The organism is Nocardia sp. NBC_01329, assembly GCF_035956715.1.
In the GTDB taxonomy this organism is placed as follows: domain Bacteria; phylum Actinomycetota; class Actinomycetes; order Mycobacteriales; family Mycobacteriaceae; genus Nocardia.
Genome location: NZ_CP108381.1, coordinates 3,803,546 through 3,860,847, shown reverse-complemented (window position 1 = coordinate 3,860,847; position 57,302 = coordinate 3,803,546). Strand labels below are relative to the sequence as shown.

The window sequence follows — 57,302 nt, the reverse complement described above, 5'->3', positions numbered from 1 at the left end:
TCGCCGGTTTGGTGGTCTGCCTGCTGACGCTGCTGCGTAAGGGCGGCCGGATCCCCACCGCTGCGGTGGGGCCGTCGCAGCGCATTCTGGGCGTCACCGTCGGAGCGATGGCGTTGATGATGACCACCCCCACGAAATGGACCCATCACCTGGGTGTCTTCGCGGGCCTGGCCGGGGCGGTGGCGGTTCTGACGGCAGTGGCGATCGGCCCGCGGGTCATGCGCGCCCCACGCAACCGGGCGCTGTTCGCCGCCGCGGTGGCATTTCTGCTGGCCCTCGTATTCGCCGGCCCGAACGGTTGGTGGTACGTCTCCTCCTACAGCGTCCCGTGGTGGGACAAACAACCGTTGGTGGCGGGGATTGCCTTCAACAAGGTTTTCCTGCTCGGTGCGGTAGCCATGCTGGCGCTGGCGGCGTGGTGGCATGTGCGGGCGCCCGACGACGGGCAGCACCGGATCTCGCGCTGGGGCTGGTGGGTCGCCAAGGTTCCGACCCTGACGGTCGCGGCCGCCTTCATGGTGCTGTTCGAAGTCGCGTCGTTCGCGAAAGGCGCTGTCGCCCAGTACCCGGCCTTCTCGCTGGCGAGCTCCAATCTGAGCGTTCTCGCCGGCAATACCTGCGGTCTGGCCCCGCACGTTCTGGTGGAGACCGATCCCAACCGGGGTCTGCTCACCCCGCTGTCGGGTGACCCGGCTTCGGCCTTGGCCGGCAACGGCACCGGTTTCAGCCCCGGCGGTGTCGCAGCCGATCTCAGTGCCGACGCCGAGGAAGGCGCCGATGCCGCCATCGCCGATTCGGTCGGCGAGGCGACCGCCGGTACCGGGGTGGTCACCGAAACCGACAGTCCCGCACTGCCCTTCGGTCTGGACGCGGGGACACCGGTCCTGGGCAGCGATCACGCCGACGGTCCGGCCGAACTGACCTCCGGCTGGTATTCACTGCCTGCGGTCACCGACCGCGCGGATATCCTGGCGCTCAGCGCCGCCGGCCGGATCTGGTCGCAGAACGCCGACGGTGTCGTCACCCACGGGCAGTCGCTCGAACTCGAATTCGGTTCCACCACCGCGCCGGGCGGCTCGGCCGCGAACCCGGTCCCGCTGCGCCGGGTCAATCCGATCGATATCGGGCCTGCGCCGTCCTGGCGCAACCTGCGAGTTCCGCTGGCGCCCTACGCCGATGCCGACACCGTGCGAATCGTCGCCGCCGACCGCGACCGCGATCCGCGGCAGTGGCTGGCCTTCACCCCGCCCCGGATTCCGCAGACCCAGGACCTGAACACAGTCGTCGGCTCCACCGATCCGGTGCTGCTGGACTGGGCGGTGGGTCTGCAGTTCCCCTGCCAGCGGCCCTTCGATCACCACATCGGGATCGCCGAGACACCGAAATACCGGATCCTGCCGGACCGGGTCGGTGCGAACGACACCAACCTGTGGCAGAACCACGACGGTGGCGGCCCGCTGGGCTGGACCGGTCTGCTGCTGCACGCCCGCACCCTGCCGACCTATCTCGACCAGGACTGGGACCGCGATTGGGGACAGCTCCAACAGTTCCTTCCCATCGACCCCGACGCGATACCGGCCCGCCCGCGTACGACCCAGCAGGACCATCCCGGGACCTGGTCGCCCGGCCCGATCAACGTCGCCTGGTGAACCGGGCGCCGCGGCGCTGACTACGCTGACACCCATGTCGACAACTGTGCAGTCCGTCGGGATGCCGGGTCTCACCGCCGCGGAGGTTGCGCAGCGCCGGCGCGACGGGCTCACCAACGATGTACCGGCCCGGGCCAGCCGCTCGGTGCGCGATATCGTCCGGGCGAACGTATTCACCCGGATCAACGCCATCCTGGGTGTGCTGTTCGTCCTGGTGATGGCCACCGGGTCGGTGATCGACGGAATGTTCGGTCTGCTGATCGTGGCCAACAGCGCGGTCGGCATCATCCAGGAGACCCGCGCCAAACGCACGCTGGACCGGTTGGCGATCGTCGGCCAAGCCAAACCGACCGTGCGCCGGGACGGTCGGGCCGAACAGCTAGCGCCCGATGAGGTCGTACTCGACGATCTGATCGAACTCGGGCCGGGCGACCAGATCGTGGTCGACGGCGAGGTGGTGGAAGCCGAATTGCTCGAGGTCGACGAATCGCTGCTCACCGGCGAATCCGACGATGTCGCCAAAGAATCCGGCGCGCAGATTCTCTCGGGCAGCTACGTGGTGTCCGGATCGGGTACCTACCGCGCGACCAAGGTCGGCAAGGACGCCTACGCCGCGAAACTGGCCGCCGAGGCGAGCAAGTTCACCCTGGTCGACTCCGAACTGCGCAACGGAATCGACACCATCCTCAAGGTCATCACCTATCTGCTGATACCAGCGGGTGCGCTGATTATCTACAACCAGCTCGTATCCAGCGGCGAATCCTGGCGGCCCGCCGTCAGCGGAATGGTTGCCGCCCTGGTACCGATGGTGCCGGAGGGGCTGGTCTTGATGACCTCGATCGCCTTCGCGGTCGGCGTCGTGCGACTGGGGCAGCGCAAATGCCTGGTCCAGGAGCTACCCGCCATCGAAGGCCTGGCGCGCGTGGATGTGGTGTGCGCGGACAAGACCGGCACGCTCACCGAGAACGGTATGCGCCTGGCCGAACTGCGGATGATCGAAACCGGTTCCGGCACCGAGGAACGCGCCCGGCAGGCGCTCTCCGCTATGGCCGCCGACGATCCCCGCCCCAATGCCAGCGTCCAGGCCATCGCCGAAGCGCTCCCCGAGCCACCCGGCTGGAAGTACACGGCGGTCGCGCCGTTCTCGTCCGCCAAGAAGTGGAGCGGTTTCTCCTACGGAGAGCACGGGGATTGGCTGCTGGGCGCGCCCGATGTGCTACTCGATACCGAGACGGCCGACGCCCGCGCCGCCGAAGAGCTCGGCGCCACCGGTCTGCGGGTGCTGTTACTCGCCCGCGGCGACCGCGCCGTGGACGCCGCCGGCGCGCCGGGCGCCCTCACCCCCGTCGCACTCGTCGTGCTCGAGCAGAAGGTACGCCCGGACGCCCGCGAAACGCTGGACTACTTCGCGAGCCAGGACGTGGCGATCAAGGTGATCTCCGGCGACAACGCCGTCTCCGTGGGGGCGGTGGCCTCCACACTGGACCTACCCGGCGGTGAGCACGCCGTCGACGCACGCACCCTCCCCGAGGACCGCGCCGAACTCGCCGGGGTGCTGGAGGAACAGACCACCTTCGGCCGGGTCCGCCCGGACCAGAAACGGGCGATGGTCGCCGCCCTGCAGTCCCGAGGCCACACCGTGGCGATGACCGGTGACGGCGTCAACGACGTCCTCGCCCTCAAAGACGCCGATATCGGTGTCGCTATGGGCGCGGGTAGTCCCGCCACCCGCGCTGTCGCGCAGATCGTGCTGCTGGACAACAAATTCGCCACCCTGCCCTACGTGGTGGGCGAAGGTCGTCGCGTGATCGGCAACATCGAGCGGGTCTCCAACCTGTTCCTCACCAAAACCGTCTATTCGGTGCTGCTCGCCTTCCTTGTCGGCGCCGCCGGCGTCGGTTCACAGATCTTCGGCTACGAACCCATCGGCTACCCGTTCCTGCCGCGGCACGTGACCATCGCCGCCTGGTTCACCATCGGTATCCCCGCCTTCATCCTCTCGCTGGCCCCGAACAACGAACGGGCCCGCACCGGATTCGTCGCCCGGGTGATGCGACTGGCCATCCCCTCCGGCGTGGTCATCGGTACCGCGACCTTCATCGCCTACCTGATCGCCTACGCCGGACCCGATGCCGGCGAACAGCAGAAGATACAGGCCGGCACCACGGCGCTCATCACCCTGATCATGATCGCGGTCTGGGTACTGGCGATCGTCGCCCGCCCCTACACCTGGTGGAAGGTGGTCCTGATCGCGGTCTCGGTGGCCGCCTACCTCGTACTGTTCACAGTGCCGTTCACCCGGGAATTCTTCGCGCTCGACCCGTCGAACGTCCGGCTCACCACCGCCGCGTTCCTCTGCGGTGCGGTCGGGATCGTATTGGTCGAGATCGCCTGGTGGGTGGGCGCGAGCCTGCGCGGGGAGTCGCGCAAACTGATCCCCGCCGCGCCCGGAGAGTCGTAACCGGCGTTTGCGAGGGCCGTGCCTCCTGTCTTCGCGAGCGGCCGACGCGACGCTCTCCATGAGCGAGCCCACATAAGGCTTTCCCGGGCCGATCCCTCCCCGCACCGCCCGTCGCGCTACCGATCCGGTTCGCCCCGTCCGTCCCGAACCGGGCCCGAAACGCCTGGATTACGTTGGGAGACGGTTTTATTCACGCCTGGAGTACCTTCGTGGCATGGAGGTTCTGCTGCACCAGATCGACGCGTTCGCCGACGCACCGTTCTCCGGGAACCCGGCCGCGGTGATGCCGTTGCCCACGTGGTTGCCCGATACCGTGCTGCAACAGTTGGCCGAGGAGAACAATCTCGCCGAGACAGCCTTCTACACATCGCGGCTCCCCCCGGAGGCCGGCCCGCCGCCGGGGCGCTGGCCCGCTTATCACCTGCGTTGGTTCACGCCGATGACCGAGGTGGTGATGTGCGGGCATGCCACGCTGGCGGCGGCGGCGCATATTCTCTGCGATATCCAGCCCGGGGAGGATTGCGTGAGCTTCTTCACCCACAGTGGCTGGTTGCGGGTGGATCGCACCGATGACGACGAGTACGTGCTGGATCTGCCCGTGGTCGAATCCGTCCCGGCCGAACCGGATGCGGCGTTGGTGGCGGCGCTGGGAGTGGAGCCGGTGCGAGTGTATTCCGGGGCGGATGTGGTCGTGGTGGTGGACAGCGAGCGGCAGGTCCGGGAGCTGGCGCCGACATTGAGCGCTTTTCCGAAGGTGCAGCGGGGTGTGGTGGTGACGGCCCGCGGTGACGAGGTGGATTTCGTTTCGCGGTTCTTCGCGCCCGGGGTCGGGGTGCCGGAGGATCCGGTCACCGGCTCCGCGCATGCGCAGCTGGCACCACTGTGGTGTGCCGAGCTGGGCCGCACTCGGCTGACCGCGCGGCAGTTGTCGCGGCGGGGTGGGGCGCTGGGGGTCGAACTGGCAGGTGATCGGGTATTGCTGACCGGGCGGTGCCGCCGATATCTGGACGGTGTGGTGAGCCTGGATTTCTGATCAGGCCGGTGGGATCGGGCCGTCGTCGGGCCGGGGACCGACGGGGTCGCTGCTGTCGGGGAGCAGGGGCTCGACGGCGAATCGTCCGGCTACGGCGTCGGCCGGTAGGGCCTGGACAGCGCGGATTCCGGGGCGGCCGGCGAGTTCGCGGAGCCGGGACAGCGGGGCGCGGACGACGACTCCGGGGGAGCAGGCACGGTCGTCGCGCAGGCGCGCGATGGCCACGTCCAGGATTCGGGCGGTGCGTTCGGCGGTGACATAGCGGCGCCGATCGGCCAGTTGCCAGGCGGCGTCGGTGCCGGAGCGCCGCAGGGCGGTATCGGAATCGGGCGTCTGGACCGCTATCAGCGGGGTCGCGACGCGCGGCAGTGGCACCTGATAGAGCGCCTGTCCGACGCGGATTCCGCCCACTCGTTCGCGGAGGACGGCGGCGGGGCGGTATTCGGTGAACGACACCAGCGCCCACCGGTCGCCGTCGTCCGGACCGGTCAGTGTTTCGCGCGCGCGGTCGAGATATTCGGTGACGGGCTCGCCCTGGTCGGGCCCGAGGCGGTCGGTGGATACGACGGCCTCGGCGGGCGGGATCAGATAGCCGAGCGCGAGTACGAACACACCGCACGCGGCCGCGGCGGCACCGAACGCCAGGCCCCGGCCGGTGCGGCGGGGCCGGGGCGGTGCGGGTGCCTCGGGCATGCGGGTCACGCGTCGCGCAGGACGCGCAGCGCGTTCGTGAGATCGTCGGGGTACTCGCTGGTGATCTCCAGGTAGCGGCCGTCCGCGGGGTGCTGGAAGCCCAGCGATCGGGCGTGCAGCCACTGACGCTGCAATCCGAGACGTTCGGCGAGCCGGGGGTCGGCACCGTAGGTGAGGTCACCGCAGCACGGGTGGCGGATAGCGGAGAAATGCACCCGGATCTGATGGGTGCGGCCGGTTTCCAGATGGATATCGAGCAGGCTCGCCGCCTGGAACGCTTCCACCGTGTCGTAGTGGGTGACGCTGGGTCGGCCGTCGGAGGTGACCGCGAATTTCCAGTCGTTGCCTCGGGCGCGGCCGATGGGTGCGTCGATGGTGCCGCTGCTGGGGTCGGGGTGGCCCTGGACCAGGGCTTGGTAGCGCTTGTCCACGGTGCGTTGTTTGAACGCGCGTTTGAGCACGGTGTAGGCGTGTTCGGACTGCGCCACCACCATCACGCCGGAGGTGCCGACGTCGAGGCGGTGCACGATGCCCTGACGTTCGTGCGCGCCGGAGGTGGAGATCCGGTAGCCGGCGGCGGCCAGTCCGCCGACGACGGTGGGTCCGCTCCACCCCACCCCGGTATGGGCGGCGACGCCGACCGGTTTGTCGACGGCGACGATATCGTCGTCGGCGTAGAGGATCTTCATACCCTCCACCGGCTCGGCTTCGATGCTCAGTTCGCGCCGGGGTTCGGGGAACACCACTTCGAGCCAGGCACCGGCGGTGAGCCGGTCGGATTTCCCGGCGGGTGAGCCGTCGAGTTGTACCGAACCGTCCTCGGCCAGTGCCGCGACCGCGGTCCGGGACAGGCCGAGCAGCCGGGCGAGTCCGGCATCCACCCGCATCCCGTCCAGCCCGTCGGGGACGGGCATCGTCCTGGTCTCTCTCATGCGGCGGTCTCCTTGCCGTCGGCGGTGGCGGCTTTGTCGATGACATCGCTCGGGGTCGTGCCGTTCCCGGTCGGCGTGCGCGCGGTCGCGTCGCCGGCGGTTTCCGGCACCGTGTTCTCCGGCGCGGAGTCGCCGGTGGACCTGTCCCGGCCGGGCCGAGGGTCCTCGGCAGGGTCCGGTTCGGCATCCGCGGCCGGTTCGCTCGCGGTAGCCGTTTCCGCGGCGGCCTTGTCCTTGTACCGGGAGCCGTCCGGTTCGAAACCGAAGACGGTCAACGCCACCAGCAGGATCGCCCCGCAGACGATCGCCGAATCGGCCACATTGAATACCGGCCACCAGCCGACCGAGACGAAGTCCACCACATGACCCTGCAGCGGCCCGGGTGCGCGGAACAGCCGGTCCATCAGATTGCCGAGCGCACCGCCGAGGACCCCGCCGAGACCGATGGCCCACAGGGGCGAGCGCAGGGTGCGGCCGATACGCAGCACCCCGATCACCACCGCCGCCGCGACCAGGGTCAGCAGCCAGGTCATACCGGTGGCCATGGAGAACGCCGCGCCCGCATTGCGTACCAGGACGAGTTCTACGACGTCGCCGATGACGGAAACCGGTTCGCCGGGCCGTATCCGCGCGACCACCAGCACTTTGGTGCTCAGGTCGAGCGCGAACAGCGTCGCGGCGACCAGCAGCAGTAGCCGTAGCCGCTGCCGGGGCGGCGCTCCGGTCCCGCCGGGGCGGTCGTCGGGGTCCTGCTCTGGCGTAGGCCGGTCCTCACTCACGCCGACCATCATCTCTCGAGGTGCATCGGCGCAGTACCGTGGGCACCCGCGCGTACCCGGCCGGGCCGGTCGTCCCGGCGCGTCGCGACCGGACGCCGCGAGCGTCCGGGGCCCTTGCCGGAAGTTCCCGCGATGTCCCAGCCCACGCTCAGGTACGCCTCGTAGGCTGTCGGGCGTGACGGTGTTGTGTTCGTTTCCCACGCCCCGCCTGGCGAGGTCCAGAGTGCTGATGGTGGTTCTCGCGGTAGGGCTCACCGCTTTCGGTTCCGGTTGCGGCGACGGCGGCGACTCGGGGGCCGAGGCCGACGGCACCGAACCGCTGGGGATAGGTAACGAGGTCACGGTGCCGATCGCCGCCGCTGTGGTCACGACCGTGGATCCCGGTGCGGAGCCCCGGTCGATGCTGCGGCCCTCCTACTACAACGGCACGATCCAGGCGGTGACGCTGCGCACCGACCACCACATCCAGCAGCAGATCGATTCCCAGCAGTTACGCGACTTCTCCAGTCCGTCGCTGACCATCCCGATGACCGCGACCGCCGATTCCGGCGGAGTGGAGCTCACCCTGGGCTCGGTGACGACCCCGGACCCGGCACTGTCGGAGGCACTGACCGCTGCCGACGGTACGCATGCCGGTTTCGAGATGAGCGAACTCGGCGGTATCACCGCGTTGCGCCTGGCCCCCGCCCCGGATACCTCGAATTCGGCCCGAGCAGCCCTGGAACAGGCTTTTTATCAGGCGGTCTACCGGTCCGTCACCTTTCCCGACGAACCCGTCGGGGAAGGCGCGGTGTGGCGGGTCCAGCAGACCGTCGGCGGTGGCGTCGACCTCGATCAGGTCACCACCGCCACATTGGTGGACCGTGACGGCGGCCGGTTGTCCATCCGGCTCGACGTCACCCAGACGCCGAAATCGAATATCTGGGACCTCCCGAACGAGGCCGGCACTCTCGATATCGAGGACTACGCGATGCAGGGTAGCGGCGATATCACGGTGGATCTCGGGCTGCCGCTTCCGGTCGCGGGATCGATCTCGATCGGCGGTCACCAGATCTACCGCGACCCGCGAACCTCGACGGTGCTGCGTCAGGTCATCGAGACCAACGTCAGCTGGGGCGGCTGACCGTCGGGTCGTGTTCGTCCACCACCGCGGGTAGGGGCGGGGCATAAGCTCGGAGATATCCGATGACCGCTCCGAGACCGGAGGTCCTGTGATGTCCGATGTCCCGCCCGTTCCCGAAGGCTATCCCACTATTTCCCCAGGTCTGGCGATCGCCGGCGCCGCGGACGCGGTGGAGTTCTACAAACGGGTGCTGGGGGCCACCGAGCGGATGCGGATCCCGGGTCCGGACGGCACCGTCATGCACTGTGAGCTCCTGATCGGCAATTCGGTGCTGATGCTCGGCGACCCGGCCCCGGATATGGCATTCCGGGATCCACATTCGATCGGCGGTACTCCGGTCAACCTCTACGTCTATGTCCCGGATATGGATGCTGCCCACGCCGCCGCGCTCGCCGGGGGCGCCACCGAGATCAGCGCCCCGGAGACCCAGTTCTACGGCGACCGGACGGCTGCGTTCGTGGACCCGTGGGGTCATCAGTGGACCGTCGCCACCCACGTCGAAGATATCGAGCCTGCGGAGATGCAGCGACGCATGGACCAGCTCGGATCCTGACCGGAACGGCAGGTACCGGACCCGTGCCCCGGACTCGATGACTACGATGATCCGAGTCGAAGGTGCAGGAAGGGTCTGGCGTGATGCGGGTGCTCGCTGTGGACGACGAGCGGCCGGCGCTGGACGAGCTGCTCTATCTGTTGCGCGCCGAGCCTGTGGTGACCGAACTGCACGGCGCCGCCGACGCGACCGGTGCGCTGCGGATATTGCGCGCGCACGGGGCCGACGCGGTCTTCCTGGATATCGACATGCCGGGCCTGGACGGTATGGAACTGGCGGGTGTCCTCGCCGAATTCGTGAACCCACCGGCGATCGTCTTCGTCACGGCGCACGAAGATCACGCGATTGCCGCGTTCGATCTGGGCGCCGTCGACTATCTGCTGAAACCGGTGCGGCAGCAGCGCCTGGCCGCCGCCGTGCGGCGGATCGCCGAGCGCCGTGCCCGCGCCGAACCGGATCCGGGATCGGACCCGGGCGGGAGTCACGAGGTCATCCCGGTCGAACTGGGCGGTGTCACCACACTGGTGCACCGGTCGCAGGTGAACTGGGTGGAGGCCGAGGGTGATTACGCCCGGCTGCACACCGATACCGGCTCCCATCTGGTGCGTATCCCGCTCTCGGCGTTGCAGGAACGCTGGCACGAGGATTTCCTGCGGGTCCACCGGTCGTATCTGGTGGCGCTCGGCCGGGTGACCGGTCTGCGCACGGTGGGATCGGGCACGCTGGTCTGCCTGCGCGGGGCGCAACGGGTGGAACTGCCGGTGAGCCGGCGGCAGGTGCGTGAACTCAAACAGCGGCTGGTACACGGACCGCATCCGGCGTCGGACCGGCGATGAGCGGCCCCGCGCCGAGACTCCCGCGCCGGCGGGTGGTGCTCGCCGAACGTCGCGGCGCGCGCCGGGTCCGGACCCGGGTGGAGGTCGCCGAGCAGACCGAGATCGGGGAGGCCCTGATCGGCGGGCTGATCCGCGCGCAACTGGGACTCGCCCTGAGCTGTGGGCTGGTGATCGCCCTGCTCCTCGCGGCGCTGCCACTGCTGTTCGGCGTCACAGCGGTGGCCGAGACCGTGGTCCTGGGAATCCGGTTGCCGTGGCTGGTGCTGGGCGGGGCCGCCTACCCGCTGCTCTGGCTCACCGGCCGGGTATACCTGCGATTGTCCGAGCGCAACGAGAACGATTTCCTCGAGCTCACCGGTGATTGAGCGGGGCACGCCGGGGGAGACGAGACAGTGGATGCGCGGGCCGGGGTGGTGAGCGCCTCCGGTCTGACCGTGGCGGCGCTGCTCGCGGCGGCGCTGGCGACCGTGGTCCTCGGGGTATACGGGGTGCGCTGGGCACGGACGACCTCCGATTTCCTGGTGGCCTCCCGCAGTGTGGGACCACGCTGGAACGCGGCCGCGGTCTCCGGTGAATATCTCTCGGCCGCCTCGTTTCTCGGCGTGGCCGGGCTGATCGCCAAATACGGTGCCGACGCGCTGTGGTACCCGGTGGGTTTCACCGCGGGATATCTGGCGCTGCTGCTCTTCGTGGCGGCACCGCTGCGGCGCTCCGGCGCCTACACCGTGCCCGATTTCGCCGAGTTCCGGTGGGGTTCGCCGCAGTTGCGTCGGCTCGCCGCAGTGGTGGTGGTGCTGGTGTGCGCGGTGTATGTGATCCCGCAGTTCCAGGGTGCCGGACTCACACTGCGGATTCTGCTCGGCGTGCCCGGGTGGGTGGGTGCGGTGGCGGTGGCGGTGATCGTGGTGGCCAATGTCGTGTCCGGGGGAATGCGGTCGATAACTCTCGTCCAGGCTTTCCAGTACTGGCTGAAACTGACCGCCGTGGCGTTGCCGGCCCTTGTTCTGCTGGTGCATTTCTTCGCCGCCGACCGGCCGGACGGGGATCGTGAACTCGGCGCGTCGGCGCCACCGACGGTGCGCGAACAGACCACGGTCGAGGTGACCACCCCGGTCGTTGTGCAATTGGCCGTTCCTCAGTGGGCGGCGGTCCACGGCGTCCTGGACGATCGTGCGGTGGCCGGCCCGGTGCTGTTGTCGGCGGGCACCCACGAACTGGACCGGGACACCCGGCTCGTACTCGAACCGGGCGCGGCGGTGCCGGTGGTGGCCGGAGCTCCGGCCGACGGCGCGCACTGGCTGCTCCCCGGTGGCGGTTTCGCCGGACCGCATCCGCGATATCAGGTGTATTCGCTGATGATCGCGACCTTCCTGGGAACCATGGGATTACCCCATGTGCTGGTGCGGTTCTATACCAACCGCGACGGCCGGGCGGCCCGGTCCACGGCGGTCGCGGTGATCGCGCTGGTCGGGACCTTCTATCTGTTTCCCGTGCTGCTCGGTGTCTTCGCCCGGCTCTACGTACCGCAGTTGCTGATCACCGGAACCTCCGACGCGGCAGTGCTGTTGCTGCCCTCGTCGGCCCTGGCCGGGTTGCCGGGGCAGTTGCTGGCGGCGCTGGTCGCGGCCGGGGCCATGGCGGCCTTCCTGTCCACCTCGTCGGGGTTGGTGGTGAGTATCGCGGGTGTGCTGAGTACGGATGTGCTGCGCGGGCGGATCCGTGATTTCCGGGTCGCGGCGGTGGTTGCCGGCGCGGCACCACTGGCACTGTCGCTGGGCGTGGTCTCCCTGGATCTGTCCCGCACGGTGGGTCTGGCGTTCTCGCTCGCGGCCGCGACATTGTGCCCGCTACTCGTGTTGGGCATCTGGTGGCGGGGTCTCACCGCGGCGGGTGCGGCAGCCGGACTGGCGGCCGGTGGAATCGTGGCGGGTGCGGCAACTCTGGTCTCGGTGCTGGGTGGTGTCTCCGACGACTTGGCGGGCGGTTGGCCCGCGGCACTCCTCGGCTACCCGGCGGCGGTCGCGGTCCCGCTGGCCTTCGGGACGATGGCGCTGGTCAGCCGCTGTACTCCTACATCCCCGGGAGTGCGCCGGGCCTTCGTCCGGATGCATGCTCCGGAGCGGTTGGGGATGGGTGCCGACCGGGTGCCCGGGCACCGGCCGGACTGATCACCGAGTCCGGCCCGCGCCGGACCGTTCGTCGCGGCACGGTGACCGCTCACCGCACACTTCCCCACCTCTGCCGAGTGACCCCTATCACAAGGGTTCCGGGACGTCGTCGGGCCGCTACCTTCTGGACAGGTAATACACGTCACATGATGAGGGACCCGGCATGACCGAAATCGATCTCGACACAAGCGACGGGCGGGCGGCCGACCCGCCGCCCGATTTCGTCGCCGCGCAGCACAGTCCGGAGTTCCAGGAACTCCGTAACCGGCTGCGCCGCTTCATCTTCCCGATGGCCGCAGTGTTCCTGCTCTGGTACCTCGGCTATGTCCTGCTCGGCGCCTATGCGCACGATTTCATGGCCACCCGGGTATTCGGTGAGGTCAATGTCGGGCTGCTGCTCGGCCTGGGGCAGTTCGTCTCGACTTTCTTGATCACCGGCCTCTACGTCCGGTTCGCCAACCGGGAACTGGACCCGCGGGCCGCAGCGCTGCGCGCCGAACTGGAAGGAGACCGGTCGTGATCTCGCTACATGCCGCCGGCGCCACTGTCGGCAACCCGGTTGCCAATATCGCCATTTTCGCGGCGTTCGTCGCGGTCACCATGGTGGTGGTGTTCTGGGCGGGTCGCAATACCTCCGGTGCCGCCGACTATTTCACCGGTGGCCGCGGTTTCACCGGACCGCAGAACGGTATCGCCATCGCCGGGGACTACCTGTCGGCGGCGAGTTTCCTCGGGATCGCCGGAGCCATCGCGGTCTATGGTTACGACGGCTTCCTGTACTCGATCGGGTTCCTGGTCGCCTGGCTGGTCGCGCTGCTGCTGGTGGCCGAAATGCTCCGCAACACCGGCAAATTCACGATGGCCGATGTGCTGAGCTTCCGGTTGAAGCAACGGCCGGTGCGGACCGCGGCCGCGATCAGCACCCTCGCCGTCTCGCTGTTCTATCTGCTCGCGCAGATGGCCGGTGCCGGTGGTCTGGTGGCGCTGCTGCTGGATGTGTCCAGTAAGACCGGGCAGGCGGTGGTGATCGCCGTGGTCGGGGTGCTGATGATCGTGTATGTGCTGGTCGGGGGGATGAAAGGCACCACCTGGGTGCAGATCATCAAGGCGGTCCTGCTCATCGCGGGCGCCGCGGTGATGACCGTGATGGTGCTGGCGAAATTCGGATTCGACCCGTCGGCGATCCTTTCCGGCGCGCAGAGCGCGATCGGCGGTTCCGAGGACGCCAAGGTGGCCGCCCGCGACGTACTCGCCCCCGGCGCGCAGTACGGCGGCAGTGAGATGTCGAAACTGAACTTCGTCTCGCTCGGCCTGGCCCTGGTACTGGGCACGGCGGGTCTGCCACATGTGCTCATGCGCTTCTATACGGTGCCGACCGCCAAAGAGGCACGGCGCTCGGTGGTCTGGGCGATCGCGCTGATCGGCGCCTTCTACCTGTTCACCCTGGTGCTCGGCTACGGTGCGGCCGCGATCGTCGGACCGGACCGTATCCTCGGCGCGGCCGGTGGGCAGAACGCCGCGGCCCCGCTGCTGGCCTTCGAACTGGGCGGGGTCGTCCTGCTGGGCATTATCTCGGCCGTGGCGTTCGCGACCATTCTCGCGGTGGTCGCCGGCCTCACGATCACGGCATCGGCTTCGTTCGCGCACGATATCTACGCCAATGTCATCCGACGCGGCAAAGCCGACGACGCCGCGCAGGTCCGGGTCTCCCGGATCACCGCGGTCGTGATCGGGATCCTGGCCATCGCACTGGGCATCCTGGCCAACGGCCAGAACATCGCCTTCCTGGTGGCACTGGCTTTCGCGGTCGCTGCCTCGGCGAACCTGCCGACCATCCTGTACTCGTTGTTCTGGCGGCGTTTCAACACCACCGGCGCACTGTTCAGCATGTACGGCGGGCTGATCTCCACCATCGTGCTCATCGTTTTCTCCCCGGCGGTTTCCGGCTCCTCGACGGCGATGCTGCCGGATCTCGATTTCGACTGGTTCCCGCTGTCCAACCCGGGGATCGTGTCCATCCCGCTTGCCTTCGTGCTCGGTGTCGTCGGTACCTACCTCGGCGGCAAGGACACCGAGGATCCGGTGAAGGCTGCGGAAATGGAAGTCCGGGCGCTCACCGGGGTCGGCGCCGAGAAAGCGGCCGTGCACTGAACCTGCGAGCCGGATGCCGTGGCGGCGGCATCCGGCCTGGCAATTACTGATGCAGGCCGGCCGGTCCCCGCTCTGTGAGGGTGAGCGGGGCCCGGCCGTTCCGGTTCACGGTCTGATACCGGGCCGGAACTTGGGCACCCGCAAGCTCACCTTCGTTCCGGCGCCGGGGGCGGTGTCCACGACCAGGCCGTAATCGTTGCCGAAGGCGGCGCGTAGCCGGTCGTCCACATTGGCCAGGCCGATATGCGCGCCCTCGGTGGACCCGGTGCCGGTCGTGGCCGGCGAACCGGAGCGCAACAGGTCGGGATCCATTCCGGCGCCGTCGTCTTCGACACTCAGCACGCAGTCGGTTCCGGCGTCGAGCGCTTCGATGGTGACCGTGCCGCCGCCGGGCGTGCCCGCCAAACCGTGCCGTACGGCGTTCTCGACCAGCGGCTGCAAGGCCAAGAAGGGCAGGGTCACGCCGAGCACCTCGGGGGCGATCCGCAGTCGCACCTGTAACGCCGGTCCGAATCGGGCGCGTTCGAGTTCGAGATACCGTTCGATATTGCTGAGTTCGTCGGCCAGCACGGTGTATTCCCCGGCGTCGCGGAACGAGTACCGGGTGAAATCCGCGAAATCCAAGATGAGTTCGCGGGCCCGGTCCGGATCGGTACGGACGAACGAGGCGATGGTGTTCAGTGCGTTGTAGATGAAATGTGGGCTGATCTGAGCGCGTAGCGCGCGCACCTCGGCGCGGTCGAGCCGGGAGCGGGACGCGTCGAGTTCTGCCAGTTCCAGCTGGCCGCAGGCATATCGGGCGACCTCGGCCAGGGCGCCGAGCGCACCGGGACCCGGCCGGTTCCCGGTGACCATTCCCAGCGCTCCGACAACGGTGCCGCTGTCGCTGAGCAACGGCTGGGTGACCAGGGTGCGACCCGGATGGTCGGTCTCGGGGAGGTGCGCCAGGACGGGCCGCTGCGCCGCGGCGGCCCGTCTGGCTGCACCGGTGAACTCGGCCGCCAGTGTCTCGTGGGTGCCGTCCCAGGCGAGAAGTTCACCGTCGGGATCGCTCACCCCCAGCCCTTCGGCTCCGACCAGGGCCCGCAGATGCGGCGCGGCCTCGGCTGCGGACTCGCGAGTGAGGCCGCGGCGGAGTGGCCGGGCCGCCAGGGAGGCGGTATGTAAGGCGGTGTGCACGGCGCGTTCGGCGGGAGTGGTGACCATCCGCCGGGGTCGCGCCCAGATCAGTAGTGCCGCGGCGATCAGCACGGCTGCGCCGGACACGGTGAGCAAGGTCGCGGTCATCGCTGTTCCTGTCCGTCCCGGCCCTACTGCCGCTGTACCGATCACCGGTCCGCCGCCCGCCCTCGCCGACGATCATCGTGACCTGGACACATGCTACGAGCCGGCCCGCGGATATACGCGATGACCCGGCTCCACTCGCCCCGGCCCGGTTCGTCGGTGATCACATCGAGTCGTCTCGCCGGTGTGGGCCGGTCATCGTCTCATGCTTCCCGCGGCAACCGCCATTGTCGCGGGAAACCTTCTCCGGAAGCGATGACCGGCCCGCACCGGCGAGCCGAGTTCGAGAACCCGGCGCAGCGATCACGCCGGGTGGTGGAAGGTCGATGAAAAGTCGTCGGGGGACGCCGGGCCCGATCAGGCAGAACGGGCCGGGTGCGCGCTGCGGAGGCCGGTGATCACCCCTGGTACTTCTCGACAGTGAAGTCCACGGACCCCGATTCCGGGGTATGGGCCGCGCCGACGGAGACGGTCGCGGTGAAGCGGCCGATCCCGGGATGGAACAGCGCCGAGCGGCCGTCGTTCATCCAGTGGCCGGGGCCGTTCGCGGTCCGGGTGGTCGACCCGGTCTCGCCGGTATCGAGGTTGCGCCAGTTCAGGGTGATCGGCAGACTGCACGACCCGATGCCGAACATGATGGTCGAGACGGTGAACGACGCGTGCTCCGGATAGCCCGGTCCGTTGACCGAGGTGTCGATCTGAGCTACGCACGGGCCGTCGGTGAGGGAGTAGAGGGTCTGGAACGAACCACCGTCGGCCGCGGCGGGTGCGGCAGTGGCTGCCAGCATTCCTACCGCCAGCACCGCGGCAGTGGGCAGCGCGAGTGCGGTCGTACGTGCTGTCATCGTTCACCTCGCTGGTCGGTCGTGCACTTGCGGGGTCGATCGTGGGCGGTCGTCCGCCGGATGTGACGCGGCACGACCCTACCAGTGGCCGAGCGTGCCGGTGGCAGAATCGGTTTCCCGCGCCCGGCGCCCGGTACGACACGCCCGGGTCCGGCGGGCACGCCCATCCGGCGCCGAAGCGGTCGGACGGTGCGCATAAACTCGCTACACCAACCCCCGCCGAGCCATTGGGAGGAAGGACAGATCTTGGCCGCCTCGTCCGGATTCGTTCATCTGCACAACCACACCGAGTACTCGATGCTCGACGGTGCCGCCAAGATCTCACCGCTGTTCGCGGAGGCCGACCGGCTCGGGATGAGCGCGGTGGGAATGACCGACCACGGCAATATGTACGGCGCGGCCGAGTTCTACCATTCGGCGAAGAAGGCCGGGATCAAGCCGATCATCGGCATCGAGGCCTATATCGCGCCCGGTTCGCGCTTCGACACCAAACGGATCCAGTGGGGTGATCCGGGTCAGAAGAGCGACGATGTGTCCGGCTCCGGCGCCTACACCCATATGACCATGGTCGCCGAGAACGCGACCGGTCTGCGGAACCTGTTCAAACTGTCCTCGCTGGCGAGTATCGAGGGCCAGCTCGGCAAATGGGCGCGGATGGACGAGGAGCTCATCGCCGCGCACGCCGAGGGGATCATCGCCACCACCGGTTGCCCCTCGGGCGAGGTGCAGACCCGGCTGCGGCTCGGGCACGAGCGTGAAGCACTCGAGGCCGCCGCCAAATGGCAGGAGATCTTCGGCCGCGACAATTTCTTCCTCGAGGTGATGGACCACGGTCTGTCCATCGAGACGCGGGTCCGCCAGGGCCTGATCGAGGTCGGCCGGGCTCTCGACATCCCGCCTCTGGCGACCAACGACTGCCATTACGTCACCAAGGAGCACTCGCGTAACCACGAGGCGCTGCTGTGTGTCCAGACCGGTAAGACCCTGTCCGACCCCACCCGGTTCAAATTCGACGGCGACGGCTACTACCTGAAATCGGCCGACGATATGCGTGCCCTGTGGGACGCCGAGATTCCCGGCGCGTGCGACAACACCGTCTGGATCGGGGAACGGGTCCAGTCCTACGCCGAGGTGTGGGAGCACCGTGACCGGATGCCGGTCTTCCCCGTACCCGAAGGGGAGGATCAATCCGGCTGGCTGCGCAAGGAAGTGCACCGCGGTCTGGAACGCCGGTTCCCGAGCGGGGTGCCGCGCGAGTACGTCGAACGCGCCGAGTTCGAACTCGACGTCATCATCGAAATGGGTTTCCCGGCCTACTTCCTGGTGGTCGGCGACCTGATCAACCATGCCCGCGAGGTCGGTATCCGGGTCGGCCCGGGCCGTGGCTCCGCGGCCGGTTCGCTCGTCGCGTACGCGATGGGGATCACCAATATCGACCCTATTCCGCACGGACTGCTGTTCGAGCGGTTCCTCAATCCCGAACGCGTGTCGATGCCCGATATCGATATCGACTTCGACGATCGCCGCCGCGGTGAGATGGTCCGCTATGCGACCGATCGCTGGGGTAGCGACCGGGTGGCTCAGGTCATCACCTTCGGCACCATCAAAACCAAGGCCGCCATCAAGGACTCCGCGCGAGTCCAGTTCGGTCAGCCCGGTTTCGCCATCGCCGACCAGATCTCCAAAGCGCTGCCGCCGCCGATCATGGCCAAGGACATCCCGCTGTCGGGGATCATGGATCCCCAGCACGAGCGGTACAAGGAAGCCGCCGAGGTCCGTGATCTCATCGGCAGCAACCCTGATGTCGCGAAGATCTACGAGACCGCGCGCGGTCTCGAGGGCCTGATCCGTAACGCGGGTGTACACGCCTGCGCGGTCATCATGTCCTCCGAACCGCTGATGGATGCGATTCCGCTGTGGAAGCGGGCGCAGGACGGCGCCATCATCACCGGCTGGGACTATCCGTCGTGTGAGGCCATCGGCCTGCTGAAGATGGACTTCCTGGGCCTGCGCAACCTGACCGTCATCGGCGACGCGCTCGACAACATCTCGTCCAATCGCGGTATCGACCTCGATATGGACAATCTGCCGCTCGACGATCCCGCCACCTACGAATTGCTCTCGCGCGGTGACACTCTCGGCGTTTTCCAGCTCGACGGTAGTGCCATGCGGGATCTGCTGCGCCGGATGCAGCCCACCGGGTTCGAGGATATCGTCGCGGTGCTCGCGCTCTACCGCCCCGGCCCGATGGGTATGAACGCCCACAACGACTACGCCGACCGCAAGAACGGCCGTCAACAGGTCAAGCCGATCCACCCCGAACTGGAAGAGCCCCTGAAGGAGATCCTCGCCGATACTTTCGGCCTGATCGTCTACCAGGAGCAGATCATGCAGATCGCGCAGAAGGTCGCCGGATATTCGCTCGGCCGAGCCGATATCCTGCGCCGCGCGATGGGTAAGAAGAAGGCCGAGGTACTCGAGGCAGAATTCGAGGGCTTCGAAGCCGGTATGCAAGCCAACGGCTTTTCGAAACCGGCGATCAAGGCCTTGTGGGACACCATTCTCCCCTTCGCCGGATACGCGTTCAACAAATCGCATGCCGCGGGCTACGGGTTGGTCTCCTTCTGGACCGCCTATCTCAAAGCCAATTTCAAGGCCGAATATATGGCGGGTCTGCTCACCTCGGTCGGTGACGACAAGGACAAGGCCGCGATCTATCTCTCGGATTGCCGCAAACTCGGTATCACCGTGCTACCGCCGGATGTGAACGAATCGGAGACCAACTTCGCCTCGGTCGGCGCCGATATCCGATTCGGGCTGGGCGCGGTGCGCAATGTCGGCCAGAACGTGGTGAACTCCATCATCACCGCCCGTACCGAGAAATCGAAGTTCACCGATTTCTCGGACTATCTCAACAAGATCGATACGGTGGCCTGCACCAAGAAGGTCACCGAGTCGCTTATCAAAGCCGGTGCGTTCGATTCGCTGAACCATCCCCGTAAAGGGCTGCTGCTGGTGCACTCCGACGCGATCGATGCCGTCATGTCCACCAAGAAGGCCGAGGCCATCGGTCAGTTCGACCTGTTCGGCGGTATGGGCGACGAGGGTGCCGAATCGGTGGCATCGGTATTCGATGTGAAGGTTCCCGACGAGGAATGGGAGACTAAACATCGCCTCGCCCTGGAGCGGGAGATGCTCGGCCTCTATGTGTCCGGCCATCCGCTCAACGGCGTCGACCATGTACTCGCTGCCCAGGCCGATACCCAGATCCCCACGATTCTCGAGGGCGATATCAAGGACGGTACCCAGGTCACCGTCGGCGGCATTCTCGCCTCGGTGAACCGGCGGATCAACAAGAACGGTCTGGCGTGGGCTTCGTGTCAGATCGAGGATCTGACCGGTGGTATCGAAGTGCTGTTCTTCCCACAGGCCTATTCCGTGTACGGGATGGATGTGGTGGAGGACGCCGTTGTGCTGGTGAAGGCCCGGGTCTCGATGCGCGACGACCGGATCTCGCTGATCGCCAACGATCTCGCCGTACCGGATCTGTCGGCGATCGGGGTGGCGAAACCGCTGGCGGTGACCATCTCCACCCGGATGTGCACGCCCGACAAGATCGGTGAGCTCAAGCGGGTGCTGTCGCGGCATCCGGGGACTTCGGATGTCCATGTCCGGCATGTCGGTGCTCGGGAGAAGACCACGCTGCTGAAACTGGACGACAGTCTGCGAGTGGAGCCCTCATCGGCGCTCATGGGTGATCTGAAGGCACTGCTGGGCCCGGGCTGCTTGGCGAGCTGATCGGGCGCTACTGCGCCGCCTGCTGGACTCCGGTGGCGTTGTTCTCGTCCTGGACGCCGAAGTCCGTCGCGATCGCGCCCACCCCCTCGCTCACCCCGTTCACTGCCTGCTGTAGCAGGTCGAGACCGGTGAGGCCTTCGGTGGCGGCGGGCGAGTACTTGTCCGCGAACTCTCGGCCGATCTCATCGGCGCCCCAGCATTCGCCCTCGGCCTCGATCGCCGCGCGCGCGGCCCGCACCGCGTCGGCGACCTGGTCCGCCACCTTCACGATCGCGGGGCGGCTCGCCCGCAGGGCTTCCTCGTCGACCCGGACGGTGCTCATCGGCCGCCTTCCAGGTAGTCGCGGTTGCGGTAGAACTCGTCTTCTTCTTCCCGGGCCATCGGGGCGGGAGGCTCGGCCTCGGTGACGGGGTCGGGGAAGAGATCGCCGGTCAGCGTTTTGATACTCGGCATACCGGGCGCGATATCCGGCAGGTCCGGGATTTCGCCGGCCATCTCCCGCACCGGCGTCCAGGCCTCCCGGGACAGGTCATTTGCCTGTCGGGCGGCCTGCTGCACAGCCGCGAGGATCGAGCGGCTCAGCTTTTCCGGGGTGGACCGTTTGAACGCCTCGGTGGTGAGGTGCACCTCTACCGGGACACCCGCGCTGTTGGCATCGATCCGCACCAGGTTGTCCGCGGACCAGACGCTCACCGTGGTGGTTGCGAGCCGCTGCCGGATCTCCGCCATGGCCTCGCGCTGCCGCTCGAACGTACTCAACAGCTGATCTACACTGTCGCGCAACATTCCGGTGGCCGCCTGGGTGGCCGCGCGGTCGTCACTGCTCATCGATCCCTCATTTCCGCGGAACTCCCTTCCTACCCTTCGACGCGTCGCGACGCCGGAAGGTTCCGATACCCGAATCCGAATCCGGTCGAGATATATCACTGTGCCGCGTCGGGCTCCCGACCGGCGACCGGGTGAGCGCCGCGAGAACCTCAGGGATTGACGGCCACACCCAGCGACTGGGTGTCGATGAACGCCGGTCCCTGCCCGCGAACGACCTCCAGTTCGCGGATACCGAACCCCGCCGTTTCGACGAGTGCCCGGATATTCCGGTCCAGATGGCAGCCGCCCGCGATGCGCTGCTGGAGCGGATCGAGGCGATGCTGCCAGCGCTGCACCTTTGGATCAGGGGCCAGGCCGTGCTCGACGAAATGCAGCGTGCCGCCGGGTATCAGCACCCGCCGTATCTCGCCGAGTGCGGCTTCGATATCGGGGATGGTGCACATCGTCCAGGTCGACAGGGCGGTATCGAAACTACTGTCCGGAAACGGCAGCGACTGTCCGTCCAGGCCCGCGCGCTCGATCGGGACCCGGGTGCCGGCGCGGCGCCGGGACGATATCTTCCAGCCGAGGTCCGCCGGCTCGACGGCGCTCACCGATACCACCGCATCGGAGTAGAACGGCACATTCAGTCCGGAGCCGAAACCGAGTTCGACCACCCGACCGGACAATCCGGCGCAGACCCGCTCGCGCAGCGGCTCGTTGGCCCTCATCCCACAGGCCGCGTTCACCAGGCGTGGTACGAAATGGTCGCGATAGATACCCACGTCCTCCACTCTGGCACCCCTGACCAGCGAAAGCCATAGGTGCTCACCCTGATCCGTTATCCTGGGACGGAGCTAGGGAGGTCGCTCATGCCCATCAGATTCCGCAAACGCCAGTCCTTCGGTCCGCTGAAGCTGAACTACACCCAATCGGGTCTTTCCTCGTGGAGTATCAAGATCGGCCCGTGGTCGTGGAACTCCCGGACCAAGAAGAACAGCGTCGATCTACCGGGACCGCTGAGCTGGCGCCAGCGCTGACCGGCCGGTCGCGATACTCCCGCATCCGGGAGCAGGAATCTCAGACCGGGCGCAGTTCGATCACCACACCGCCCTGCTGCCAGGTCTGGTAGATATCGGCCTTGTTCGGATCGCCCTCGGCATCGAAACCGATGCCGTTGAATTCCGCGTTGGTCTTGTTGTCGCGGGCGATGATCTCGAACAGTCGCAGCACGTCGTCCGCTTCGGTGTATACGGTCGGGTCGAATCGCTCCGGACGCCCACCACGGGTGATGGTGAGCGGAGTCCCGGGCGCCAGATTCTTCACCCACGGCCGCAGCGCGGTGCCGATCAGGAGCGTCTGACCATAGGCGGTATAGGCGACCGGGATGTCGTAGGTGTTCCCGGATCTGCGGCCCACCACGTGCAGGGTCGCCAGGCGTTTCCCGACGACACCCGACAGGCCCGGTACCCGCAGCAGAGTGCGGACCACCCGGTTGGTCACGCCCTGGGCCCGGCCGATGGGCCGGGGTCCGCTGGTGGTCGGTGTGCCGTAGGGGTTGCCGGTCCGATCGTCATCGCTCATGGCTTCAGTATCGTCGTTTCAGAGCACCTGGTCGAGAAACCTTCGCAGCCGCGGTGTTTCGGCACTGTCGAAGAGAGCGTCCGGGCTCCCGGACTCCACCACCAGACCGCCGTCCATGAACACCACATGGTCGGAGACACTCCGCGCGAACCCCATCTCGTGGGTCACCACAACCATCGACATACCGCCCGCGGCCAGGTCCGACATCAGCGCGAGCACGCCCTTGACCAGTTCCGGATCCAGTGCGGAGGTGGCTTCGTCGAAGAACATGATGTCCGGTTTCATGGCCAGCGCCCGCGCGATCGCCACCCGCTGTTGCTGGCCGCCGGACAGGTTCGCGGGACGGGAATCGGCTTTGCCGGTGAGGCCCACCACCTCGAGCTGCTCCAGTGCCAGCGTGCGCGCCTCCTCCTTGGACAAACCGCGCAGTTTCCGCGGGCCCAGCGCGATATTGTCGGCGACAGTCCGGTGCGGGAACAGGTTGAACTGCTGGAACACCATCCCGATGCGCTGGCGCAGCCGGTCCGGATTCTCGGTGAGCACCGAATCGCCGTCGAGCAGAATATCGCCGGAATCGGGTTCGTACAGCCGGTTCAGCACCCGTAGCAGGGTGGACTTCCCGGAACCCGACGGGCCGATCACCGTCGTGGTCTTACCCGCGTCGACGTGGACATCCACCCCACGCAGGATCTGGTTGCCGCCCAGCCGCAGGTGGAGTCCGGTGCCGGTCAGTGAGGCACTCATCGGTTACCCCCGCCCTTCGGTGATGGTGGCCTGCTCGACCGGGTCGATCGGCTGATCGGGCCGGCCGGTGCGCATCCGCCGATCGATGTAGTTCACCAGGTGGGTGAGTGGGATGGTCAGCAGGAGATAGACCAGACCGGCGGCCACCAGTGGCGACAGGTTGCCGGTCTGGGCGTTGAGGTCGCGGCCGACCGCGAACAGTTCGCGCTGGGTGGCCAGCAGGCCGAGGAAGTAGATGAGCGACGAATCCTTGATCAACGCGATGAACTGATTCATCAACGCGGGCAGTACCCGGCGCACGCCCTGGGGGATCACCACCAGTGTCATCGCCTGCCGGTATCCGAAGCCGATCGCGCGCGCCGCCTCCAGCTGGCCCGGCTCCACCGACTGGATACCGGAGCGGAAGATCTCACCGATATAGGCCGAAGCCAGCAGGGCCAGCGCCACCGCGCCGAGCCAGTAGGGGTTGTTGCCGGTGAGGCCGCTGACCACCGGTCCGACGCCGAGGCCGATGAGCAGGATGATGACCACCGCGGGCAGACCGCGGAAGATATCGGTGTACACCCGGGCCGGCCAGCGCAGCCAGCGGGTACGCGAGATACCGGCTACCGCGAGCAGCATGCCGATCACGGTGCCGAGCGCGCCCGAGACCAGTGCGAGGATCAGGGTGTTGGGTAAGCCCGTCTTGAACAGGTCCGGCAGGGCCTGCCGGTAGAGCGACCAGTCGAAGAAGGTGTCGCGTAGCTGTTGCAGAGTCGATTTCGGCGCCTGTGCTGTCTGTTCCTGCGGCGCGCGTTCGGCCGCGATCGCGGCGAAATCCGGTAGTTGCGGGGCGGGCGCCGCCTTCGAACCGGGCTTCCAGCCGGGCGGCAGTTCCCGCGGCACCCAGTCGCTGTAGAGCCGAGCGTAGGTGCCGTCGGCGATCACCGCGTCCAACCCGGAGTTGAGGGCGTCGATCAGCGGCTTGTTGTTCTTCGCGACCGCCCAGCCGGCGAAATTGTCGAGGCTGAACGAGTTCTGTACGACCGAGGTCGCGTCACCCGGTGCGATCGCGCCCTCGGCCTGTGCCGACGGCGCGACCCAGGCGTCCACCTGACCGGTTTTCACATTCGCGTAGGCGGTGTTGTAGTCCGGGAACTTCACCGGATCCAGGCCCAGTTCGTTGACCACGTACTCGTCCTGAACCGTGCCCTGCACCACCGCGACCCGGGAACCGGGACCGAGATCGGCGAACCCGCGCACCGGGCTGCCGTCCTCGACGACCAGCGAGAAGTAGCCGAAATCGTAGCCGTTGGTGAAGCCGACCATCTCACGCCTGGCGTCGGTGGTGGTGATGTTGGACGAGCCGACATCGAACCGTTTGCCCGCGACCTGAGCCAGCAGTCCGGCGAATTCGGTACCGGAGAACTCGACCCGCAGGCCGATCTTCGCGGCCACCGCCCGCAGGAGCTCGTTGTCGAAGCCGGTGAACGCGCCGGTGGAGTTCACGCAGATACTCGGCGGTGCGTCGGAGAGGGTGCCCACACTCAGTACGCCCGGCTGGATCAGCCCCAAACGGGCGATATCGACCGATTCCGGCGGCTCGGTGGATTCGGTGGTGAACCGGTCCTCTTTTCCGGCGCCCGGGGCGGTCAGGTTCGCCGGGGCCGCGGTGGCGGCCGCCGGTCCCGGTGGCGCGCACAGGTCGCGGGTGGCGCTGTCACCGCCGCCGCCACTGCCACACGCTGTCGCCAGTACGGCCACAGCGAGCAGGAGTGCGGCGAGCAGCGCACGGGCGCGCGAAGCGGGCAGACCAGGCATGATCGACAACCCTAGCTTCCGGGCCCACCGGGCTCGGGAACCCGGTCGGGGTGTGGCCGCCGCCGGTGGGCCCGGTCAGCCCGCCGCGAAGAACGTATGGGGTACGTCCACGAGCATCGTCCGGAGTTGCCGTTCCTCGATACCGCGATCGAGCACGTAGGGAAAGACATCGTCGAACAGATGGGTGTAGTGCCACTGTGGGAGCACGGCCGCCCGGGTCGTCGGTTCTATCCAGTCGATATAACAGCTGGAGTCCTGGGAGAGCACCATGCGCTCGGCGTAGCCGCGGCGCACCATTTCGATGAGGGTATCCGCGCGCGCCTCGAAGGTGGTCTCGAGATTGATGCCGAAACGGTCCATACCCAGGACGAAGCCGGCGTCCGCGAGCGCGGTCAGATAGTCCAGATCCGTGGTGTCGCCGCTGTGCCCCAGCACGATTCGGGACGGGTCGACGCCTTCTTCGGTGCACAGGACGCGCTTGACCTCGAAACCGGTACCCGATTCGGGGTGGGTGTGGACGGTGATCGGCACACCGGTCTCGTGGTGGGCCCGGGCCACCGCGCGCATCACCCGTTCGACGCCGGGTGTGAGGCCCTCCGCGTCGATCGCGCATTTGAGCATGCCGGCGCGGACACCGGTGCCGGCGATACCGTCCCGGATATCGCCGACGAAAAGATCGACCATCGGATCGGGAACGTGCCTGCCGACCAGCGGATCGAGCGCCGGACCGCGGTGGTGGAAGAAGAACGGGACGTCGTTGTAGGTGTAGAGGCCGGTGGCCACGATCAGCTGCAGTGGAACCCGTTCCGCTATCCGGGCGATCCGGGGGATGTAGCGGCCCAGCCCCACCACCGTCGGATCCACGATCGTACGCACCCCGGCGTCGTAGGCGCCGGTCAACTGCCGGACCGCGTCCTCGATCCGTTCCTCCTCCGAACCCCACTCCTGCGCATAGTTCTGCTGTACGTCGGAACTGAGTACGAAGACGTGTTCGTGCATCAGCGTGATACCGAGGTCGGCGGTGTCCACGGCGCCGCGGACGGTCTGGATGGAGGGCACGGAGAACTCCTGAAAAGGGCAGCGCGCAGCGCGAGGACGCCGGCACGACGGATGGGATCGGATCCGCGACACCACTCGTGGCGGTGCGGCGATTCGGTTGCCGGCGGACCAACTACTGAGGTGGATAACGGATTCCGGGGATAACTGAACCCTACGATGCGTGCCGCGTGACCGGCCATATTCCGGCCGCATGAAAGGTCGGCCGGTATTTGTGCGCGCAGCACAGAGCCCCTGTTGTGCGCGGTCGTCGCCGAGGACGTTCCCGCGTGGAACGCGGCCGAACCGGTATCGGCCGGCTCAGTTCGGGCCGGACTCCGGGCGCAGCACCGCGGCGCCCAACAATTGGGTGGCCTGGAGCGCCAGCCGCGGATACAGATCCGCGCCAGGAGAATCGGTGCTCACGCCGATCAGGTTGAGCGCCTGCCGGACGCGGTACTGAACGGTGTTGCGATGGACCCCCAGCCGAGTGGCGGCCGCGGCATAACTGCGGTTCCCGGCAAGGAACACCCGCAGCGTCTCACGCAGCCAGAGATTACGTTCGTTGTCCACCGCCAGTTCACCGAGCTCGTCGGCGACGAATTCGCGCAGCGTATCGATATCGCTCGCCAGCAGCGCGACCGCCGAGACATCGTGATAGGAGAGGACTCGCGCGCCGTGGTCACCGCTGAGGAGTGCGAGCCGGCGTACCCGGTCGGCCTGGGCGGCGGTCCGCCGGAATCCGGCCAGGCCGGTGCCGTGACCACCGAAGGCCACCCGCACCGGCAATGCCCGATCGGCGAGCAACTGTTCGATCGCCGCGCTGTCGACCGACGGCTCGCCCGGCAGGGCGAACCACAGCCGGGCCTCGTGTTCATCCACCGGTATCAGCAGAGTTCCGAGCGCACGGTCGAACACAGTGCCCAGCGCCGCCCGGAGTTGATCGAAGACCTCCACTGCCTTTGCGGGGTCGATATGCGGATCGGTCCAGGTGTCGATCGCGAGATGTCCGCGGGACAGCGGATACCGCAGCGCCTGTTCCGCGGCGTCGGCATCGGTGGTCGTGCCGTTGAGGAGCCGGGTCACCCACTGCTGGCGCAGTCCGCCCCGATTGCCGACCCAGCGGTCGCGTTCTTCCTCGTAGGCGACACCGACCTGCTCGCACACCCGATCGATGTAGACCGAGGTGCGGTTGACGATATGGACGATCGCCGACGTGGTGACCGGGCCGCCGCCCCCGAACTCGATCGCGTAGCGCATCCCGGTGTCCAGGAATCCGGCCTGACCGACCCGGTAGGCCCGAATCAGCGCGGAGGCCGGAACGTCGCGCTGGGCCAGTATCCGGGCGTACACGAGCGCTCGTTCCGGGGCTCGGACATCATCCTCGGCGGCCTCGTTCTGCAGGTACTGCAGCGCCTCCATCAGGTTGTCGGTCGTACCCGCTTCCATCAATTCGCGCAGCCGCGGATCCTGGTCCAGGATCGGCACCTGGGTACGCATCAAGTGCGAGAGCTGGTCGATGAATTGGTCGCGATCGCGAAGGAAAGTCTGCGCGACCATCCCAACTACTTCTTCGGTGCTGTGTGCCGCCTGCTGTTGCTCCACGGTGGTAATGATCGCGCGGCGGGTCGACAGCGCGCGGCCCGGTCGGTCATCCGGGCGGTGCGCAGCTTCTGGGCGGGTCACCGAATCCGTGCTCGGGCCACTGTTGGGTGGATAGAGTCGGTGGGAGGCCGGTGTACCGGGCCGTACGCGGTGCTGGTGTTGTTCGATCGAATCGGGAACACGCGTCGGACCAGCCGGGCACGCCGGCGGTTGATGGTCGGGATCTACCCGCTCGCCCGCTACGGCGAGGCGGGGTTCGTGGGACCGTCCGTCGACGGCCGCGGCGGCCTCAGTTCAGCGGGCTGCGCCGTTCCAGCAGGACGGCGTCGCGCCAGCGTCCTTCCGACCGGCCGCTGCGCTCCCGGATCCCGACGGTGCGGAAACCCGCCGCGTGGTGCAGCGCGATCCCGATCCGGTCGTCGGGGAAAACGGTGGTCTGCAGGGCCCGCAGACCCGCATCCTCGGCGGCGGTGATCTGCTGCCGCAACAGCGCGGTGCCGACGCCGCGGCCCTCGAGTTCGTCGGCGACCATCACGCAACTGTCGGCGACATCCCGGTAGAACTCGTGGCCCGAAACCGAGGTGAGGGCTGCCCAGCCGGCGATCCGGCCGTCGGCCTCGGCGACCCAGCGGTGCCCGGACAGCCACTGGCGATCCAGGGTGTCCCGATCGGGTGCGTCGGCCGCGACGACGGCGGGGTAGGAGATGCCGCGGGCGGCGTAGATGGCGCGGACCGGCTCCCAATCGGCATCGGTCATGGCTCGGACGGTGACATCGCGGGGTAGATCGTCGGGACACAGCGGCTGCGGGGTGAGGATGCCCATCACCGCGTCGGCCGTATGCGGTAGCTCGGTGCAGCGGTGCGGATTGACGGTGACGAGGGTGGCAGTGCCCTCTTTGTGTACTGTCACGAACCCGGCGTCGGTGAGTTTGCGGACATGATGGGAAACGGTGGGCTGTCCGATGCCGAGAGCTTCGGCGATCTCCCCGATATGGATTCCGGCGGGACTCGTGGCGACCTGGTGCAGTAACCGGACCCGCGTCGGGTCGGCCAGGCAGGAAAACCAGCCTGCGTAGATGGTCGCGTCGGCGACCGGGAGCGCGTCGCCGCGCACCTGGTCCCGCACGACCGGCGGTTCCAAGGAGGTCATGGGGCCACTATATCGACGGCGGATATTCGATCCGAGAAACTCGTCTTTCAGATGTTTATCCAGTGTCGTCGATATTGTCTTGGGCCGGTATCTGTGAGTTTCGGTTGTCGCCCACATCCGCAGTCGCTTCCGATCGGTCCGCGGATTTCGAAACCCGCCCTCGAACGGGGGATCCATGCGATTCGGGTTCGGGTGCGCACCGTCGGGCCGGATGTCCCCGGGCCTGCTGGTGGCCTGGGCGCAACGGAATTTTCCCAGCCGGACCGACCGCAGAAATTCTTTACCGATTTGTTTCCTGTCGCCACCGGAATTCGGCGATGGAATCCGGAAAGTGTCCGCACCGAATTCTCCGGAGAGTAGCTGTCCCGGACGATCGCATTCGGGTGTCGGAGCGAGAGCGGCCCGGGGGAGCGTGCCCTGGTGCCGACCTGGGTGGGCGCGGCTGTGGCCCGGCCGAACACCGTCCGGGACGGCCATTGCCGGAAGCATCGGATGACCTTACTGTGTAAGGATGGGCAGTGTCGCTTATTCCGGCAACGCCGGAGCAGAATTCCGGCGGCTGACGTCCGCGTTCACCCGGGTCTACGGTGGCCGGAAGGGCGTAGGCGCGGCGCTGGCGGTGTACCGGCACGGGGAGCCGATTCTCGACATCTGGACGGGGGAGTCCGCACCCGACCGGCCCTGGACACGCGATACCGGCGCGGTGGTGTTCTCCGCGACCAAGGGGATCGCGGCCACGGTGGTCCACCGGCTCGCCGATCGCGGTCTGATCGATTACGACGCCCCGGTCTGCGAATACTGGCCCGAATTCGGTTGCAACAACAAGGACAGGATCACCGTACGTCAGGTGCTCACCCATTCGGCGGGTCTGTCCGGGGTCGGTACTCTGGCCGCCCAGGGGGCCGAACTGCTCGACCACGAACTGATGGCCGAACGGCTGGCCGCCGCGACTCCCGATCGGCTGCTCGGTGTACCCGCCTATCACGCGATGACCTTCGGCTGGCTGCTCGCCGGCCTGACCAGGGCGGTCACCGGGCTGAGCATGAAGGAACTGTTCCAGCGGGAAGTCGCCCTCCCCCTGGGTACCGACGGCGTGCACCTGGGCCGGCCACCGGCCGGTTCGGTCACCGTGGCGGCCGAGAGCTTCGGCACGGGATTCTCCTTCGCCGCGACGCCGCGCGGCTCCCGGCTGGTCACCCTGCTCCAGGGCATCCCCGGTGCGCTGGGGGTCAGTAGCCGCTCGCTGTTCATTCCCGGGGCCGAAGCCATCCTGACCGGCCCGAACCCGCCGCTCCTGGATAGTGAGATGCCCGCCGCCAACGGTGTGTGCAGCGCCGACGGCCTGGCCGCGGTGTACGAGCCGCTGGCCTGTAACGGACTCGCCGGTGGCCGGCGGTACCTGTCGGGCGCCGCTGTGCAGGCCATCCGCCGGATCGAACGATACCGGCCGGACACCGGACTCTTCCTCTACCTCGGCCCGCTCTGGCACCTGGGGTACCACGCGATGCCTACCGTCGGCGCACCGCGCGGCTTCGGTCATATCGGTCTGGGCGGCTCGTTCGGCTGGGCGGACCCCGACAGCGGTATCTCGCTCGGTTTCGTGCACAACCGGCTCGCGATGGAGACCCTGGCCGTGGACCAGCCCGCCTTCGCCTGGCTGCTGCCGCTGGTCATGTCCGGAGCCCGTTCGGCGTCCCGGATCGGCCGCGACGCTGCTCGGGAGGCCGCGGCCTGATCGCTCAGGTCAGGTAGCGGTAGGCCGGGGAGCCCGGTTCGAGCCGCTCGCACTGGATGGGGGAGTGGGCGATCCGGTCCAACAGCGGTTGCAGACCGGTGCGTTCACCCAGTTCGATACCGACCAGCGCGGCGCCGGTCTCCCGATTGTTGCGTTTGACGTATTCGAACACGGTGATGTCGTCGTCGGGGCCGAGCACCTCGTCGAGGAAGCGGCGCAGCGCACCGGGTTCCTGCGGGAAGTCCACCAGGAAATAGTGTTTGATGCCCTGGTGGACCAGCGAACGTTCGATGACCTCGCCGTATCGCGACACATCGTTGTTCCCACCCGAGACCAGGCAGACCACCGTGGACCCGGGTTCGGGCGGCGATTCCAGCAGCGCGGCGACCGCGAGCGCGCCCGCGGGTTCGGCGATGATGCCCTCGTTCTGGTAGAGGTCCAGCATGGCGGTGCACACCGCGCCTTCGTCCACGCGTAGCAGCTGGAAGGATCCGGCACCGCCGGGGAGTTCGGTCGAGACGAGCAGCGGCAGTGAACCGTGCGAGACTACCTGTCCGCCGAAACCGACCACCGCGTCGTAGGGGACCCGGCCGATCCGCCGCACCGCGGCACCGTCGACGAACGGGTCGAGTTCGGGCAGGGTGACCGGCCCGCCCGCGATCAGCGCCGCGGTCATCGAGGCCGCACCGCTCGGCTCGACCGCGAGGATCGCGGTCTCCGGGACGCGTTCGCGCAGATAGGTGCCTATTCCGGCGAGGCATCCGCCGCCGCCGACGGGCACGATCACCAGATCCGGTGCGGTACCGAGCTGGTCCAGGATCTCCGCGGCGATGGTGCCCTGGCCCGCTGCGGTGCGGGTGTCGTCGAACGGGGGCACCATGGTGGCGCCGGTACGCCGGACGTCATCGGCCGCGGCCGCCGCGGCGGCGTCGAAGGTTTCGCCGACCGCGATCAGCTCTACGAATTCGCCGCCGTGCACGCGGATCCGGTCGCGCTTCTGCTTCGGAGTCGTGGTGGGTACGTAGATTCGGCCGGTGATTCCCATGGCCTTGCACGCGAACGCCACACCCTGGGCATGGTTACCGGCACTCGCGGCGACCACGCCGGCGGCGCGTTCGGAATCGCTGAGCTGGACCACCAGGTTGTATGCGCCGCGCAGCTTGTAGGAACGCACGACGGTGAGGTCCTCGCGTTTGAGGTACACCTGGGCCCCGGTCAGCTGGGATAGGCGCGGGCATAGTTGTAGCGGGGTGGGCTCGATGATGTCGGAGATGCGTTTGGCTGCGGCGTCGATCTCGTCCGCGGACAACGCAGGACGGGCTTCTGGCAGGTGAGTCAGCACATCGGACACCCGCTCCATGCTGCCACCCACCGCTGCCGGAGCATGCGGCGGGTGGCTCTGTCCTGCGATTTCGTTCATCGGGGCGGTGTGGAACCGGGGCCCCGGAACCGTGCCCGGATCGTCAGCGCGGGGTGAGGACGAAGACCGGGATCTGACGATCGGTCCCGAGCTGATAGTCGGCGTAGGGCGGATATGCGGCGACGGACCGCGCCCACCAGAGTGCTTTCTCCTCGCCGAAGACCTCGCGGGCGGTGTAGTCCTTGGTGACGGTGCCGTCCTGTAGTTCCACATGGGGCTGCGCGACCACATTGTGGTACCAGACGGGGTGCTTCGGCGCGCCGCCCAGCGAGGCGACGACCGCGTATTCGCCGTCGTGCTCGACCCGCATGAGTGCGGTCTTGCGGAGTTTCCCGGTCTTGTTGCCGACAGTGGTCAGCACGATCACCGGCATGCCCTGCATGGTGGTGCCCTCGGTACCGCCGGACTGTTCGATCTTCTCGGCCTGCTCGCGGGCCCAGTCGGATGTGGACGGTGCGTATTCTCCGGTCAATGGCATGTTCGGAAAACGTCCAGGGCGGGCGGGCTTGTTCCCCGGCTACTCCGACCTGGCGGGATCGGCTGCCGTCGAGGGGACCCGGCGGCAGAGTATGTATGCGGAAAAACAAAAGTTCGATAGACCGAACACTGGCTTCACGGGTAGCCTGAACAGATGACCGCATCCCATCTCGCTGTTTCTCGCGCCGCCGTTCGCGGCGCGGCGGTCGTCGATATCGCGGGGTCGCACTGGCCGGTGTACAAGCTGGAGGCGCTGATCGTCGGGTTGCTCGTCTTCCTGGCTCTGGCGCTGGTCCTGGGTTCGGCACAGGCCGGGGTGCTCGTGGGTGCCGCGGTGGGGGCGGTGCTGTGGACCGTCGGCCGATGGGGCGCGCAGCACCGGTAATCGCCGGAACACCCGCCACGCCGTGGACAACGGTGCCGAGGGATACTCCCCGTACTAGTCTGGGCCGAGTTGAACACACGTCCACTTGGTTCCGGGTCGAGGTATCCGGGTCCCCGAGGTACACGCGAGCCGTTTCATGACTGATCGAGTACATGCCTTCACCGACGACGCGCTGGGCGAACACGACGCGGTGGCACTGGCCGCGCTCGTCCGGGACGGTGCGGTGAGCCCCGATGAACTGATCCGCGCGGCGCTGGACCGGGCCGAAACGGTGAACTCCCGTCTGAACGCGATCGCTTACCGATCCCCCGACCCTCGGCCCGCCGCGACCGGGGGCGGTATCTGGTTCGGGGTACCGGCCTTCGTCAAGGACAACGCCGATGTGGCCGGACTGCCGAGCCGGCACGGTAGCGCGGCGATCACCGCTCATCCCGCCGCGAAGGACGACCGGTTCACCGCGCAGCTGCTCAGCACCGGGGTGACCGTGCTGGGTAAGACCACCATGCCCGAATTCGGGTTCACCTCCACCACCGAATTCGAGAGCGGTGAGCCCACCCGTAACCCATGGGGCACCGGGTATTCGGTCGGTGGTTCCTCGGGCGGCTCGGCTGCGCTGGTCGCCGCCGGAGTGGTTCCGGTGGCCCACGGCAACGACGGTGGCGGATCGCTGCGTATTCCGGCGGCCTGCGCGGGACTGGTATCGCTCAAGCCCAGCCGATTCCGGCACCTGGACAATGCGCAAGCCAGGCAGTTGCCGATCAAACTCGTCTCCGAGGGTGTGTTGTCCCGGTCGGTCCGCGACCAGGCGGCCTACTACGCTGCCGCCGAGAAGTATTGGCACAACCCGAAACTCCCGCTCATCGGCACCGTCGAGGGCCCGTCGGAGCGAAAACTCCGCATCGGTCTGCTGACCACGGCGGCCAACGGCCTGGAACCCGATGCCGAGACCCTGGCCGCGGTCACCGCGACCGCGCGGGCTCTGGAGGCCGCGGGGCATACCATCGAGCCGATGGCCTCGCCGGTATCGGCGCAGCTCGTCGCCGATTTCCTGCAGTACTGGGGATTTCTGGCACAGATGTCGGGAGTGACCGGGAAACTGAGCCACGGCCGCTCCTTCGACGCTGCCCGGCTCGAGACCTTCACCAAAGGTCTCGCCGCGTCCTTCCGCCGACACCTTTTCGCCACCCCGGGCGCGCTGTACCGGCTGAACCGGGCCCGCGCCGACTACGACGCGGTGCTCACCCGCTACGACGCGATCCTGTCGCCGGTGCTCACCCACACCACACCCGAGATCGGTTACCTGAATCCGGGAGTGCCGTTCGCCGAATCGATCGAGCGGGTCACGAATTTCGTGGGCTACACGCCGATCAACAATGTCACCGGTTCACCGTCGATCGCCGTGCCGGCCGGGCTCAGCGAGACCGGGCTACCGATCGGGGTCATGCTCAGCGGCGCCTACAGTGGCGAACGTACCCTGCTGGAACTGGGTTTTCTGCTGGAGGCGCAGATCCCGTTCCCGCGAATCGCCGCCGCGGCCACCGGGTTCTGACGGCCGCACGATCAGCGGACCAGCAGCGCGACCGGAAGCCGGGCGAACAGTTTCTCGGTGCGGGCGCGGTTCTGGAATGTATGCCCGGTGAGGCGATCGGTCCAGGATCCGCCGGACAGTTCGATATACGTGTCACCCCAGCCGGTTTCGCCGATCGCCACGCTGTGCCGGGTGACGGCCACGATGATCTCGGGGTCCGCGCCGGCCCGGCCGCGGGCGTAGGCGACCAGTTTGTCGGCGTGCTCGCCGTTCCCGAACACCGGGGTGTATGTGCCGCCGACGAAACATTCCGGGCGTTCCCGGCGCAGCCACAGCGCGTAGGCGACCAGCCACATCTTGGCCGCACCCGTGATGTCCAGTGGCGGCGTGGTGGTGAGGGTGTGCAGCACCCCGGCCCGGGACCCGAAATCGACCGGCCGGCGATTGTCCGGGTCGACCAGCGAATCCTCCCAGACCTCGCAGCCCTGGTAGATATCCGGGATTCCCGGCGCGCACAATTGCAACAGTTTCTGTGCCAGCGAATCCGACCAGGCGTGCGGGGCCAGATCATGGGCGAGATCGGTGAGCTGACGGCCGACCGGCCCCTCGATCACCTGATCGAGCCAGGCGTGCACCGCGTTCTCGAAGTCGACATCGGGTTCCTCCCAGGAGGTGTGCTCGCCGGATTCGCGCATCGCCTTCTCGGCGAAACGGTGCACCCGGTCGCGCAACCCCGGTACCGAGGGGGCCGGGCGGCCGTCGGCCGGCCACATTCCGAACATGTTCTGCAGCAGGAACAGTGCGGTGGCGCCGTCCGGTGGCGGGAGCTTCTCCAGCCACAGCGTCACCGCCCGCGCCCACATCCGCGGGACCTGCGACAGGATGCCGATCCGGGCCCGCACATCTTCGCCGCGTTTGGTGTCGTGGGTGGACAGGGTGGTCATCGACGCGGGCCAGCGGCGGGCCCGCGAGGCGTTGGCGAGATGGAATTCGTTGACCGTCCGACCGAAGCGGGCCGGATTGCCACCGATCTCCTGCAGCGACACCAGTCGCACCGCGCGGTAGAACAGAATGTCCTCCACGGCTTTCGCGCCGATCGCATTGCTCACCTGATGGAACCGGGTCCACGCGGTACCGCCGGCCACCAACGCTGTCACCAGTACTGCCAGCGGCACCCGCAGTTCGGCGTTGCGTTTCTCCACTTCGGCGACCACCGCGCTGATCATTCCGGCCAGCGGGGCGTAATCGGCCCGGGCCACGGGCACGAACGACAGCACCTCGATGGTGGCGTTGGTGAGGGCCATGGTGTCGAAATCCTCGGCGCTCGCATCGGCTTTGATCGCGGCGACCAGGCGCCGCATCTCCGGGACGAGGATGCTCTCGGCCACCGCTCGTTTGATGCGGTGCTCCTTCTCGCCGACCCATACCCGGTCGCTGCCGTGGCCGGTGACGTGGCGGGACAGTTCGGTGAGGATCTGCTCACCGGCGGGTTCGAGCAGGACGCCGCCGAAATCGGCGATTCCGTCGTACCCGGTGGTCCCGTCGATCGGCAGGGTGGAGTCGAGGGGCTCCCGGTTGGCGAGGGTCTTCTCCACCAGCAACAGCCGGTTGGGGCCGATCAGCTGGCGCAGGCGCTGTAGGTATCCGGCCGGATCGGCGAGCCCGTCGGGATGGTCGACCCGGACACCGTCGATCAGATCGTGTTCGCACCAGGCCGCGAGTTCGCGGTGGGTGGCCTCGAAGACCGGCGGATCCTGCTGGCGCAGCGCGGCCAATCCGCTGACCGACAGGAAACGGCGGTATCCGCAGATCCCGGATTTCCAGCTCACCAGCCGGTAATGCTGTTTGTCGTGGATACGCAGAGCGTTGTCGTCGTCGGTGCCGGGGGCGATGGGAAAGCGCAGTTCGTGTAGCGCCAGCAGCGGTTCGGGACCCGACCGGTCGACGGTGAGCGCGGCCGGGTCGTTGGCACTGCGCAGGACCGGTAGCGCCAGGCGGCCGCCGACCCCGTTGCCCGGGCTCCAGTCGATATCGAAGAACGAGGCGAACCGGGATTCGCGACCGTACTGCAGTACATGCCACCACCACAGGTTCTGCTGCGGATCGGCCACTCCCACGTGGTTGGGCACCAGATCCATGATCAGGCCCATCCCGCGGTTGTGGACCTCGTCGGCGAGCGCCTTGAGTCCGAGTGGGCCGCCGAGGGCGGCGGAGACGGTCGTCGGGTCGGTGACGTCGTAGCCGTGGGCGGAGCCGCGCGCGGCCGTCATCACCGGGGAGAGATATATATGCGAGACGCCCAGTTGCTGGAGGTATTCGGCGGTTGCCGCGGCCTGGGCGAAGGTGAGTCCGTCCGGGCGCAGCTGTAGCCGGTAGGTGCTGCGGACCGGAGTGACGCGCGGATGGCGGCTGAAGCTCGGCGGGTCTGCGGGCATACGGTTTCTCGGTCGAGGTCCTGAGGAGCGCGGCGGGTGGGGAGGGCGCCGGATCCGGCGGCGCGGGTGCGGGAAAGGCCGGGTCAGCGGGGATGCTCGGCATCGCCCGACGACCTGGTACTACCCGGATACGGCACCGGCGGTGCCACTTCCTCGGTCGTCGAGTCGGAAGCGTGCATGGATATGACACTAGCGCCATTCCGCCGCGCGGATGGCAGGGGCTGCTGGTGGTTGTTCAGTTCGGGTCGGCCGGACCGATCCATCGCCGCGCGTAACCGGTTCGCCGGGCGAATGCGGCAAGGCCGCCGAATATCACGCGCTGGATTCCGGCAGGGATTCCGGCGAGGTATCCGTCCTGTAATTCCCATAGCAGAGCGAGTGCCAGGGGATTGCGCGGAGCGCCGGATCGGGTGGTGGCGCCCGCTCGGTCCAGTGCGCTCCACAGGGTGAACATCTCGAGATGTCGCAGTGGTGGCCGGATCTCGTGATCGAGCACCGTATCGGGCACTTCGCTGCGGAACTCGTGCACCGTGCGGGCCGCCGCGCGCACCGTCTCGCCGGGGCCGGCCGCGATCTCCTGTCCGTCGACCCGGAAGGCGAGTCTGCCCTGCTGGACGGTCCACGCCTCGGTGAGCACGGGATGCCAGTGGGGGCCCGCCTGTCGCCCGGGGGTGGGCAGTTCGTGCCGCAGGCGCAGATAGGGGCCGGTGTCGTCGGTGCCCTCGTCGAGCACGGTGACACGGTGGCCGTTGCGGAAGGTGATAACCCGTTCTGGCATGACTCCATTAGAAAGGTAACCTTCCTAATATGTCAACGCCCCCGCCTTCCTCACTGCTCAAACTGCTCACCCTGGCCACCCGGGCCGTCGAATCCGAACTGAACGACGGGCTGCGCGCGCGGCTGTCCGCCGAGTTGCGGCCCGCGCACTACGCGCTGTTCCGGTATCTGGATCCGGCAGGGTCGCGGGTGGGTGAACTGGCCGAGGCCGCGGGGATGACGCAGCAGTCGATGGGCGAACTGGTCGGGCAACTCGAACGCGCCGGATTGGTGCGCCGGCAGGTGGATCCGCAGGACGGTCGCGCCCGGCAGGTGGTGTACACCGACGCCGGCCGCGCGGCGCTCGGGCTGGCCGGGGAAGAGATCCGGCGGATCGAGGACCGGATCCGGGCGGGCGTGGGGGAGGCGGGCGCGGCGGAATTGCGGCGGCTGCTCGCGCGGGTGGCGGCGGTATCGGATGGTTCGGCGTGAGGGGCCGGAATCCGAGTTGGTAACTTGAACGGCGTTCAAGGTTTCGTACGGCCGACTCCGGTCGTACTACGACGTGGAGGACCGCCGTGCTCGTCGCGCCCGCAGAACTCACCGCCGCGCAGATCTCCGAACTCGACGCGCGCTACGTATGGCACCCCTACGGAGGCTTCCCGTCCAGCACTCGGCCGCTCGTCGTGACCGCGGCCGCGGGCACCCGGCTGACCCTGGCCGACGGACGAGAACTGGTGGACGGGATGAGTTCGTGGTGGGCCGCGGTCCACGGCTACCGCCATCCCGTACTCGACGAGGCGCTGGTGGCGCAATCGCGCCGGATGAGCCATGTGATGTTCGGCGGCCTCACCCACGAGCCGGCAGCCCGGCTGTGCGAACTGCTGGTCCGCCACACTCCCGACGGGCTCGACCGGGTGTTCCTCTGCGATTCCGGCTCGGTCTCGGTGGAGGTCGCGGTGAAGATGTGCCTGCAGTACTGGCGGTCGGTGGGCCGCCCGGACAAACGCCGGCTGCTCACCTGGCGCGGCGGATACCACGGCGACACCTTCACGCCGATGAGCGTGTGCGACCCCGAGGGTGGGATGCACGCGCTGTGGACCGATGTCCTGACCGAACAGATCTTCGTTCCCGCACCACCCCGCGACTATCAGGACGACTATGTCCGGGAACTGGAGAACGCGGTGACACGGCACGCGTCCGAACTGGCGGCGATCGTGGTGGAACCGGTGGTCCAGGGGGCCGGCGGAATGCGGTGGCACGATCCGCGCTACCTGGCCGATCTGCGCCGACTGTGCGACGAGCACGGGATACTGCTGGTATTCGACGAGATCGCGACCGGATTCGGTCGTACCGGAACCTTGTTCGCCGCCGAGCAGGCGCTCGTCGCACCGGATGTGATGTGTGTGGGCAAGGCACTCACCGGCGGATACATGACGCTCGCCGCGGTTCTGTGCACGACCGATATCGCCGAGACCATCAGTGCCGCACACGGCGGTCTCATGCACGGGCCGACCTTCATGGGCAATCCGCTGGCCTGCGCCGTCGCGGTCGCCTCGGTGGAACTGCTGCTGTCGCGGGACTGGCGTGGTGAGGTGGCGCGGATCGGCGCCGAGCTGCGGGCGGGCCTGACACCGGCCCGGGATATCGCCGGTGTCACCGAGGTACGCGTACTCGGCGGTATCGGGGTGATCGAACTGGACCGGCCGGTGGATATGCGGGCGGCTACCGAGGCCGCCGTCGGCGCGGGCGCCTGGATCAGGCCGTTCCGCAACCTGATCTACGCGATGCCGCCCTATATCAGCGATTCCGCCGATATCGCGACCGTTACCACCGCCATGGTCGCGGCGGCCCGTACCGGCTCCCGGACGATGTAACGGGCTCCGCCCCGGCGGCGAGTGCCACCGGGGCGGAGCCGTGACCCACCCGGACCGCTCAGTGCGGTTCGGTCGGCGACCCCGGATCGTCACACCGCGCACCCGTTTCGGCGAACGCCCGCGCGTAGCGGGTTCCGGCGACGAGCAGCAGCACACCGACCACTAGGAACGCGGTCACCCGGACGAGGCCGTCGAGGGTGGCCAGATCGAACAGGAACAGTTTCGCCAGCGCCGCGGCCGTGACCAGCAGACCGGACCCCAGCGCGACCTTGGCGGCCGTCGGTGTCCGCGCGCCCAACGACCGCAGGCCGTAGAGCAGGGCGGCCAGCGCCCCGGCCATCCAGACGATGGTGGCGATACTGTGCCCGATGACGAATCCGTCGGCGATATCGGCGATCACCCCCAGCGATACGGACGTCGCGGTCACCAGGTACAGCGCCGCGACACTGCCGCCGATCCACAGCAGCGAGGCGCGGGTGTCGGTGGCCGCGGGGCCGCTGGGACGCTCCGGTGCGATGGGGCCGCCGAGCCGGCCCGACCCCCACAGCGCCAGCGCGACCACCGCGAGTCCCGCGATCGCCGAGGCCGCGGTGCCGGCCGATAGTTCGCGGACGGCGATCCATTCGGTGGAAAGTGTCCCCGGCCCGGCGACCACCAGGAACGCGAGCCCGCCGAGGGCGGCGTGCCCGGAGCCCAGTGCCGCCGCCACCCGGTTCCCGGTGCGGCCCGCGATCGCCAGATAGCAACCGGCGACGAGGAACAGAACCAGGGGCAGGGTGGCCTCGGTGGACACACCCCAGCACGTTTCCAGCAAGGCGAAGGAACCGGCGACCGCAGCGACAGTGGCGGTGTGACCCGGGATGCGAGCGATCTCGCGAACCTTCGGCAGCAGCGGGATCGCGGCGAGGGCCAGCAGGACGACCGCGTACACCGACGAGATCACCGTCGCCGCCGGGCGGTCGAACAGCGCGGGCGTGGCGAGCAGTGGTGTGGTGGCCAGCGCGCAGGTGAGGGTGGCCACGATATCGCCGGGCCGCTGCCGCACCACGATGATCGTGCCCGCCAGACCGACCGCGGCGATCGCGATCGCCGCAACCAGGACCAGCACCGACCGGCCGGGGGCGGCGGTGCCGACCGCCACGGCGACGACGGCGATCTGGGTGGCGAGTACCGCCGGGACAGTGCGCACGAGATGCAGATACGGCCAGTCGTACCGGTACTGCACCGGGATACAGGCCAATTGGAGCACGATCAGGAACGCGAGCAGCGACAGTTCGGTGCTCACGAACGGGGCCAGGACCGCGGCGGCCGCGACGACGAGTACGGCCAGTGCCTGGGACCGCCACTGCACGGCCAGCCCGACGCCGGCGGCGGCGACTCCGAGCGCGACGGCCAACCCGGGGACCGGGTGCAGCCAGTCGTAGATCGTGGTCGTCGCGACGACGTCCAGGTAGGCGCCCGCGAAACCGGTGGCGGCCAGTGCGATTCCGCCGACCCGGCCGCCGGTGCGGCGGTACACCCGCATACCGGCTCCGACGAGAGCCGCCGAGAACACGGCCCCGGCGACGACCCGCGGGACCGGCCCGAAGATACCGGCCTGGGCGGCCAGGACCAGCAGCATCACGACACCGATGAGAGTCACCGCCACACCCGCGACAGCGAGCACCCGGCTGATCACACCTTCGCGTTGCCACCACGGTGTGCGGGGCACGGGCGGACCGGCGGGGCTGTGCCCGGGAGGGCCCGCGGGTGGCCGGTCCCGGTATATCGGGTACGCGCCGGCGTATCTGCTGTGCGGCGGGACCGGCCAGGGCTGCTGATAGGTGGTGAGCGGAGGGACGCCCCAGGCGGTGTGGCCGGGACCCGCCGGTACCGCGCCCACCGGTGCGGTGGGGTAGCCCGTCGCCGCGCGCGCACCGGGCGTCCCCGCCGCGGCCGGTGCTGTGGGGCGTTCGGTAGTTTCCGTCGCTGGAGATCCCGGCGTCCCGGGACCGGGTTCGGCCGATCGGGTGGCCGCATCGCCGGTGGACGTCGCGTCCGAACGCGTGGGAGCGGCTGCCCGTACCTGCCGGTGCAGGGCTTCGAGATCACGGCCGAGGGTGCTCAGCTGACCGCCGAGCGCGGTGAAATCTCCGGCGATCGTGGTGAACTGGCCGGACAGGCGGGCGACCAGCGACGGATCGATCTCCCGGCCGTTGACGGCCGAGGTTCCTGCCCTGCCGCTGGGCGGCATCCGAGTGGGTTCCTGACTCACCGTGGCTCACTTCCGAGTTGATGGGCCGGCCCGGCCTCGAAGGCCCGGGCTCGCGCGCTACGTTTCCCCGTCATATCTCGATGGTCGGCCGCGAGCGGGTCACGAGGATGAGTAGGACTACTCGGGAAAGGGCCGGAATCTACGCGATTCTGAGCGCCTGGGCATCGAGGCGTGGTCAGGGCCGCGCTGTGGACCGCGATTTCGTCCGCCGGACGGTATCGCGGCGGCCGCGAATCCACTGAGCAGGTGGGCTCCCGTCCTCCGCCGGCACCCGGAGCGCCACGCTATTCGTCGAGGCCCTGCTCGATCACATAGCGGGTGAGTTCGACCCGGTTGGCGAGCTGCAGTTTGCGCAGGGTGGCCTGCACGTGGTTCTCGACCGTCCGGTGACTCAGATCCAGCCGGGTGGCGATCTGCCTGGCGGAGAGGCCTTTGGCGACCAGGCGCAGTACCTCGGTCTCCCGGTCGGTGAGTGCGGGCCGGTGCGGTTCGCCCGGGTCGGCCGGTGCGGTGGCGATCCGGCGGTACTCACCCAGGACGAGACCGGCGAGTCCGGGGGTGAACACCGCCTGCCCGGCGGCGGTGGCCCGGACCGCGGCGATGAGTTCGGCGGCGGAAGCGCTCTTGACCAGATACCCGGATGCCCCGGCTTTCACCGCGTCCAGCACATCGTCGCGTTCACCCGAGGCCGAGAGCACCAGCACCCGGCTCTCCGGGGACACCCGCAGAACCTCAGCGGTGGCCAGCGCGCCGTTGCCGTCCGGTAGTTGCATATCCATCAGCACCACCCGCGGCCGTGCGGCTGCCGCACGGCGGGCGGCAGCCGCGGCGTTCTCGGCCGTCGCGGCCACCCGGAACCCGGCTTCGGTGAGGTCGCGGGACACACCTTCCCGCCAGATCGGATGGTCGTCGACCACCATCACCGAAATCGCCTCCGCCGCCTGTCCGGTCACCCCGCCGCTCCTTCCGCCTCCGCGCGTCCTCATCCTGCCAGAACGGCCGGTCCCACCGAGGCCGTGACCGGCCGGCCACTGCTCAGCCGCGCGGTATGCGGAACTCCCATTCGGTACCCTCGCCGACGGTTTCCGCGGTGAGCAGTTCGGCGATGCCGCCCAGCGCGGCGATCCGTCCGGTGATCGACCGTGACACACCCATCCGGCCCTCGTTCTCGGCCTCGGTGAGCCGGCCGGGTGCGATTCCGACACCGTCGTCGCGCACGCTCACGATCAATTCCGGGCCGGTGTCCTCGAGCAGGACGAACGCCCGGGCTTCGGGGCCCGCGTGCAGTGCCACATTGGTGAGGGCGGCCGCGACGGCGGCGGCGATCTCGTCGGCGGCCCAGCGGCCGAGCCGCACCGGCTCGCCAGGAGTGGAGACCACCACGTCCGGCGTGGCGTGCGCGGTGAGCAGCGGACGGAGGTCGACGTTGCTGGTATCGGCCGACGCCGGGGCGCCCTGTTCGGAGATGAGCCGGCGCAGCGCGATCTCCTGTTCCCCGGCCCGCTGGGCCAGTTCCGTGGCCGGTCCGCCGATCGCGTTCCCGCGCCGTTTGATGTAGGAGAGGATCTGCAGTACACCGTCGTGTACCTGGCGGGCCAGACGTTCGCGCTCCTCGGCGGCCGCGGTGAGCCGGACCGCGCGCTGGAGTTGTTCCTGGGCTCGCCGCGCGGTGTTCGCCGCCAGACCCAGCGCGAGTCCCACCGAGACCAGGACCGGCGCGGTCGCGTCGGCCCAGACGTCCTGCCCCCACTGCTGTCGCATGGTGATGATGGCGGCCGCGACGACCAGGCCGGAGGCCACTCCCGCGATGGGCCCGCGCAGAATCGCGGCCGAGATCACCGCGTTGGCCGACCACATGGTGGTGGGCAGGGGTTGATGCCCGTGATACCAGTCGTAGTCGGCGACCAGTGGTGTCGCCGCGATCAGCCCGAGGACCACGAGATGATCGCCGACGACCACCAGCGTCCGGGTCCGGATGATATCGGGGGCGCGCCACTGCGCGAGCAGTAGCGCCGAGACTCCGGACCAGAGCACCATGAGCGCGATGAAAACCCAGCTCAGCCGCTGATTCTCGTAGTACTGCACAGAGGCGATCTGCTGCCCGACCGCGTACAGCAGGGTGACCAGGCGGAAGGCCTGCACTGCCCGCCACAGCGGGGCGGTCGCGGCATCGGCCGGATCGGGTTCGGACGGCCGGTCCGGGCGCATGCGATGCCTTTCTGGTCGGCTGCCGGTCGGGATCGGGGTAGGAGCGGTCAGTCCGGGATCGCCCGGCCCTCGGCGAGCGCGGCGAGTTTGCCCAGCGAGATACTCCAGCCGAGCTCGTTGTCCGCCTCCGAGACTCCGTCGGGCAAGCCTTCGTGCACCGCGTCCAGGCGGGTGCCCGCGGGTGTGCCGGTGAGGTCGTAGGTGATCCGCATCTCGCCGGTGATCGCCGGATCGGCGGTATCGAATTCGACGATCTGGACCACTCGCTCGTCCGGAACAAGGGTGGCGAACCGGCCGTGGAAGGTATCGGTGGCACCTTCGGTCTTCCCGGTTTGCGCGGGATCGTCGTAGGTGAGCGAGATACGGAACCGCCCACCCTCGGTGGCATCGAATTCGTGTACCCGGCTGGTCATTCCGGTGGGCACCATCCAGGTGCGCACCGCCTCGCCGTCGACGAGGGCCGCGTAGACGGTCGCCCGGGGTGCGGCGATCTCCCGCTGGATTCGCGTAGTGGCCATCCCCGAACTCTAGGGAGCGAACGCGGTGACCGGCGGGCGAATCTCCGGTACGGTGCCGGTTCGTCCGAGATACCGCTGCGTCCACTGCCGGTCGAACCAGGCCGGGGCCGCCGCCCGGAAGCGCTGCGGACTCCACCCGCCGGCACCTTCGGGAACAGCGCCGACCAGTTCGGTGCCGGTGACCCGCGGCAGATCGGCGCGGTTGGTCCGCATCGCCAGATCGGGCCGTTCGGGCCACGATCCGATCACCAGTCCGGCGCATTCCACTCCGGCCTGCCGCAGGGCCCAGGTCGTGAGTTCGCTGTGATTGAGGGTGCCGAGGCCCGGTGCGCTGACCACCAGCACCGGCGCCGACAGTTCCCGGGCGAGGTCGAGGAGGGTGAACTCACCCAGCCGCACCAGCAGCCCACCGGCACCCTCCACCAGCACCAGGTCGGCGGACCCCAGTCCGGCTATCGCGGTGGCGGTCTCGGACAGTGTGAGCAGCGGGGCCCCACAGCGGCGGGCTGCGGTATCGGGGGCCAGCGGTTCGGGGTAGCGGGCCGGTTCGACGGTCCGGGTCACGCCGGCGAGGGCGGTCACGACGGCGAGATCACCGGGATCGGCCGCGCCCACACCGGTTTGGGCCGGTTTACATACGGCGACCTCGAGTCCGGCAGTGCGGGCCACTGCGGCCAGCGCAGCGGTGGTGACGGTCTTGCCTACCTCGGTGGAGGTGCCGGTGACGAAGAGCAGCGTCATGCCGGTACGGCCCCGGTGTCGCGGGCACGGGACAGAACCGGTGTCAGGACGGAATCGATGCGGGCGAGGTCGTCGGCCGAGAGGTCGGCGCGGGCGGTGATGCGCAATCGCGAGGTGCCCTCGGGCACCGACGGCGGGCGGAAACAGCCGACCTCGAGACCCTTTTCGCGACAGGCCACGGCGGCCGCGTAAGCGATCCGGGGCTCGCCGAGAATGACCGGCACGACCGCCGAATCGGGGGTCGGAACACCGGCGACCCGGGCGATCTCGGCTGCCCGGTCCAGCACCCGCCGCGGCAGTTCCCGGTCCCGGCGCAGGATCCGCAGCGCGGCGCGCGCCGCGCCCACGGCGGCAGGTGCGAGCCCGGTATCGAAGATCATGGTGCGGGCCGAATCGATCAGGTGCGCGCGCACTCGTTCGCCGCCCAGGACCACGCCGCCCTGGGCGGCGAGGGCTTTCGACAGGGTGGCGGTCACGACCACATCGGGTTCGCCGGCCAGACCGGTCTCCTGGACGAGTCCGCGCCCGCCGGTCCCGCGCACACCCAGCCCGTGGGCCTCGTCGACCAGCAGTACCGCGCCGTGCGCGCGGGTCACTCGGTGGAGTGCGGCCAGCGGCGCGAGATCGCCGTCGGCGCTGAAGACCGAATCGGTGAGCACCAGTGCACGCGCCTCCCCGCGAGCGGCCAGCAGCCGCTGTACCGCGGCGATATCGCGGTGCGGCGCGATTTCCACCCGGGCGCGGGAGAGCCGGCAGGCATCCACGAGCGAGGCGTGGCAGCCGGCGTCGGAGACGATCAGCGACCCCCGGCCGGCGAGGGCGGTGACGGCACCCAGATTGGCGGCGTAGCCGGAGGCGAACACCAGTCCGGCCGCGAATCCGGTGAACTCGGCGAGTTCGGCCTCCAGTAGTTCGTGTTCGGTGGTGGTACCGGTGACCAGCCGTGAACCGGTGGACCCCGCGCCCCATCGGTTCACGGCTTCGATCGCCCCCGCGATCACCTCGGGGTGCCGGGTGAGTCCGAGGTAGTCGTTGGAGGCCAGATCCAGGCTCGCCGCCGTGGCCGCGCGCGGCCGGAGGCGGCGCCGCAGTCCGGCGGTCTCGCGCCCGGCGGCGCGGTCGTCGAGCCAGGCCAGTGGATCGGAGGTCACGTGGGCACCATACTTGAACAGTGTTCAAGGTGAGATGCGGTGCCCCGTCCGGCGGCGAATCCGGGTGCGTCAGCGGATATCGGCGCCGAGCCGGTGCCGGACTCCGGCGGTGAACAGCTGTAGGCCGAAATCGAAGCGGGCCGTCGGGTCCTCGGATCCGACGAGCGTGCCGGAATCGTCGGCGAGAATCCCGGCGGAGTCCATCTGTATCCGGGACTGTTCGTCGACGGTATGGCCGAGCACGTAGTACAGCAGCGTGTACGCGGCGAGTTCGGCCTCGGCGCGGGGGATACCGGCGCGGATCACGGCCGCGGCGAGCCGTTCCCGGCCCTTGCTGGTGGTCAGGCGGGAGGCGTATGTGGCCGAGACCAGTTCCGCGCCGTCGCGGTAGGTGAGCAGGCAGTCGCGCAACCGGTGGGCCAACTCGGTGAGCGCGCCCGCCCAGTCGCCGGCGCGCACCGGCTGCTCCATCGGCGCGAGGATCCGGTCGGCCACCGCGCCGAGCAGGGCCTGCTTGTTCGGGAAGTGCCAGTACAGCGCGCCGGGTTGGACCTTCAGCGCTCCGGCGAGGCGGCGCATGGTGAGGTCGGCCAGGCCGTATTCGTCGAGGATGGCGACGGCGCCGTCCACGACGTCGTCCCGGTGTAGCTGCACGGTACGGTCCTCCTGATCTGGCTGCGGTTCCCTTGGACGCTACCCCAGCCTGAACGCTGTTCAAGCTTTGGCGCTACCCTCCCTTGAACGCTGTTCAAGTTCTGTGTTCCGCGAAGGCCGGGACCAGGAAAACCCGCCGGACGAAGGGATTCGCCAGTGAACCGGGCACCCGTCAGGAACTCCGATACCGCCGTAACCGCCGAGGATGTACTAGCCGAGGCGCGGGAGCAGGTTCTCGACCGCGGGACCGGCCTGTCCCGGGAGCAGACGCTGGCCGTCCTGCGCCTCGGTGACGACCGCCTCGAAGAACTGCTCGAACTCGCCCACGAGGTTCGAATGAAATGGTGCGGTCCCGAGGTGGAGGTCGAGGGCATCATCAGCCTCAAGACCGGCGGCTGCCCGGAGGACTGCCATTTCTGCTCCCAATCGGGCCTTTTCCAGTCACCGGTACGCGCGGCCTGGCTGGATATCCCGAGCCTGGTGGAGGCGGCCAAGCAGACCGCCAAGACCGGCGCCACCGAATTCTGCATCGTCGCCGCGGTACGCGGCCCCGACGAACGGCTGATGGCGCAGGTGGCCGCCGGTGTCGAGGCGATCCGCAACGAGGTCGACATCCAGGTCGCCTGCTCGCTGGGCATGCTCACCCAGGAACAGGTCGACCGGCTGGCCGCGATGGGTGTGCACCGCTACAACCACAACCTGGAAACCGCGCGGTCCTACTTTCCGAACGTCGTCACCACGCACAGCTGGGACGAACGCTGGAACACCCTGCGGATGGTGCGCGCGGCCGGGATGGAGGTCTGCTGCGGTGGCATCCTCGGTATGGGTGAAACGCTGGAACAGCGTGCCGAATTCGCCGCCGATCTGGCCGAACTCGATCCCGACGAGGTCCCGCTGAACTTCCTGAACCCGCGCCCGGGCACGCCCTTCGGCGATCTCGAGGTCCTGCCGGCCGCCGACGCCCTGCGCGCGGTCGCGGCCTTCCGTCTCGCACTGCCCCGCACCCTGCTGCGATTCGCCGGTGGCCGCGAGATCACTCTCGGTGATCTCGGCGCCCGCCAGGGCATCCTGGGCGGGATCAACGCGGTGATCGTGGGCAACTACCTCACCACCCTCGGACGTCCCGCCGAGAAGGATCTCGACCTGCTGGGTGAACTCGAGATGCCCATCAAAGCACTCAACGAGACATTCTGATCGGCGACGTCAGCCGGGGAACGGCCGATCCCGTGAGTACTGTCGGCGATATGCACGCGCGCTACAACCCGTTCACGGGCCGGCCTGCCGGGCCCGGGTTCGACGAACCGATCGCCCGGGCCGTGGAACTGGGACTGGAACCGCCGCGGTTCTGCGAACACTGCGGCCGCCGGATGGTTGTGCAGGTCGACCCCGACGGTTGGTGGGCGAAATGCTCGCGGCACGGTCTGATCGACTCCACGAGCCTGGAGAGGCGGTAGCGATGCCCGATCGGACCGGGGCCGGGACGCGTCGTGAGCTGCGCGCCGCCCTCGTATTACTGATGGCGGCGGTGCTGGTGAGCCTGCTCGTGGGGGCACTGTGGGGTCTGCTGGCACCCACCGAACGGGTGCTGGTGGTCGAACCCGGCCGCGGCGCCGCACTGGTCGGGGAAAGTCTGCACCGGTTCGACGCGACGGCGCTGTTCGCCGGTGCCGGCGCGGTCACCGGCTTTCTGTCCGCGGTCGCCGCCTGGCGGTGGCGCCTGATGCGCGGTCCGATCCAGGGCGCGGGCCTGTTGTTCGGCTCGGTGGTGGGAGCGTGGCTGATGGCGTGGATCGGTGATCTGGTCGTCACCTGGGACAATCCCCGACCGGATGATCCACCGGTCGGCCGGATCGTCTCGCTGCCGGTGGAATTGGGAAGTCAGTTCGCGCTGATCGCGCAGCCGTTGATGGCGGGGTTGGTGCTCCTGATCCTGGCCGGGCTCAGTCCGGCGGAGGATCTGGGGACCGGCTTCCTGAGCCCGTTCGGTGATTCCCGTCCTCAGCCCTATCCCGACCCGGAGTCCGGAGAACAGCCGTATCAACCGGTTCCGCCCGGTGCGGTGCCCGCTGGTGACCCGGCCCGGGTCGGTGCCCCGGCCGGGCCCGGCGGGCAGACCGGCGGAGCTTCGCCGGAAGGCCCGCCGAGCCCGTCGAACTGAGCGCCGGCGAACCGTCACCGTTTCAGAGTCCCGGTGGGTGGGCCGGTGTCGCGTCCGGATGGTCGGGTCGGCACCGGCGGTCGTAGGCTGGCCGAATCCGACTGGCCGACAGGGGAGATGACGTCGTGGGGTTCACCAGCGCGCTCGTGGTCGAGGAGATCGATGGGACGTTCTGGGCGGTCCGGGAGCCGCTGGGCTACGCGGGCGCGGCGGAGCAGTTCGAGGTACCGGTCGGCTTCCGTACCGATTTCGCTTCGGTACCCCGCCCGGTGGTGTGGCTGATACCCCGCTACGGCGTGTACACGCGGGCGGCGATCCTGCACGACTATCTGCTGCGTTCGGAACTCGTGAGCGAGGTCGACGCCGACGGATTGTTCCGGCGGGCCCTGCGCGAATGCGCGGTCTCGCTGCCGCGCCGCTGGATGATGTGGGCCGCGGTGCGCTTCGGTAGCCGGTTGCAAGGAGTGTCGCCGGCGGCGCTGGCGGTGTTCCTCGTGATCGCGGTGTTCGCCCTCGCGTTCCTGCTCATCCCCACTGTGGTGGTCACGGTATTCCTGCTGCTGTTCTGGGTGATCGAGGTGATCGTCTGGCCGCTGGACCGCTCGGCCCGGCATCCGGGGACCAAACCGGTGCCGCGACCCGAGTTGCGGACCTGATCCTCTCCGTCCGGGTGTAGCCCGTAGTCGAGCCCGGTCGGGAGCGGTGCCGAACCCGCGGTGCAGTTCGTCGTGCTCTCGGAGCGGGCTCCGGTCAGGCGCGGGGGCGCAGCGGTGTCAGGCGCAGCGGTGTCAGGCGCGGGGGCGCAGTGCGGCGAATTCGTCGGTGACGCGCAGACCGGAATCGCTGAATCGGTACACCGAGGCGGGCCGTCCACCGGCGCGGCCGGGGGCCGCGGTGTCGCCGGTGGGGGTGATGACCTTGCGCCGGGTCAGGACGCGTTGCAGGTTGGTGGTATCGACGTCGTAACCCAGTGCGGCGCAATATATCTCCCGCAGTGTGGACATGGTGAAACGATCGGGCGCCAGGGCGAACGAGATGTTGGTGTAGGAGAGTTTCGCGGCCAGGCGTGCTCGAGCGTGTTCGACGACGGTGCCGTGATCGAACGACATCTCCGGCAGTGCGGCGACCCGGTGCCATGAGGTGTCGTCCGGTAGTCGCGGATCGGCCGTGAGGGGGACCAGGCCCAGATAGGCCGAGGCGATCCGGCGCGGTCCCGGGACGCGGTCGGGGGCGCTGAACACCGACAGCTGTTCGAGGTGGTCCACCTCGCGTACGTCCACTTTCTCGGCCAGCTGCCGGCGGGCCGAGGTATCGAGGTCCTCATCGTTGCGCAACCGGCCGCCCGGTAACGACCAGGTGCCGTGCTGCGGGTCCAGCGCGCGCTGCCACAGGAGGACCGCGAGTTCTCGCTGGTGGCGGTTCGGGCGGCTGCCCTCGATGCTCGCGCCGCTCTCACCTGCGGTGATGGCAGTAGGGAAGCGGCGAACCTGGAACACCGCGGTGAGCGATTCATGGATGGTGCTAAACTGGTCCACGTTTTCGATCGTAAGTCGAAAACCTGGTGAGTGCGAATCGGCCGAGGCGCCGATCGCGCGGAGGAAGGAGCGACCATGGCGACGATGGGAGCAGATTTGGCCCCGGCGCCGGGTACCGCATTGCGGGAGCGGATCAGCGACGGGCCATCGGGCTATACCGGGGTCGAGGCGACACCGGAATGGGCGGCCGAGGTGAAACGCCTGGCGCGGCAGCGCAACGCCACCATTCTCGCGCACAACTACCAGCTGCCCGAGATCCAGGACGTGGCCGACCACGTCGGGGATTCGTTGGCGTTGTCCCGCATCGCGGCCGAGGCGCCCGAGGCGACGATCGTCTTCTGCGGTGTGCACTTCATGGCCGAGACCGCCAAGATCCTCAGCCCGGAGAAAACCGTGCTGATCCCCGACGAGCGCGCGGGCTGCTCGCTGGCGGATTCGATCACGGCCGAGGAACTGCGCGAATGGAAGTCCGAACACCCGGGAGCGGTGGTGGTGTCCTATGTGAACACCACAGCGGCGGTGAAGGGTCTCACCGATATCTGCTGCACCTCCTCGAACGCGGTGGACGTGGTCGCCTCGATCGACCCGGACCGTGAGGTGCTGTTCCTGCCCGACCAGTTCCTCGGCGCGCATGTGAAGCGCGAGACCGGTCGCGCGAACATCCACATCTGGATGGGCGAATGCCATGTGCACGCCGGGATCAACGGCGACGAGCTCAACGAACAGGCGCGCGCCCACCCCGATGCCGAACTCTTCGTGCATCCCGAATGCGGTTGTGCGACCTCGGCGCTGTATCTGGCCGGCGAGGGTGAATTCCCCGCCGACCGGGTGCACATCCTGTCGACCGGCGGCATGATCGACGCCGCCCGCGCCGCGAAATCCAGCCAGGTGCTGGTCGCGACGGAGGTCGGCATGCTGCACCAGCTGCGCAAGGCCGCCCCGGGTATCGATTTCCAGGCGGTCAACGATCGCGCCGCCTGCAAGTACATGAAGATGATCACCCCGGCCGCACTGCTGCGCTGCCTGGAGGAGAACCGCGACGAGGTGCACGTCGACCCCGAGACCGCGGCCCTGGCCCGGCATTCGGTACAGCGGATGATCGAGATCGGCAACCCCGGCGGCGGGGAATGACGCCGGTCCGGATGTGACATCGGTTCGACCGGTGTGGAGTACGTGATGATCGAAGAACCGGATCGGCAGTGGGAGACCCGCGCCGACCTGATCGTGGTCGGCGGCGGGGTCGCCGGGCTCACCGCGGCCCGGGCGGCCGCGCGAGCCGGATTGCGGGTGCTGATCTTGAGCAAGGGCGGCCCGGCCGATACCGCCACCCAGTACGCGCAGGGCGGTATCGCCGTCGTAGCGCCGAACGGGGATTCGGTGGACTCCCATGTCGCCGACACCCTCGCCGCCGGCGGGGGACTGTGCGACCCCGATGCGGTGCGTTCCATCGTCGAAGGCGGCCCGGACGCCGTGGCCGCCCTCACCGACCTGGGCGCGGTATTCGACCTCGGCCGGGACGGGGAGGTCTCGCGGACCCGAGAAGGCGGGCACAGTACCCGCCGCATCATCCATGCCGGGGGCGACGCCACCGGCGCGGAGGTGCAGCGCGCGCTGTCGGCGGCCGGATTGCCCGTGCTGTTCGGCACGGCAGTACTGGAGGTCGTGACGGATGCCTCCGGTGTCCAGGGTGTCGTGGCGGTCTCGGATCGCGGGATCGGGGTGGTGCACGCACCCGCGGTGCTGCTGGCAACCGGCGGTTTCGGGCAGCTGTACGCGCTGAGCACCAATCCGGCCGGAGCGACGGCCGACGGCGTCGCTCTGGCGCTGTGGGCCGGTGCGGCGGTGGCAGATCTGGAATTCGTGCAGTTCCATCCCACCGTCCTCTACACGCCCGACGGTTTCGGACGGCAGCCGCTGATCAGCGAGGCGGTACGCGGCGAGGGTGCGAGGCTGGTGGACTCGCGGGGCGATTCGGTGACCGCGGGTGTGCATCCGCGCGGTGATCTGGCGCCGCGGGATGTGGTGTCGCGGGCGATCGCGGCCCGAATGCGGCTGCTCGGTGACGACCATGTGTACCTGGACGCCCGGGAGATACCCGAATTCGCCCGGCGTTTTCCGACCATCACCATGTCCTGCCGTGCGGTGGGGATCGATCCGCGCCGAGAGCTGATCCCGGTGGCGCCCGCGGCGCACTATCAGTGCGGCGGGGTCCTCACCGATCTGCAGGGACGTACCGGAGTGCCCGGGCTCTATGCGGCCGGGGAGGTCGCGCGCACCGGGTTGCACGGTGCCAACCGATTGGCCTCCAACAGCTTGCTCGAGGGTCTGGTGATGGGGGAGCGGGCCGGGCTCGCGTCGATCGAGCGACTCGGCGAACCGGCGAACGCGGCGGGCGGATCCGCAACCGTCTTCCCGGCGCTCGACCGGAGCGTCCTCCAGCAGACCATGACCGATCACGCATCGGTCGTCCGCGACGGCGCCGGTCTGGCGCGAGCGGCGCGGACACTCGAGAAGGCGCGCGGTGCGGAAACACCCGAAACGGGTGCCGCTGTAGCCGCACGCGGGGCGGCTCTCGTGGCCCGATTCGAGGATGCCGCGCTCACCGTGACGGCTCGGGCGCTGTTGCTGGCGGCGCGGGTGCGAACGGAGAGCCGCGGTTGCCACACCCGTTCTGATCATCCGCGGGCTGCACGGGATGCGGCCCGCCCGACCGTCGTACGACTCGACGACGGTGGCGCGCCATGCGTGGTCACGGAGCCGTCTCCGTCGACGGCACAGTCGTGAAATCGAAGGACGCCGGTGCGCCGCCGGTCCGGACTCGGACCCGGCCGGCCCGTCGTCCGCCGACGAGACGATTCCCGCGGCCCCGGCCGTGGCCGATCGAAAACGAGGAGTAGGCAATGACATTGGATCCCGGTCTGGATCTCGACGAAGTCCGCGGTGTCATCCGTGCCGCGCTGGACGAGGATCTGCGGTACGGGCCCGATATCACCACCACAGCCACCGTCCCCGCGGATGCGGTGGTGAAGGCCGCGGTGGTGGCCCGGCAGCCGGGGACGGTCGCCGGTATCGATATAGGACTGCTCGTCCTGGACGAGGTGATCGGGGCCGGCGCCTACGAGGTCACCGACCGGGTGCCCGACGGCACCCGGATCGCCCCCGGGGAGCCGGTGCTCGCACTGGCGGCGCCGACCCGCGGGCTGCTCACCGCCGAGCGCACCATGCTCAACCTGATGTGTCATCTCTCCGGTATCGCCACCGCCACCGCCGCGTGGGTGGACGCGGTCGACGGAACCGGCTGCCGTATCCGCGACAGCCGTAAAACCCTCCCCGGCCTGCGCGGCCTGCAGAAGTACGCGGTACGTGCCGGCGGCGGGGTGAACCATCGGATGGGCCTGGGCGACGCCGCGCTGATCAAGGACAACCATGTCGTCGCCGCGGGGTCGGTGGTCGAGGCGCTGCGTGCCGTGCGTGCGGCCGCGCCCGATATCGACTGCGAGGTCGAGGTCGACGATCTCGACCAGCTCGACGCCGTGCTCGGTGAGGACGTGCAACTGATCCTGCTCGACAACTTCCCGCTCTGGCAGACCCAGGCCGCGGTCCAGCGCCGCAACGCCACCGCGCCCGGCACGAAACTGGAATCCTCCGGTGGTCTCACCCTGGATATGGCCGCCGGTTACGCGCGAACCGGTGTCGATTTCCTGGCGGTCGGGGCCCTCACCCATTCGGTCCGGGTGCTCGACCTCGGCCTCGATATGTAGCGCCGCGTCACTGGGTGTTGCACGCTGCCGCGGCACCGTTACGGACCTGGACGGCTCGGTACTGTCACTGGACTACGATTCGGGGTCGATATCCACTATCCCGGTACCGGTATCAGTGACGGGCGCCATCGGGGCGGTCCTCTGTTACGGGGCGGAACACCTGCGCACTTGGTTCGGTTGCTCGTGTCGGACCCGGACGAGAGAGGACGCTATGTCGAAGCCCGCGGATGCCGCCTATCACTGGAACGGCGACGCACTGGATCTGGACGCGTACCTGACCCGGATCGGATACACCGGCCCGCGCACTCCGACGTTGCCTGTGCTGCGGGGCCTGGTCGCCGCGCACACCACCGTCGTACCGTTCGAGAACCTGGAAGCGGTGCTGGGGCGGCCTGTCCCGCTGGATCTGGAAACCCTGCAGGACAAACTGGTCCGGCGTCGGCGTGGGGGTTACTGCTACGAGAACGTCATCGTGTTCGCGGCGGCGCTGGAGCGCTTCGGATTCGGCATCACGGGTCTGTCCGGCCGGGTCACCATGGGGTCGGGTGGTCTTCGTCCGGCCACCCACGCGCTGCTGCGGGTCACGGTAGCCGACGACGACCGGGTGTGGCTGGCCGATGTCGGCTTCGGTGCCGGGCCGTCCGAACCCTATGCCCTCGTCGACGATCCGGACGAGTTCCTGCTCGGCGGCTGGCGGTTCCGTCTCGAACACACCCGCGATGAACTGGGGGGCGATCAGTGGGTACTGCACCAGTTCGCCGGTGCCGGATGGATCGACCGTTATACCTTCACTCCGGCTCCGCAGTACCGGATCGATTACGAGGTGGGCAATCATTTCGTCTCCACCTCGCCGCGTTCACCGTTCACCCAGCGGCCGTTCGTGCAGCGTTTTCTGCCCGGAGTGCATCACACGCTGGACGGTCGCGCCCTGACCACCGAGTATCCCGACGGGACCGGCGTCGCCCGGGAACTCGAGTCGGCGGAGTTGCCGAAGGTCCTCGCCGAGGTCTTCGATATCGATCTCGCCGATGAGGACGTGGAGGCGCTGATCGACGCGCCGTGGACGACTCGCTGACCGGAGCCTGTTCCGGAGTGGAGGTCTCGGTCGTGCCGGTGGTCCCATAAACCGATCAGAATCGGGTACCGACGGACCAGACGGGCGTCGAATGCACGCGGCTCAGCCGCCAGCCCTCGGGCAGCCGTCGCGCGGAGAAGCGGTAGATCTCACCGAGTGTGAAGCGCGGGTTGGGCAGGGTGCCGTCGGTGGTGGCGGGGGCGAACACGGCGAGCAGGTTCGCTCGGATCTCGGCGGTGTCGGTGGCGAGGTCGATCGCGATATTGCTGACGAAATGCTGGATCACCTGATCGGGGGAGTGGCTACGTGATGCCTGTGCCGTCAGCGCATCACGGCCGGAGGCTTCGCCGCCCGGGGTCTGTGCGGTGGCGTCGGTGGTGTAGATCGTGCGGAATCGGTCGAAATCCCTTTCGTCCAACGCGCGCGCCAGCCGGTCGACGAGGGCGGTGAGTTCGGCGCGATCGGTGAGTTCGCGCAGTGCGCGCGCGGGCCGGTCGGTGGCGATGTGCAGACAGGCCGCACCGGCGGCGCCGGCAACGGTCGCGGAGAACAGGGCCCGGGGCATCAGGCGGCGACGGATCTTCACGGCGGTAACCCTCCACTATCTGTTGGACTAGCCAATGTTGGTATCTCCAACGATAGGCCAACTTGTGGGGATCGCCAACAAACACTTGCTACATTCCGGGTATGAAGATCGCGCACGAGGACGTACCCGGCAGGCTTCGCTCGCTGCCGACGCGACTGATCAACCAGACCGCGCTTCTCGCCGACCGCGCCACCGAACAGGCGCTGGCCGATACCGGATCGCGGCGATACCACTACGCCGTCCTCACCACCTTGCGAGAGACCGGCGCCGCCAGCCAGGCCGAACTCGGCCGCCGCACCAAGATCGACCGCAGCGATATGGTGGCGATCCTCAACGATCTGGTCGCGCGCGGTTTCGCCGGCCGGGCCGCCGATCCCGACGATCGCCGCCGCAATATCGTCACGCTCACCGACGCCGGCGGCGCGCACCTGGACGAGCTCGACCACAGACTGGACCGAGCCCAGGACCAGCTGCTCACCGCGTTGTCCGCGCCCGAGCGCCGTACGCTCGTCGCCCTGCTCACTCGGATCCTCGACGCGCAGACCGGCGCCACGGACAGCGGAAACAGCTGACCGGGCGGCTATCGGACAATCTACTTCGTTCGTGCGGCTCGGGTCACGCCGTGAGTTCGCGTTCGAGTGGAGTACGGAACCGTGGAATCGGGCGCACCGCACCGAACCAGCTGCCGGCGCGTTCGGCTTCGGCCGCCACCAGCGATGTCGCCTCGGCGCCGATGTCCTCCAGAACCCGGGTCACGATCTCGCCGTCCTTGCGCTGTGCCCAGCCGCCCACGATCCGGCCGTCGCACCAGATGCTCGGGCCGATATTGCCGTTGCGGTCGAACAACCGGGGCTGATGTTCGCCCAGATACCAGGAGCGCGACTGCCAGCCCATCGGAGTCGGATCCAGGGCGGGTAGCAGCGCGGCCCACGGCGGCGGATCGGCCACCGGCTCGAGATCGCGGGCCAGGAGCAGGCCCGCGGTTCCGTCGAGATCGACCTCGACGGTATCGATCCCG

At 68.5% G+C, this 57,302-nt stretch carries 54 protein-coding genes (2 of these 54 running past the window's edge); 26 read left to right on the top strand and 28 right to left on the bottom strand.

Annotation, left to right across the window (positions count from 1 at the left end):
• From OG405_RS17550 to OG405_RS17540, 3 genes are all read left to right on the top strand, one after another.
• Positions 1-1,649, top strand: partial view of an arabinosyltransferase domain-containing protein gene (locus OG405_RS17550; RefSeq protein WP_442790761.1) — the 3' portion only. The gene continues 1,564 nt to the left of window position 1, outside the view; the window shows 1,649 of its 3,213 coding nt (coding positions 1,565-3,213); the start codon falls outside the window, past its left edge; the stop codon is at positions 1,647-1,649.
• Positions 1,650-1,683: 34 nt separating this feature from the next.
• Positions 1,684-4,110: an HAD-IC family P-type ATPase gene (locus OG405_RS17545; protein ID WP_327147560.1), complete on the top strand. Its 2,427-nt coding sequence runs from the start codon at positions 1,684-1,686 to the stop codon at positions 4,108-4,110.
• Positions 4,111-4,324: 214 nt separating this feature from the next.
• Complete coding sequence (locus tag OG405_RS17540) at positions 4,325-5,143, top strand: PhzF family phenazine biosynthesis protein (protein WP_327147559.1); 819 nt, start codon at positions 4,325-4,327, stop codon at positions 5,141-5,143.
• Here the strand turns inward: OG405_RS17540 and OG405_RS17535 are convergent, their stop codons facing one another.
• From OG405_RS17535 to lspA, 3 genes are read right to left on the bottom strand one after another with little or no spacing between them, the layout of a single operon-like run.
• The gene (locus OG405_RS17535; RefSeq protein ID WP_327147558.1) at positions 5,144-5,836 is read right to left on the bottom strand and encodes a hypothetical protein; all 693 of its coding nucleotides are present in this window, start codon (positions 5,834-5,836) and stop codon (positions 5,144-5,146) included.
• 5 nt (positions 5,837-5,841) lie between these two features.
• Positions 5,842-6,768 (bottom strand): RluA family pseudouridine synthase, encoded by a 927-nt coding sequence (locus tag OG405_RS17530; RefSeq protein ID WP_327147557.1) that lies wholly within the window; start codon positions 6,766-6,768, stop codon positions 5,842-5,844.
• Entirely contained in the window at positions 6,765-7,556 is a 792-nt protein-coding gene (gene lspA / locus OG405_RS17525; RefSeq protein WP_442790760.1) for a signal peptidase II, read from the bottom strand. Before lspA ends, OG405_RS17530 begins: the two co-directional genes overlap by 4 nt.
• Before the next feature lie 220 nt (positions 7,557-7,776).
• On the opposite strand from lspA, the gene OG405_RS17520 reads away from it, so the two are divergent.
• The 7 genes from OG405_RS17520 (at position 7,777) to OG405_RS17490 (ending at position 14,378) form a co-directional block, all read left to right on the top strand.
• Positions 7,777-8,670 carry a hypothetical protein gene (locus OG405_RS17520; RefSeq protein WP_442790759.1) on the top strand — a complete coding sequence of 298 codons (894 nt, stop codon included), beginning with the start codon at positions 7,777-7,779 and terminating at the stop codon, positions 8,668-8,670.
• A gap of 91 nt (positions 8,671-8,761) precedes the next feature.
• Positions 8,762-9,223, top strand: coding sequence for a VOC family protein (locus OG405_RS17515; protein ID WP_327147554.1), 462 nt, complete (start codon positions 8,762-8,764; stop codon positions 9,221-9,223).
• Between the two features lie 83 nt (positions 9,224-9,306).
• Positions 9,307-10,059 carry a LytR/AlgR family response regulator transcription factor gene (locus OG405_RS17510; RefSeq protein WP_327152376.1) on the top strand — a complete coding sequence of 251 codons (753 nt, stop codon included), beginning with the start codon at positions 9,307-9,309 and terminating at the stop codon, positions 10,057-10,059.
• A complete protein-coding gene (locus tag OG405_RS17505; protein WP_327147553.1) occupies positions 10,056-10,424 on the top strand; it encodes a hypothetical protein in 369 nt (122 codons plus the stop codon). Before OG405_RS17510 ends, OG405_RS17505 begins: the two co-directional genes overlap by 4 nt.
• A gap of 27 nt (positions 10,425-10,451) precedes the next feature.
• On the top strand, positions 10,452-12,227 hold the full coding sequence (locus tag OG405_RS17500) for a sodium/solute symporter (protein WP_327147552.1): 1,776 nt from the start codon (positions 10,452-10,454) through the stop codon (positions 12,225-12,227).
• Positions 12,228-12,390: 163 nt separating this feature from the next.
• Entirely contained in the window at positions 12,391-12,747 is a 357-nt protein-coding gene (locus tag OG405_RS17495) for a DUF485 domain-containing protein (RefSeq protein WP_327147551.1), read from the top strand.
• Positions 12,747-14,378 carry a solute symporter family protein gene (locus OG405_RS17490; RefSeq protein ID WP_327152375.1) on the top strand — a complete coding sequence of 544 codons (1,632 nt, stop codon included), beginning with the start codon at positions 12,747-12,749 and terminating at the stop codon, positions 14,376-14,378. Before OG405_RS17495 ends, OG405_RS17490 begins: the two co-directional genes overlap by 1 nt.
• Positions 14,379-14,483: 105 nt before the next feature.
• Here OG405_RS17490 and OG405_RS17485 read toward each other — a convergent pair whose 3' ends face one another.
• Positions 14,484-15,665, bottom strand: coding sequence for a sensor histidine kinase (locus tag OG405_RS17485; protein WP_327147550.1), 1,182 nt, complete (start codon positions 15,663-15,665; stop codon positions 14,484-14,486).
• Positions 15,666-16,060: 395 nt separating this feature from the next.
• Positions 16,061-16,507, bottom strand: a complete 447-nt coding sequence (locus tag OG405_RS17480; RefSeq protein ID WP_327147549.1) for a hypothetical protein — start codon at positions 16,505-16,507, stop codon at positions 16,061-16,063.
• Between the two features lie 297 nt (positions 16,508-16,804).
• Here OG405_RS17480 and dnaE point away from each other — a divergent pair, with 297 nt between their 5' ends.
• A complete protein-coding gene (dnaE, locus tag OG405_RS17475; protein WP_327152374.1) occupies positions 16,805-20,305 on the top strand; it encodes a DNA polymerase III subunit alpha in 3,501 nt (1,166 codons plus the stop codon).
• Between the two features lie 7 nt (positions 20,306-20,312).
• On the opposite strand, the gene OG405_RS17470 is transcribed toward dnaE, so the two are convergent.
• From OG405_RS17470 to OG405_RS17460, 3 genes are all read right to left on the bottom strand, one after another.
• Positions 20,313-20,627 (bottom strand): hypothetical protein, encoded by a 315-nt coding sequence (locus tag OG405_RS17470; protein WP_327147548.1) that lies wholly within the window; start codon positions 20,625-20,627, stop codon positions 20,313-20,315.
• Positions 20,624-21,133, bottom strand: coding sequence for a YbaB/EbfC family nucleoid-associated protein (locus tag OG405_RS17465; protein WP_327147547.1), 510 nt, complete (start codon positions 21,131-21,133; stop codon positions 20,624-20,626). The genes OG405_RS17470 and OG405_RS17465 overlap by 4 nt, the downstream gene beginning before the upstream one ends.
• Before the next feature lie 149 nt (positions 21,134-21,282).
• A complete protein-coding gene (locus OG405_RS17460) occupies positions 21,283-21,897 on the bottom strand; it encodes a class I SAM-dependent methyltransferase (protein WP_327147546.1) in 615 nt (204 codons plus the stop codon).
• A gap of 87 nt (positions 21,898-21,984) precedes the next feature.
• Here OG405_RS17460 and OG405_RS17455 point away from each other — a divergent pair, with 87 nt between their 5' ends.
• A complete protein-coding gene (locus OG405_RS17455; protein ID WP_081877120.1) occupies positions 21,985-22,152 on the top strand; it encodes a DUF4236 domain-containing protein in 168 nt (55 codons plus the stop codon).
• 40 nt (positions 22,153-22,192) lie between these two features.
• Here the strand turns inward: OG405_RS17455 and OG405_RS17450 are convergent, their stop codons facing one another.
• The 6 genes from OG405_RS17450 to OG405_RS17425 form a co-directional block, all read right to left on the bottom strand.
• Complete coding sequence (locus OG405_RS17450) at positions 22,193-22,696, bottom strand: hypothetical protein (RefSeq protein WP_327147545.1); 504 nt, start codon at positions 22,694-22,696, stop codon at positions 22,193-22,195.
• An 18-nt stretch (positions 22,697-22,714) separates the two neighbouring features.
• Positions 22,715-23,440, bottom strand: a complete 726-nt coding sequence (locus tag OG405_RS17445) for an amino acid ABC transporter ATP-binding protein (protein ID WP_327147544.1) — start codon at positions 23,438-23,440, stop codon at positions 22,715-22,717.
• A gap of 3 nt (positions 23,441-23,443) precedes the next feature.
• A complete protein-coding gene (locus tag OG405_RS17440) occupies positions 23,444-25,240 on the bottom strand; it encodes an ABC transporter substrate-binding protein/permease (protein WP_327147543.1) in 1,797 nt (598 codons plus the stop codon).
• 75 nt (positions 25,241-25,315) lie between these two features.
• Entirely contained in the window at positions 25,316-26,299 is a 984-nt protein-coding gene (locus tag OG405_RS17435) for a phosphotriesterase family protein (protein ID WP_327147542.1), read from the bottom strand.
• Positions 26,300-26,596: 297 nt separating this feature from the next.
• Complete coding sequence (locus OG405_RS17430) at positions 26,597-27,880, bottom strand: PucR family transcriptional regulator (protein ID WP_327147541.1); 1,284 nt, start codon at positions 27,878-27,880, stop codon at positions 26,597-26,599.
• A gap of 289 nt (positions 27,881-28,169) precedes the next feature.
• Complete coding sequence (locus tag OG405_RS17425) at positions 28,170-29,030, bottom strand: helix-turn-helix domain-containing GNAT family N-acetyltransferase (RefSeq protein WP_327147540.1); 861 nt, start codon at positions 29,028-29,030, stop codon at positions 28,170-28,172.
• Between the two features lie 511 nt (positions 29,031-29,541).
• Between OG405_RS17425 and OG405_RS17420 the strand changes: the two genes are divergently transcribed.
• Positions 29,542-30,765, top strand: a complete 1,224-nt coding sequence (locus OG405_RS17420; protein ID WP_327147539.1) for a serine hydrolase domain-containing protein — start codon at positions 29,542-29,544, stop codon at positions 30,763-30,765.
• Positions 30,766-30,769: 4 nt separating this feature from the next.
• Here OG405_RS17420 and ilvA read toward each other — a convergent pair whose 3' ends face one another.
• A complete protein-coding gene (ilvA, locus tag OG405_RS17415; RefSeq protein WP_327152373.1) occupies positions 30,770-32,125 on the bottom strand; it encodes a threonine ammonia-lyase IlvA in 1,356 nt (451 codons plus the stop codon).
• Positions 32,126-32,228: 103 nt separating this feature from the next.
• Complete coding sequence (locus OG405_RS17410) at positions 32,229-32,663, bottom strand: nitroreductase family deazaflavin-dependent oxidoreductase (RefSeq protein ID WP_327147538.1); 435 nt, start codon at positions 32,661-32,663, stop codon at positions 32,229-32,231.
• Positions 32,664-32,816: 153 nt separating this feature from the next.
• Here OG405_RS17410 and OG405_RS17405 point away from each other — a divergent pair, with 153 nt between their 5' ends.
• Both OG405_RS17405 and OG405_RS17400 read left to right on the top strand, forming a co-directional pair.
• Complete coding sequence (locus OG405_RS17405) at positions 32,817-33,047, top strand: hypothetical protein (protein WP_327147537.1); 231 nt, start codon at positions 32,817-32,819, stop codon at positions 33,045-33,047.
• A gap of 136 nt (positions 33,048-33,183) precedes the next feature.
• Complete coding sequence (locus tag OG405_RS17400) at positions 33,184-34,596, top strand: amidase (RefSeq protein WP_327147536.1); 1,413 nt, start codon at positions 33,184-33,186, stop codon at positions 34,594-34,596.
• An 11-nt stretch (positions 34,597-34,607) separates the two neighbouring features.
• Here the strand turns inward: OG405_RS17400 and treY are convergent, their stop codons facing one another.
• Together treY and OG405_RS17390 are read right to left on the bottom strand one after the other, a co-directional pair.
• The gene (gene treY / locus OG405_RS17395) at positions 34,608-37,010 is read right to left on the bottom strand and encodes a malto-oligosyltrehalose synthase (RefSeq protein ID WP_327147535.1); all 2,403 of its coding nucleotides are present in this window, start codon (positions 37,008-37,010) and stop codon (positions 34,608-34,610) included.
• A gap of 235 nt (positions 37,011-37,245) precedes the next feature.
• Entirely contained in the window at positions 37,246-37,788 is a 543-nt protein-coding gene (locus OG405_RS17390) for a cupin domain-containing protein (RefSeq protein ID WP_327147534.1), read from the bottom strand.
• Positions 37,789-37,817: 29 nt separating this feature from the next.
• Here OG405_RS17390 and OG405_RS17385 point away from each other — a divergent pair, with 29 nt between their 5' ends.
• Both OG405_RS17385 and OG405_RS17380 read left to right on the top strand, forming a co-directional pair.
• Positions 37,818-38,258 (top strand): MarR family winged helix-turn-helix transcriptional regulator, encoded by a 441-nt coding sequence (locus tag OG405_RS17385; protein ID WP_327147533.1) that lies wholly within the window; start codon positions 37,818-37,820, stop codon positions 38,256-38,258.
• An 86-nt stretch (positions 38,259-38,344) separates the two neighbouring features.
• Positions 38,345-39,643 (top strand): adenosylmethionine--8-amino-7-oxononanoate transaminase, encoded by a 1,299-nt coding sequence (locus OG405_RS17380; protein WP_327147532.1) that lies wholly within the window; start codon positions 38,345-38,347, stop codon positions 39,641-39,643.
• A 58-nt stretch (positions 39,644-39,701) separates the two neighbouring features.
• On the opposite strand, the gene OG405_RS17375 is transcribed toward OG405_RS17380, so the two are convergent.
• From OG405_RS17375 to OG405_RS17345, 7 genes are all read right to left on the bottom strand, one after another.
• On the bottom strand, positions 39,702-41,897 hold the full coding sequence (locus tag OG405_RS17375) for a DUF2339 domain-containing protein (RefSeq protein ID WP_327147531.1): 2,196 nt from the start codon (positions 41,895-41,897) through the stop codon (positions 39,702-39,704).
• 284 nt (positions 41,898-42,181) lie between these two features.
• Positions 42,182-42,817 (bottom strand): response regulator transcription factor, encoded by a 636-nt coding sequence (locus tag OG405_RS17370; RefSeq protein ID WP_327152372.1) that lies wholly within the window; start codon positions 42,815-42,817, stop codon positions 42,182-42,184.
• A 115-nt stretch (positions 42,818-42,932) separates the two neighbouring features.
• Complete coding sequence (macS, locus tag OG405_RS17365; RefSeq protein WP_327147530.1) at positions 42,933-44,105, bottom strand: MacS family sensor histidine kinase; 1,173 nt, start codon at positions 44,103-44,105, stop codon at positions 42,933-42,935.
• A gap of 47 nt (positions 44,106-44,152) precedes the next feature.
• On the bottom strand, positions 44,153-44,623 hold the full coding sequence (locus OG405_RS17360; RefSeq protein ID WP_327147529.1) for an SRPBCC family protein: 471 nt from the start codon (positions 44,621-44,623) through the stop codon (positions 44,153-44,155).
• Between the two features lie 9 nt (positions 44,624-44,632).
• The gene (bioD, locus tag OG405_RS17355; RefSeq protein WP_327147528.1) at positions 44,633-45,364 is read right to left on the bottom strand and encodes a dethiobiotin synthase; all 732 of its coding nucleotides are present in this window, start codon (positions 45,362-45,364) and stop codon (positions 44,633-44,635) included.
• Positions 45,361-46,515, bottom strand: coding sequence for an 8-amino-7-oxononanoate synthase (locus OG405_RS17350; protein WP_327147527.1), 1,155 nt, complete (start codon positions 46,513-46,515; stop codon positions 45,361-45,363). The genes bioD and OG405_RS17350 overlap by 4 nt, the downstream gene beginning before the upstream one ends.
• Before the next feature lie 69 nt (positions 46,516-46,584).
• Positions 46,585-47,169, bottom strand: a complete 585-nt coding sequence (locus tag OG405_RS17345; protein ID WP_327147526.1) for a TetR/AcrR family transcriptional regulator C-terminal domain-containing protein — start codon at positions 47,167-47,169, stop codon at positions 46,585-46,587.
• Between the two features lie 156 nt (positions 47,170-47,325).
• Between OG405_RS17345 and bioB the strand changes: the two genes are divergently transcribed.
• The 4 genes from bioB (at position 47,326) to OG405_RS17325 (ending at position 49,983) form a co-directional block, all read left to right on the top strand.
• On the top strand, positions 47,326-48,363 hold the full coding sequence (bioB, locus tag OG405_RS17340; protein WP_327147525.1) for a biotin synthase BioB: 1,038 nt from the start codon (positions 47,326-47,328) through the stop codon (positions 48,361-48,363).
• A 50-nt stretch (positions 48,364-48,413) separates the two neighbouring features.
• Positions 48,414-48,623: a biotin synthase auxiliary protein BsaP gene (bsaP, locus tag OG405_RS17335; protein WP_327152371.1), complete on the top strand. Its 210-nt coding sequence runs from the start codon at positions 48,414-48,416 to the stop codon at positions 48,621-48,623.
• A gap of 2 nt (positions 48,624-48,625) precedes the next feature.
• Positions 48,626-49,327, top strand: a complete 702-nt coding sequence (locus tag OG405_RS17330) for a DUF2567 domain-containing protein (protein WP_327147524.1) — start codon at positions 48,626-48,628, stop codon at positions 49,325-49,327.
• A 125-nt stretch (positions 49,328-49,452) separates the two neighbouring features.
• Entirely contained in the window at positions 49,453-49,983 is a 531-nt protein-coding gene (locus OG405_RS17325; RefSeq protein ID WP_327147523.1) for a DUF1353 domain-containing protein, read from the top strand.
• Positions 49,984-50,115: 132 nt separating this feature from the next.
• Here the strand turns inward: OG405_RS17325 and OG405_RS17320 are convergent, their stop codons facing one another.
• Positions 50,116-50,862 carry an NUDIX hydrolase gene (locus OG405_RS17320; protein ID WP_327147522.1) on the bottom strand — a complete coding sequence of 249 codons (747 nt, stop codon included), beginning with the start codon at positions 50,860-50,862 and terminating at the stop codon, positions 50,116-50,118.
• 75 nt (positions 50,863-50,937) lie between these two features.
• Between OG405_RS17320 and nadA the strand changes: the two genes are divergently transcribed.
• The 4 genes from nadA to OG405_RS17300 all read left to right on the top strand — a co-directional run bounded on the left by nadA (position 50,938) and on the right by OG405_RS17300 (position 55,698).
• Positions 50,938-51,993: a quinolinate synthase NadA gene (gene nadA / locus OG405_RS17315; RefSeq protein WP_442790574.1), complete on the top strand. Its 1,056-nt coding sequence runs from the start codon at positions 50,938-50,940 to the stop codon at positions 51,991-51,993.
• A gap of 45 nt (positions 51,994-52,038) precedes the next feature.
• Positions 52,039-53,646 (top strand): L-aspartate oxidase, encoded by a 1,608-nt coding sequence (locus OG405_RS17310; RefSeq protein ID WP_327147520.1) that lies wholly within the window; start codon positions 52,039-52,041, stop codon positions 53,644-53,646.
• 116 nt (positions 53,647-53,762) lie between these two features.
• Positions 53,763-54,623 carry a carboxylating nicotinate-nucleotide diphosphorylase gene (gene nadC, locus OG405_RS17305; protein ID WP_327147519.1) on the top strand — a complete coding sequence of 287 codons (861 nt, stop codon included), beginning with the start codon at positions 53,763-53,765 and terminating at the stop codon, positions 54,621-54,623.
• Positions 54,624-54,834: 211 nt separating this feature from the next.
• Complete coding sequence (locus OG405_RS17300) at positions 54,835-55,698, top strand: arylamine N-acetyltransferase family protein (protein ID WP_327147518.1); 864 nt, start codon at positions 54,835-54,837, stop codon at positions 55,696-55,698.
• A gap of 55 nt (positions 55,699-55,753) precedes the next feature.
• On the opposite strand, the gene OG405_RS17295 is transcribed toward OG405_RS17300, so the two are convergent.
• Positions 55,754-56,284 carry a nuclear transport factor 2 family protein gene (locus OG405_RS17295; protein ID WP_327147517.1) on the bottom strand — a complete coding sequence of 177 codons (531 nt, stop codon included), beginning with the start codon at positions 56,282-56,284 and terminating at the stop codon, positions 55,754-55,756.
• Positions 56,285-56,385: 101 nt separating this feature from the next.
• On the opposite strand from OG405_RS17295, the gene OG405_RS17290 reads away from it, so the two are divergent.
• On the top strand, positions 56,386-56,856 hold the full coding sequence (locus OG405_RS17290) for a MarR family winged helix-turn-helix transcriptional regulator (RefSeq protein WP_327147516.1): 471 nt from the start codon (positions 56,386-56,388) through the stop codon (positions 56,854-56,856).
• A gap of 43 nt (positions 56,857-56,899) precedes the next feature.
• On the opposite strand, the gene OG405_RS17285 is transcribed toward OG405_RS17290, so the two are convergent.
• Positions 56,900-57,302 carry the final stretch of a winged helix DNA-binding domain-containing protein gene (locus tag OG405_RS17285; RefSeq protein WP_327147515.1) on the bottom strand. The gene runs 776 nt beyond the window's last position, so 403 of the gene's 1,179 nt are visible here — the last part of the coding sequence; its start codon lies off the right edge, out of view — the gene reads right to left on this strand; its stop codon occupies positions 56,900-56,902.

Coding starts and splice junctions, on each gene's coding strand:
- OG405_RS17370 (WP_327152372.1), bottom strand. CDS start 42,817: ATGGTGGTCGACGACCATCCGATCTGGCGGGAAGGTGTGTCCCGCGAC.
- OG405_RS17485 (WP_327147550.1), bottom strand. CDS start 15,665: ATGACCGCGACCTTGCTCACCGTGTCCGGCGCAGCCGTGCTGATCGCC.
- OG405_RS17360 (WP_327147529.1), bottom strand. CDS start 44,623: ATGGCCACTACGCGAATCCAGCGGGAGATCGCCGCACCCCGGGCGACC.
- OG405_RS17410 (WP_327147538.1), bottom strand. CDS start 32,663: ATGCCATTGACCGGAGAATACGCACCGTCCACATCCGACTGGGCCCGC.
- OG405_RS17545 (WP_327147560.1), top strand. CDS start 1,684: ATGTCGACAACTGTGCAGTCCGTCGGGATGCCGGGTCTCACCGCCGCG.
- OG405_RS17390 (WP_327147534.1), bottom strand. CDS start 37,788: ATGCCAGAACGGGTTATCACCTTCCGCAACGGCCACCGTGTCACCGTG.
- OG405_RS17400 (WP_327147536.1), top strand. CDS start 33,184: ATGACTGATCGAGTACATGCCTTCACCGACGACGCGCTGGGCGAACAC.
- OG405_RS17440 (WP_327147543.1), bottom strand. CDS start 25,240: ATGCCTGGTCTGCCCGCTTCGCGCGCCCGTGCGCTGCTCGCCGCACTC.
- OG405_RS17420 (WP_327147539.1), top strand. CDS start 29,542: ATGGGCAGTGTCGCTTATTCCGGCAACGCCGGAGCAGAATTCCGGCGG.
- OG405_RS17300 (WP_327147518.1), top strand. CDS start 54,835: ATGTCGAAGCCCGCGGATGCCGCCTATCACTGGAACGGCGACGCACTG.
- ilvA (WP_327152373.1), bottom strand. CDS start 32,125: ATGGAGCGGGTGTCCGATGTGCTGACTCACCTGCCAGAAGCCCGTCCT.
- OG405_RS17385 (WP_327147533.1), top strand. CDS start 37,818: ATGTCAACGCCCCCGCCTTCCTCACTGCTCAAACTGCTCACCCTGGCC.
- OG405_RS17450 (WP_327147545.1), bottom strand. CDS start 22,696: ATGAGCGATGACGATCGGACCGGCAACCCCTACGGCACACCGACCACC.
- OG405_RS17310 (WP_327147520.1), top strand. CDS start 52,039: ATGATCGAAGAACCGGATCGGCAGTGGGAGACCCGCGCCGACCTGATC.
- macS (WP_327147530.1), bottom strand. CDS start 44,105: ATGCGCCCGGACCGGCCGTCCGAACCCGATCCGGCCGATGCCGCGACC.
- OG405_RS17445 (WP_327147544.1), bottom strand. CDS start 23,440: ATGAGTGCCTCACTGACCGGCACCGGACTCCACCTGCGGCTGGGCGGC.
- OG405_RS17505 (WP_327147553.1), top strand. CDS start 10,056: ATGAGCGGCCCCGCGCCGAGACTCCCGCGCCGGCGGGTGGTGCTCGCC.
- OG405_RS17465 (WP_327147547.1), bottom strand. CDS start 21,133: ATGAGCAGTGACGACCGCGCGGCCACCCAGGCGGCCACCGGAATGTTG.
- bsaP (WP_327152371.1), top strand. CDS start 48,414: ATGCACGCGCGCTACAACCCGTTCACGGGCCGGCCTGCCGGGCCCGGG.
- OG405_RS17540 (WP_327147559.1), top strand. CDS start 4,325: ATGGAGGTTCTGCTGCACCAGATCGACGCGTTCGCCGACGCACCGTTC.
- OG405_RS17405 (WP_327147537.1), top strand. CDS start 32,817: ATGACCGCATCCCATCTCGCTGTTTCTCGCGCCGCCGTTCGCGGCGCG.
- lspA (WP_442790760.1), bottom strand. CDS start 7,556: ATGGTCGGCGTGAGTGAGGACCGGCCTACGCCAGAGCAGGACCCCGAC.
- OG405_RS17495 (WP_327147551.1), top strand. CDS start 12,391: ATGACCGAAATCGATCTCGACACAAGCGACGGGCGGGCGGCCGACCCG.
- nadC (WP_327147519.1), top strand. CDS start 53,763: ATGACATTGGATCCCGGTCTGGATCTCGACGAAGTCCGCGGTGTCATC.
- OG405_RS17510 (WP_327152376.1), top strand. CDS start 9,307: ATGCGGGTGCTCGCTGTGGACGACGAGCGGCCGGCGCTGGACGAGCTG.
- OG405_RS17425 (WP_327147540.1), bottom strand. CDS start 29,030: ATGACCTCCTTGGAACCGCCGGTCGTGCGGGACCAGGTGCGCGGCGAC.
- OG405_RS17470 (WP_327147548.1), bottom strand. CDS start 20,627: ATGAGCACCGTCCGGGTCGACGAGGAAGCCCTGCGGGCGAGCCGCCCC.
- nadA (WP_442790574.1), top strand. CDS start 50,938: ATGGCGACGATGGGAGCAGATTTGGCCCCGGCGCCGGGTACCGCATTG.
- OG405_RS17480 (WP_327147549.1), bottom strand. CDS start 16,507: ATGACAGCACGTACGACCGCACTCGCGCTGCCCACTGCCGCGGTGCTG.
- OG405_RS17515 (WP_327147554.1), top strand. CDS start 8,762: ATGTCCGATGTCCCGCCCGTTCCCGAAGGCTATCCCACTATTTCCCCA.
- OG405_RS17535 (WP_327147558.1), bottom strand. CDS start 5,836: ATGCCCGAGGCACCCGCACCGCCCCGGCCCCGCCGCACCGGCCGGGGC.
- dnaE (WP_327152374.1), top strand. CDS start 16,805: ATGCTCGACGGTGCCGCCAAGATCTCACCGCTGTTCGCGGAGGCCGAC.
- bioD (WP_327147528.1), bottom strand. CDS start 45,364: ATGACGCTGCTCTTCGTCACCGGCACCTCCACCGAGGTAGGCAAGACC.
- OG405_RS17520 (WP_442790759.1), top strand. CDS start 7,777: ATGGTGGTTCTCGCGGTAGGGCTCACCGCTTTCGGTTCCGGTTGCGGC.
- treY (WP_327147535.1), bottom strand. CDS start 37,010: ATGCCCGCAGACCCGCCGAGCTTCAGCCGCCATCCGCGCGTCACTCCG.
- OG405_RS17530 (WP_327147557.1), bottom strand. CDS start 6,768: ATGAGAGAGACCAGGACGATGCCCGTCCCCGACGGGCTGGACGGGATG.
- OG405_RS17290 (WP_327147516.1), top strand. CDS start 56,386: ATGAAGATCGCGCACGAGGACGTACCCGGCAGGCTTCGCTCGCTGCCG.
- OG405_RS17455 (WP_081877120.1), top strand. CDS start 21,985: ATGCCCATCAGATTCCGCAAACGCCAGTCCTTCGGTCCGCTGAAGCTG.
- OG405_RS17330 (WP_327147524.1), top strand. CDS start 48,626: ATGCCCGATCGGACCGGGGCCGGGACGCGTCGTGAGCTGCGCGCCGCC.